Annotated in this window: 34 protein-coding genes (1 of these 34 running past the window's edge); 16 read left to right on the top strand and 18 right to left on the bottom strand. The window is 69.0% G+C overall.

Annotated features, from left to right (window positions below; all coding sequences use genetic code 11):
* Positions 1-1,379 precede the first annotated feature (1,379 nt).
* Positions 1,380-3,203: a serine/threonine-protein kinase gene (locus JZ792_RS07475; RefSeq protein WP_216908210.1), complete on the top strand. Its 1,824-nt coding sequence runs from the start codon at positions 1,380-1,382 to the stop codon at positions 3,201-3,203.
* A gap of 111 nt (positions 3,204-3,314) precedes the next feature.
* Here JZ792_RS07475 and JZ792_RS07470 read toward each other — a convergent pair whose 3' ends face one another.
* Positions 3,315-3,800: a glutathione peroxidase gene (locus JZ792_RS07470; protein ID WP_308165187.1), complete on the bottom strand. Its 486-nt coding sequence runs from the start codon at positions 3,798-3,800 to the stop codon at positions 3,315-3,317.
* A gap of 160 nt (positions 3,801-3,960) precedes the next feature.
* Between JZ792_RS07470 and JZ792_RS07465 the strand changes: the two genes are divergently transcribed.
* From JZ792_RS07465 to JZ792_RS07455, 3 genes are all read left to right on the top strand, one after another.
* Positions 3,961-4,737, top strand: a complete 777-nt coding sequence (locus JZ792_RS07465) for an ABC transporter ATP-binding protein (protein WP_216908162.1) — start codon at positions 3,961-3,963, stop codon at positions 4,735-4,737.
* On the top strand, positions 4,737-7,328 hold the full coding sequence (locus JZ792_RS07460; RefSeq protein WP_254189435.1) for an ABC transporter permease: 2,592 nt from the start codon (positions 4,737-4,739) through the stop codon (positions 7,326-7,328). The genes JZ792_RS07465 and JZ792_RS07460 overlap by 1 nt, the downstream gene beginning before the upstream one ends.
* 322 nt (positions 7,329-7,650) lie before the next feature.
* Positions 7,651-8,463, top strand: a complete 813-nt coding sequence (locus JZ792_RS07455) for a phosphatase PAP2 family protein (protein ID WP_254189434.1) — start codon at positions 7,651-7,653, stop codon at positions 8,461-8,463.
* Here JZ792_RS07455 and JZ792_RS42905 read toward each other — a convergent pair.
* The 5 genes from JZ792_RS42905 to JZ792_RS07430 all read right to left on the bottom strand — a co-directional run bounded on the left by JZ792_RS42905 (position 8,451) and on the right by JZ792_RS07430 (position 18,008).
* Positions 8,451-10,538, bottom strand: coding sequence for an ADP-ribosylglycohydrolase family protein (locus tag JZ792_RS42905; RefSeq protein ID WP_216908160.1), 2,088 nt, complete (start codon positions 10,536-10,538; stop codon positions 8,451-8,453). The two genes, JZ792_RS07455 and JZ792_RS42905, sit on opposite strands and share 13 nt — an antisense overlap.
* A 68-nt stretch (positions 10,539-10,606) precedes the next feature.
* Complete coding sequence (locus tag JZ792_RS07445; RefSeq protein ID WP_216908158.1) at positions 10,607-11,758, bottom strand: VWA domain-containing protein; 1,152 nt, start codon at positions 11,756-11,758, stop codon at positions 10,607-10,609.
* Positions 11,755-13,965: a DUF5682 family protein gene (locus JZ792_RS07440; RefSeq protein WP_216908156.1), complete on the bottom strand. Its 2,211-nt coding sequence runs from the start codon at positions 13,963-13,965 to the stop codon at positions 11,755-11,757. Before JZ792_RS07440 ends, JZ792_RS07445 begins: the two co-directional genes overlap by 4 nt.
* A 57-nt stretch (positions 13,966-14,022) precedes the next feature.
* Positions 14,023-15,123, bottom strand: a complete 1,101-nt coding sequence (locus JZ792_RS07435; RefSeq protein WP_216908154.1) for an ATP-binding protein — start codon at positions 15,121-15,123, stop codon at positions 14,023-14,025.
* On the bottom strand, positions 15,120-18,008 hold the full coding sequence (locus JZ792_RS07430; protein ID WP_216908152.1) for an SWIM zinc finger family protein: 2,889 nt from the start codon (positions 18,006-18,008) through the stop codon (positions 15,120-15,122). The genes JZ792_RS07435 and JZ792_RS07430 overlap by 4 nt, the downstream gene beginning before the upstream one ends.
* A 488-nt stretch (positions 18,009-18,496) precedes the next feature.
* Here JZ792_RS07430 and JZ792_RS07425 point away from each other — a divergent pair, with 488 nt between their 5' ends.
* The 4 genes from JZ792_RS07425 to JZ792_RS07410 all read left to right on the top strand — a co-directional run bounded on the left by JZ792_RS07425 (position 18,497) and on the right by JZ792_RS07410 (position 22,257).
* Positions 18,497-20,947: an AAA family ATPase gene (locus JZ792_RS07425; protein WP_216908151.1), complete on the top strand. Its 2,451-nt coding sequence runs from the start codon at positions 18,497-18,499 to the stop codon at positions 20,945-20,947.
* A gap of 58 nt (positions 20,948-21,005) precedes the next feature.
* Positions 21,006-21,440 (top strand): hypothetical protein, encoded by a 435-nt coding sequence (locus JZ792_RS07420; RefSeq protein WP_308165186.1) that lies wholly within the window; start codon positions 21,006-21,008, stop codon positions 21,438-21,440.
* A gap of 120 nt (positions 21,441-21,560) precedes the next feature.
* The gene (locus tag JZ792_RS07415) at positions 21,561-21,950 is read left to right on the top strand and encodes a YchJ family protein (RefSeq protein WP_216908149.1); all 390 of its coding nucleotides are present in this window, start codon (positions 21,561-21,563) and stop codon (positions 21,948-21,950) included.
* Positions 21,951-21,966: 16 nt separating this feature from the next.
* On the top strand, positions 21,967-22,257 hold the full coding sequence (locus JZ792_RS07410) for an Rdx family protein (protein WP_216908147.1): 291 nt from the start codon (positions 21,967-21,969) through the stop codon (positions 22,255-22,257).
* 148 nt (positions 22,258-22,405) lie between these two features.
* On the opposite strand, the gene JZ792_RS07405 is transcribed toward JZ792_RS07410, so the two are convergent.
* The gene (locus JZ792_RS07405) at positions 22,406-22,633 is read right to left on the bottom strand and encodes an FmdB family zinc ribbon protein (RefSeq protein ID WP_216908145.1); all 228 of its coding nucleotides are present in this window, start codon (positions 22,631-22,633) and stop codon (positions 22,406-22,408) included.
* Positions 22,634-22,783: 150 nt separating this feature from the next.
* On the opposite strand from JZ792_RS07405, the gene JZ792_RS07400 reads away from it, so the two are divergent.
* Positions 22,784-24,382: a carboxylesterase/lipase family protein gene (locus JZ792_RS07400; RefSeq protein WP_216908143.1), complete on the top strand. Its 1,599-nt coding sequence runs from the start codon at positions 22,784-22,786 to the stop codon at positions 24,380-24,382.
* On the opposite strand, the gene JZ792_RS07395 is transcribed toward JZ792_RS07400, so the two are convergent.
* The 3 genes from JZ792_RS07395 to JZ792_RS07385 all read right to left on the bottom strand — a co-directional run bounded on the left by JZ792_RS07395 (position 24,383) and on the right by JZ792_RS07385 (position 28,036).
* A complete protein-coding gene (locus tag JZ792_RS07395) occupies positions 24,383-25,690 on the bottom strand; it encodes a cytochrome P450 (RefSeq protein WP_216908141.1) in 1,308 nt (435 codons plus the stop codon).
* Positions 25,691-25,798: 108 nt separating this feature from the next.
* The gene (locus tag JZ792_RS07390; RefSeq protein ID WP_216908139.1) at positions 25,799-26,521 is read right to left on the bottom strand and encodes a TIGR03089 family protein; all 723 of its coding nucleotides are present in this window, start codon (positions 26,519-26,521) and stop codon (positions 25,799-25,801) included.
* Positions 26,522-26,554: 33 nt separating this feature from the next.
* The gene (locus JZ792_RS07385; RefSeq protein WP_216908136.1) at positions 26,555-28,036 is read right to left on the bottom strand and encodes an LCP family protein; all 1,482 of its coding nucleotides are present in this window, start codon (positions 28,034-28,036) and stop codon (positions 26,555-26,557) included.
* A 193-nt stretch (positions 28,037-28,229) separates the two neighbouring features.
* Here JZ792_RS07385 and rfbD point away from each other — a divergent pair, with 193 nt between their 5' ends.
* The 5 genes from rfbD (at position 28,230) to JZ792_RS07360 (ending at position 33,464) form a co-directional block, all read left to right on the top strand.
* Entirely contained in the window at positions 28,230-29,111 is an 882-nt protein-coding gene (gene rfbD, locus JZ792_RS07380) for a dTDP-4-dehydrorhamnose reductase (RefSeq protein WP_216908135.1), read from the top strand.
* A gap of 201 nt (positions 29,112-29,312) precedes the next feature.
* Entirely contained in the window at positions 29,313-30,185 is an 873-nt protein-coding gene (locus JZ792_RS07375) for a glycosyltransferase family 2 protein (protein ID WP_216908202.1), read from the top strand.
* A gap of 51 nt (positions 30,186-30,236) precedes the next feature.
* Entirely contained in the window at positions 30,237-31,316 is a 1,080-nt protein-coding gene (manB, locus tag JZ792_RS07370) for a mannose-1-phosphate guanylyltransferase (protein ID WP_109528412.1), read from the top strand.
* 76 nt (positions 31,317-31,392) lie between these two features.
* The gene (locus JZ792_RS07365) at positions 31,393-31,968 is read left to right on the top strand and encodes a TetR/AcrR family transcriptional regulator (protein ID WP_216908133.1); all 576 of its coding nucleotides are present in this window, start codon (positions 31,393-31,395) and stop codon (positions 31,966-31,968) included.
* 44 nt (positions 31,969-32,012) lie between these two features.
* Positions 32,013-33,464, top strand: a complete 1,452-nt coding sequence (locus JZ792_RS07360) for a phytoene desaturase family protein (RefSeq protein WP_216908131.1) — start codon at positions 32,013-32,015, stop codon at positions 33,462-33,464.
* A gap of 159 nt (positions 33,465-33,623) precedes the next feature.
* Here the strand turns inward: JZ792_RS07360 and JZ792_RS07355 are convergent, their stop codons facing one another.
* From JZ792_RS07355 to JZ792_RS07320, 8 genes are all read right to left on the bottom strand, one after another.
* On the bottom strand, positions 33,624-34,544 hold the full coding sequence (locus JZ792_RS07355; RefSeq protein WP_216908129.1) for a cation diffusion facilitator family transporter: 921 nt from the start codon (positions 34,542-34,544) through the stop codon (positions 33,624-33,626).
* A gap of 111 nt (positions 34,545-34,655) precedes the next feature.
* Entirely contained in the window at positions 34,656-35,576 is a 921-nt protein-coding gene (locus JZ792_RS07350) for a cation diffusion facilitator family transporter (RefSeq protein WP_216908127.1), read from the bottom strand.
* A 72-nt stretch (positions 35,577-35,648) separates the two neighbouring features.
* The gene (gene manA / locus JZ792_RS07345; protein ID WP_216908125.1) at positions 35,649-36,866 is read right to left on the bottom strand and encodes a mannose-6-phosphate isomerase, class I; all 1,218 of its coding nucleotides are present in this window, start codon (positions 36,864-36,866) and stop codon (positions 35,649-35,651) included.
* Positions 36,866-38,083 (bottom strand): tobH protein, encoded by a 1,218-nt coding sequence (locus JZ792_RS07340; protein ID WP_216908123.1) that lies wholly within the window; start codon positions 38,081-38,083, stop codon positions 36,866-36,868. Before JZ792_RS07340 ends, manA begins: the two co-directional genes overlap by 1 nt.
* 112 nt (positions 38,084-38,195) lie before the next feature.
* Complete coding sequence (locus JZ792_RS07335; protein WP_216908121.1) at positions 38,196-39,572, bottom strand: phosphomannomutase/phosphoglucomutase; 1,377 nt, start codon at positions 39,570-39,572, stop codon at positions 38,196-38,198.
* A gap of 67 nt (positions 39,573-39,639) precedes the next feature.
* Complete coding sequence (locus JZ792_RS07330) at positions 39,640-40,026, bottom strand: DUF3499 domain-containing protein (protein ID WP_109528404.1); 387 nt, start codon at positions 40,024-40,026, stop codon at positions 39,640-39,642.
* A gap of 101 nt (positions 40,027-40,127) precedes the next feature.
* Complete coding sequence (locus JZ792_RS07325) at positions 40,128-40,604, bottom strand: metallopeptidase family protein (RefSeq protein ID WP_198654510.1); 477 nt, start codon at positions 40,602-40,604, stop codon at positions 40,128-40,130.
* A 61-nt stretch (positions 40,605-40,665) separates the two neighbouring features.
* Entirely contained in the window at positions 40,666-40,899 is a 234-nt protein-coding gene (locus JZ792_RS07320; RefSeq protein WP_029901515.1) for a WhiB family transcriptional regulator, read from the bottom strand.
* A 347-nt stretch (positions 40,900-41,246) separates the two neighbouring features.
* Between JZ792_RS07320 and cofD the strand changes: the two genes are divergently transcribed.
* A complete protein-coding gene (cofD, locus tag JZ792_RS07315; protein WP_308165185.1) occupies positions 41,247-42,386 on the top strand; it encodes a 2-phospho-L-lactate transferase in 1,140 nt (379 codons plus the stop codon).
* 119 nt (positions 42,387-42,505) lie between these two features.
* On the top strand, positions 42,506-43,057 hold the 5' portion of the coding sequence (locus JZ792_RS07310) for a coenzyme F420-0:L-glutamate ligase (protein ID WP_308165184.1). 789 nt of this gene lie beyond the right edge of the window; 552 of the gene's 1,341 nt are visible here — the first part of the coding sequence; the start codon lies at positions 42,506-42,508; its stop codon lies beyond the right edge, outside the window.

Below are 43,057 nucleotides of genomic sequence, written 5' to 3'. Positions count from 1 at the left end.
CCTCCGGCGCGGCCGAACGGTCCGGGATATCGGTCGAGCGGAACGTCGCACAGCGTCGTCCCACCCCATCCGCGGCAACCCAGCGGAACCTCGCACAGCGTCGTTCCGCCCCGTCCAGGTGAGCCGATGCGCGGTTCGCCGCAGTCGAGCGGAACCTCGCACGGTGCCGCGCCGCCGCACGGAACACCGCAGTCGAGCGGGAATTCGCACGGTGCGGTTTCGCCGTATCCGGGCACCTCGGCACCTGCTCCGCCTCAGGCGAGCCCATTGCCGCACGGTTCGCCGCAGTCCAGTGGAACCTCGCACAGCGTCGTTCCGCCTTATGGTGGCGCGCCGCCGCACGGTTCGCCGCAGTCGAGTGGAACCTCGCATGGAGTCGTTCCGCCGCATGGTTCGCCGCAGGCGAGTGGGAGTTCGCACCGTGCGGTTCCGCCGTATCCGGGCACCTCGGGACCTGTTCCGCCTCACGCGAGCGTGCCGCCGCACGGTTCGCCGCAATCGAGCGGAACCTCGCACAGTCTCGTTCCGCCCTATTCGGGCACGTCGGCACCCCTTCCGCGTCGTCCCGGTGAGCCTGTGCACGGTTCGCCGCAGTCCAGTGGAACGTCCCACAGTGTCGTCCCGCCTCATGGGGGCACGTCGTCGCAGGGTTCGCCGCAGTCGAGCGGGAATTCGCACGGTGTGGTTCCGCCGTATTCGGGTCCATCGGGATCCGTTCCGCCTCGGCCGGGCCCGCTACCGCACGGAGGGCCGCAGTCCAGTGGAACGTCCCACAGTGTCGTTCCGCCGCGTCCGCAGGGGCATGGTTCGCCGCAGGCGAGTGGGGCGTCGCACGGTGTCGTTCCGGGTGCGCCCGTTGACGGTTCACCGCAGGCGGGTGCTGCGTCGCCTGGCGTCCAGGGAGCGCCGCGGGCGCGCCATTCCGGCGGTACCGCGCACGGCTCGCGGCGACCGGATGTTCCGCACGGCGGACCCGAATCCGCGTCGGGGCGGGTCGGCGGCGGGCAGGGTGCGGAGGCGGCCGAGGAGCGGTCGGGTTCGACTGCCGGGCAACCGGATTCCGGGGCGCGGGAGACGCCGAACCGGAAGCGTCCGGTTCGGCCCATCACGATCGCGCTGCCCGATGCCAGGGTCCGGCGCGTTCGTCCGCCGGGTGCGGCCCCGTCCGCCGGGGGGCCGTCGGAGCCGCGGCCTCCGCCGTAGTGGTCCGCTGTCCATGTCGCGCCGGACAATCCGGAAATCCTCGGGCAACCGATGAGCACGCGACTGCTGCTATGGTTTCGATGTTTTCCGTGGTCGGGCGTTGCTCGAGCGCGCGTTCTTATGCTGTACGCCTGTTCATCGGTGGGTCCCGATGACGGCGGGAAGTGGAGCAGACAATGCTGGCCAGCGGTGACGTTTTCGCCGGCTATGTCATCGACCGGCAATTGGGCCGCGGTGGCATGGGTTCGGTGTATCTGGCGAAGCATCCGCGCCTGCCGCGGATGACTGCGCTCAAGTTGTTGAACAGGGAGATGTTCTTCGACAAGGAGGTGCGGGCGCGGTTCGAACGGGAGGCGGATCTGGTAGCCCGGCTCGATCACCCGAATATCGTCACGGTCTACGACCGCGGCCTCGATGACGAGCAGTTGTGGATCTCGATGCAGTACGTCGACGGAATCGACGCCGCGTCGGTCGATCCCGCGACGCTGCCGCCCGAACGGGCCGTGCAGATCATCAAGGAGACCGCCGACGCGCTCGACTACGCGCACGGCATGGGTGTGCTGCACCGCGACGTGAAACCGGCCAATATCCTGCTCGCCCGCTCCGGCAGCGGCCGCGGCGAGCGCGTCTACCTGACCGATTTCGGTATCGCGCGCCTGCGTGACGACACCGGTCATCTGACGCAGACCGGGACGTTCACCGCCACCCTGGCCTACGCGTCCCCCGAACAGCTCACCGGCGCGTCGCTGGATCACCGTTCGGATCAGTATTCGCTGGCGTGCACGTTGTTCTGGCTGTTCACCGGCAGCGGCCCGTTCGCCGCGACCAATCCGGCCCAGGTGATCCAGGGCCACCTCCAGACACCGCCGCCGGCGCTGAGCAATACGCGCCCCGGCCTGCCCTACGCGCTCGATCTCGTGCTGGCGCGGGCGATGGCCAAACGGCCGGAGGAGCGCTTCGCCTCCTGTTCGGAATTCGCGGCGGCCGCGCTCGTCGCGCTGTCCAATCAGAGTGCGCCCGCCCTGCCGATCACGGGGATGCCGGTCACGGGTCCCCCGATTCCGTTGACCGGCCCGCGTCCCGGCACCGGCCCGCAGCATCCGCTGACGGGCTCGCCCTATCCGCTGACCAAGGGTCCGGCCCCGATCAACAGCGGCGCACAGCCGCTGACCGGTGCGACGATGGCGAATACGGCGCCGCCGTACACCTCGATGCCCAATGCGCAGATACCGCAGCCCGGTCCGACCGCGCAGCATCCGAATCCGACGGGCGCGTACAACAATCAGCAGACCTACGGCTATTCGCAGCAACCGCCGCGTCCGCCGATGGGCGGCGGCGGACAGTTCCCCGCTTCGCATCAGCCGCCGCGCAAATCCAATACCGGCCTGATCATCGGAATCGGTGTGGCGGCGGTGGTGCTGCTCGTCGTCGTCATCGGCATCGTCGGTGTGGTCGCGGGCGGTGGTTCCGATACGCCGACCACCACGACGGTGGCGCGCCCTTCGTCGTCATCGACGACCTCGCCGAGCAGCAGCGGCACCGTGACCGCCGATTCGGAGTCGATCAGCAAGGAATTCCCACGCATGGTGCCCGCGTCCAAATCGGGCGACACCGGCTACAACGGCGCGACCTGCGGTTCCTACAGCGCGAGCTCGCCGTCGACGCCGACCTCGGGCACCCCGGATTTCGGTGACTGGGTCTACCAGTGGGATTGCTTCGGCGGCGGTGACAACGACGATCCGTTCTTCACCTTCTACATCTACGATTCCGCCGCGGACGCCCAGGCGGCGGTGAACAACCTGCCGGGCGACAAGGTGAAATCCACCGATACCAACGGTGGGAAGACCTACACCAACTACAAATTCGAGAACAGCGGTCCGAAGATGGTCACCGTCTTCACCGGCGACAAGGACCGGAACCAGATCCTGATGTACACCGACGGAATCGTCGGCACCATCGACGAGGTGCTGCGCTGGTGGCGTTCGGCTCCGCTGAACTGATCCAGGGCGCAGTCCGCCCCCGAATACGCGGAGGCCGACCGGACGGGTCACGTCCGGTCGGCCTTTTCGCTGTCGACGCCGGTTACCGGTCCTGTCGGGGCGGCGAGGAGGTCAGAGCAGGTTTTCCAGGGCCGAACGCAGTTCCGGCGCCTCGGGGGTGGTGCGGGGGCGGAAACGGCCTGCCACCGCGCCCGAGCGGTCGATCAGGAACTTCTCGAAGTTCCACTGGATATCGCCGGTCTCGCCCTCGGTATCGGGGCTCTGCACCAGTTCCTGGTACAGCGGGTGGCGTTCGTCGCCGTTGACATCGGTCTTCTCCAGGAGCGGGAAGTCGACGCCGTAGGTGGTCGAACAGAATTCCTGGATCTCCTCGGCGCTGCCGGGTTCCTGGCCCATGAACTGGTTACACGGCACGCCGACCACACTGAAACCCTTGGGTCCGTAGGTCTGCTGCAACTCGACCAGCCCCGAATACTGGGGGGTCAGACCGCATTTCGAGGCCACATTGACCAGCAGCACCACCTTGTCGCCGACCAGCTCGGCCAGGGTGGCCTGCTCGCCGGACAGGGTGCGCAGCGGAATTGTTCGAATGCTCACTTGTCTCCACCTGCCAATTCCGGATCCTCGTGATCCGAGAATCAACGTACCGGACGCCGGTTTCGCGGGGCGCCGCCCAGCGAGCGCCGCGGGCCGATGGCCACGGGATTCCGGGCAAACCCTGATGGCGCGCGGACGGCTCGCCAGACAGACTGGTGGCATGACTTCGCACGTAGCGGGTACAGATATCGCTGATCCACCGACCGCGACAGATATCGCGGCCAGCGCCATTTCGGTTACCAAGATCTATGGAACAGGAGATACGCAGGTCACAGCCTTGGATCAGGTGTCTGCGGATTTCGCGCGTGGAGAGTTCACCGCGATCATGGGTCCGTCCGGCTCCGGTAAGTCCACGCTGATGCACTGCCTGGCGGGTCTGGACAGCGCGACCTCGGGCGCGGTGCGCATCGGCGACACCGAGTTGACGAACCTGTCCGACAAGCAGATGACGCGTCTGCGTCGTGACCGCATCGGATTCGTCTTCCAGGCCTTCAACCTCGTCCCGACTCTGACCGCGCTCGAGAACATCACTCTTCCGCTCGACATCGCGGGCCGCAAGGCCGATCAGGAGTGGCTCGACACGGTGCTGGGCAGGCTCGGGCTCACCGATCGGCTCGGCCACCGTCCCAGTGAGCTGTCCGGCGGTCAGCAGCAGCGGGTGGCGTGCGCGCGCGCTCTCGCGGGCAAACCCGAGATCATCTTCGGCGACGAGCCGACGGGCAATCTGGACTCCCGCGCCTCCGAAGAAGTGCTCTCCATCCTGCGGGCGGCGGTGAACGAATTCGGTCAGACGGTCGTGATCGTCACCCACGAACCGCACGCCGCATCCTTCGCCGACCGGGTGGTATTCCTGGCCGACGGCCGGATCGTGTCCGAATTGCGCGATCCCACCGCCGAGTCGGTGCTGGACCGGATGAAATCGCTGGAGCAGGCCTGATGGCGGCATCGCCCGGCGCGCCGAGCAAGGACGGTCGGCCGCGCGGCAACCCGATGCGCAAGGTGGCTCTCCGCAACCTCGCGGCGCACAAGGTCCGGTTGGCGCTGACCCTGCTGTCGGTGGTGCTCGGCACCGCGTTCATCGCGGGTTCGTTCGTCTTCACCGATACCCTGCAACGCACCTTCGACGGAATCTTCGAGGACGAGGCGAAGGGCGTCGATGTCCGGGTGAGTCCGGAGAACCAGCAGTCCTTCGGTGTGCCGATCGCCGTGGTCGATCAGATCAGCCGCACCGAGGGGGTGCGCGCGGTCGCGCCGAACGTCAACGGACCGCTGGTCCTGTTGAACCTGGAGAACAAGCCGGTGCAGACCGGCGGCGCTCCGAGCTGGGGCGAGTCCTACGTTCCGCCGGAGCGCGCGGTCGCCGAGCCGAAGAAATTCGTCGAAGGCGCTCCGCCCACGGCGACGGGGCAGGTCGCGATCAACAGCGGCGGCGCCGAACGCGCGGGCCTGAAGGTCGGCGATACGGCCAAGGTGCTGATTCCCTCGCGCAGCACCCAGCAGAGTCCGACCATCGATGTCACGATCTCCGGCATCTACACCGTCGCCTCCGATACCGGCGGGTTCATCGGTCTGCTTTTCGACGGCACCCAGGCCCGTCAGCTGTTCACCGACGGATATCACGTGGCCTACGTCGACATCGCGGCGTCGTCCGGTGTCGCCGGTGACGATCTGCGCGACCGGATCGCCGAGGAACTACCCGGTTTCAAGGTGCAGAACGGTGAACAGGTGCGGGCCGACCTGAAATCCCAGGTGTCGGAAGCGCTCAATTTCATCAATTACTTCCTGCTCGCCTTCGGCGCGATCGCGCTGATCGTCGGCACCTTCATCATCTACAACACCTTCTCGATGATCGTGGCCCAGCGCCTGCGCGAGCTCGCCCTGCTGCGCGCGGTCGGCGCGAGCAGACGCCAGGTCGGCAATACCGTGATCTCCGAGGCGCTGGTGATCGGATTCATCGGGAGCGCGATAGGTTTGGCGGCCGGTGTCGGTCTGGCCTTCGGACTCTCGGCCCTGTTGAACGCCTTCGATCTCGGGCTGCCGACGGGTTCCATGACGGTGCTGCCACGCACCATCGTCGTCGGCCTCGTCGTCGGCCTGCTGGTGACGGTGATCAGTGCCTACGCCCCCGCGCGTCGGGCCGCGAAGATCCCGCCGGTCGAGGCCATGCGCGAGGAATTCGCGTCGGCGGGCGATTCGCTGCGGGTGCGGACCGTGGTCGGGGCGGTGCTCGGCGTCATCGGCGTCGTGCTGGTGGCGCTCGGCGCGCAATCCACCGGCGGCAATGCCGCGGCGACCGTCGGGGTGGGCGCGCTCGCGCTGATATTCGCGGTGCTGCTGGCATCGCCCGCGCTGTCGCGGCCGGTGGTCGGCACGCTCGGGTTGCTGGTGCGTCCGTTCGGTCCGATCGGCCGGATGGCGCGCAACAACGCCGTGCGCAATCCCCGCCGCACCGCCGCCACGGCCTTCGCGCTGACCCTCGGGCTGATGCTGGTCTCGGCGATCGGCATCCTCGGCGCCTCGGCGAAATCCAGTGTCGGGGTGCTGGTCGACAAGGGCGTCGCCGCCGATTACGTGCTCGCGGGTCCGCAGCAATCCCAGCTGCTCGGTCTCCCGCTCGGGGTGCCGGACGCGGTGAAACAGGCGGTTCCCGAGGTCGCGCAGGCGGTCGGTCTCCGGGGCGCGGCCGTGCAGGTCGGTGACGACCAGTTGGCAGGCGTCTCGCCGGACGGACCGCTGGAGGGTGTGCTGAACTACGACATCCTGCGCGGCACCGGAACCCTCGGTGACAACGACATCCTCGTCGACGACACCGAGGCGGCCGACCGGAACTGGAAGGTCGGACAGACCGTCGAACTGACCACGCTGGACAAGAACCAGAAGGTCCCGGTGACGATCGCGGGCGTCTACAAGAAGACGCCGCTGCTCGGTGCGATGGTGTTGTCGCCCGGGGTGTTCCAGAAGGTGACACCGGTCGCCTTCCAGAACAATTTCTTCGTGCTGGTGAAGGCGAAGCCGGGAACCGACCTGACCGCCATGCGGACCGATCTGGCGAAGGCCACCGACCGGTTCGCCGTGGTCCAGGTGCAGGATCGCGAAGAGTTCAAGGGCGCGCAGGGCAGGCAGATCAACACGCTGCTCGCGATCCTCTACGGCCTGCTCGCGCTGGCCGTGGTGATCGCCATCCTCGGCATCATCAACACCCTCGCGCTGTCGGTGGTCGAGCGGCGCAGGGAGATCGGGATGCTGCGCGCGGTCGGCACCACACGAGCCCAGGTCAGACGCAGCATCTACCTGGAATCGATGCTGATCGCGGTCTTCGGCGCCATCGTCGGCGTGCTGCTCGGCATCGGCCTCGGCATCGGATTCCTGCGTACCCTGCGCGATTTCGGCATCGACCAGATCGCCATCCCGTGGAACCAGTTGGTCGCCGTCCTGATCGCGTCGGGGGTGGTGGGTGTGCTCGCCGCCGTCTGGCCCGGCATCCGCGCCGCGAGGACGCCTCCGCTGGCGGCCATCGCGGACCTGTAGGACCGCACGATCCGAGCCCGGTGGGGACGCACTCCGCGTCCCCACCGGGCTCTGTCATGTCCGGGACGGTGCCTACGCTCGGCCCACCGGCCTACGGTCTCGTTCGTTCTCGGAAAGATCGAGGGCTGTATTCCTCTGCGCCGCAGCCGATTCAGCGCATCCGAGGGCGCGTTTCATCGCCGCGGGAGCGCGGGGCTCTCTCGCTGTCTCCTCGGTCACAGTGTGCGGATCGTGTCCATCCGGTGTTGCTAGATTAAACGGAGGGTGTCACTCCGGTTAAGGGGGGTGCTCGTCCGGATGTGATGGGAAGGAGGCCGCGGCAATGGTGGCGGTGGGTCTCGGTGGACCGGGTGTCGGGCTGCGTATGGTGCCCGAAGTCGTCGTCGAACGGATGCGGACGGCGTTGCGTGGACGCGGCGGCGAGGCGATCGGGCAACTGGCGCTGATCACGGTGCTCTATCTCGCCTACAAGATGGGGCGGATGATCACCGCCGACGACAGCGCGCACGCGCTCGACAACGCCCACGAGATCCTCGGCGTCGAACATCGGCTCGGGCTGCCGGGGGAGACCGCGGTGCAGTCGCTGTTCGTCGGTCACGACTGGCTGGCCGTGCCCGCGAATTTCTACTACGCCACCGCGCATTTCACCGTCGCGGTCGGTGTGCTGCTGTGGCTGTGGGTCTTTCGCCCCGAGCACTATCGGTGGACGCGCAATCTCATGGTGGTGCTGACCGGCGCGGCGCTGGTCGTACACGTCCTGATGCCGCTCGCGCCGCCGCGCATGCTGCCGGAATACGGTTTCGTCGACCTGGCCGCCGTGCACGGACAATCGGTCTACGGGCCGGTGGGCGCGGGCGGAATGTCGAATCAGTTCGCCGCCATGCCGTCGCTGCACGTCGGCTGGGCACTGCTGCTCGCCTTCGCCGTGGTGGCCGCGACACGCGGCCGATGGCGGTGGCTGCTGTTGGCGCATCCGGTGCTCACCCTGCTGGTGGTGGTCGGCACCGGCAATCACTACTGGCTCGACGCCGTCGTCGCGATCACCCTGCTCGGCCTGGCCGCGCTGCTGCACCCGGTGGTCGTGCCCGCGTCCGCCACCGCCTGGGGACGGATGGGCGCGGTTCAGCCGAAGTAGCGGGTCCGCCATTCCGGCGCGGGTTCGCCCTTGTCGTCGCGCGGGGGATTCGGACCGAATTCGGCGCAGTAGTCACCGGCGAGCCGGTCGACGACGGCGGCCGCGTCCAGTGCCGATCGCCACCTCGCGGGCACCGCCGCGACGCCGTAGCGAGCGCCGAGGATATTTCCGCACACGGCCGCCGTCGAATCGCTGTCGCCGGAATGATTCACGGCGAGCAGGATTCCGGTGCGCACGATCCGCTCGGGCGAGCCGCCCGCCGCCGCGGCGGTCAGCGCCGTGTAGACGCCGATCGCCAGCGCCTCCGGGCCGATCCAGCCGCGTCCGAGCGATTCGACCTCGTCGGCGCCTGGCACCCGTCCGCCCGCTTCGCCCGCGAGCCGAACGGCGGTGGCGAGCGCCTTCTCGGTCTCCTCGTGCCCCGTGTGGCGGGTGAGTTCCGCGCGGGCCAGCCCGACGGCCTTGTCGAGTTCCGCGCCCCGGCACAGGGCGTACACGATGGCCGCGAGCACGCCGGCGGGTAACCAGCCACCGGGATTGCCGTGCGTGAGCGCCGCGGCGTCGCAACCCAATTCGAAGACGAACTCGAGTGAGGAGCCCGAGGTGTCGGCGGCGTACCCGAAGCCGCACGGCGCCGCGCGGACCAGCGCCGCGCACCCCTTGGAATCGTTGATCGGGCGCTCGCGGGTGCCGAGCGGCAGACCGGGTTGCCCGCGCTCGGCCGCCTTGCGCAACGCGGTGACGCTGGCATTGCTGGTGCCGCGATGGCTCATGAGCTCCGGATATCCGGTGAGCGAGCTGTACGGACGATCCGCGCGTGCGGTCGATTCGGTCGTGGAAAGGCCCTGTCCTCGAAGCCATTCCAGGAAACCAGCCTGCATGAATCCGAGCGTGGCCCCGCCCTTGCCGTGTGCCCTGGCCCGGATCGAGCCCTTGATCAGCGCCTCCACCGTGAACAGCGTGAGCTGGGTTTCCTCGGAGATCTCCAGGACGGCCGCATCCCCGGTCACGCCGCGTGGGCCGTAGCGCTGGCGGATGTGGTGCAGCAACATGTTCTCCACCGGTGCGCCGAGCGCGTCGCCCACCGCGCCGCCGAACAGGCAGCCGCGCACGATGTCCTCGCGGCTCGGCCGCACCGGCTCGGCACGCATCGTCGGATCGGGTACGGCACGGGGGCCACGACGTGGCGGCTCGGATCGGGCAGGTGCGAGAACCGTCGCCCGGGTGCGCAACGCGCGCGCCGCCGCCGCGGCGAATTCGGCACAGGACGGGAACCGATCCGCCGAATCCTTGGCCATCGCCCTGGCCACCACCTCGCCCAATTCGGCGGGCAGGTCGGGCCGTGCCGCGCACAGCGACGGCGGCGGGGACTGGACGTGGCCGAACACGACGGCGGCGATATTGGGGGCGTCGAACGGGCCCGCGCCGGTGAGCAGCCGGAACAGCGTGCAGGCCAGCGAATACTGATCCGACCGGTGGCCGAGGTCGCCCTGGGTCAGCTGTTCGGGCGAGGCGTAGGCCAGTGTCGCGGTGAGCGTTCCGGTGCGGGTGAGTCCGGCCGAACCGTCGAGCAGTTTGGCGATGCCGAAATCGGTGAGCAGCACCCGTTCCTCGAAGCCGGTCGACGCGCCCGCGGATTTCGACAGCAGGATATTCGCGGGTTTCACATCCCGGTGCAGCACTCCCGATTTGTGCGCGTAGTCGAGCGCGCCCGCGATCTGGACGGTGATCTGCACGGCGCGATTCGCGGACATGGCCGTCGCCGGAACCGACGCGCTGTCGACACCGTCCACGTACTGCATGGAGATCCACAGCTGGTCGTCCTCGATGCCGCGATCGAAGACGGTGACGATATTCGGGTGGTCCAGGCGTGCCACGGTCTCGGCCTCGCGGGCGAAGCGCACGCGGGTGTCCTCGTCCTCGAACATGCCCCGGTGCAGCAGTTTCAGCGCCGTCAGCTTCGGCAGGCGCGGATGTCGCGCCGCGTAGACCGCGCCCATGCCGCCGCGCCCGAGTTCGCGTTCGATCACATACCCGGCGAATACGTCACCACGGCGCAGCATGCGTGCCCCCATCCCAGCAAAGACCTTGGCAGCCTATCGAACCCGTCGGTCCGGCACGGGCACGGTACTCCGACCCGGCGCTACCGGGTATTGCGTTCGGCCCAGGAACGGATGTCACCGCGGTCGAGCGCGGTGGCGAGCAGATCGGGGAATCGGTCGGGGGTGCACGCGAACGCGGGGATGTCCAGGCCCGCCAGCGCCGCGGCGTTCTCGTGATCGTAGGCGGGAGCGCCGTCGTCGGACAGCGCGAGCAGCACCACCACCGTGACTCCCGCCTCCTTCATCGCGTGGACGCGGCGGATCATCTCGTGGCGGATTCCGCCTTCGTAGAGATCGGAGACGAGCACGAAAAGGGTGTCGGCGGGCCGGGTGATCAGCGATTGGCTGTAGGCGATGGCGCGATTGATATCGGTGCCGCCGCCCAGTTGGGTGCCGAACAGCACGTCGACCGGATCGGCCAGCGATTCGGTCAGATCGACGACCTCGGTGTCGAAGACCACCAGCGAGGTCTTCAGCGCTCGCATCGAGGCCAGGACCGCGCCGAAGACCGAGGCGTAGACGACACTGGCCGCCATCGAACCGGATTGGTCGATCGCCAGCACCACATCCCGGCGCACGGCCTGGGCCTTGCGCCCGTAGCCGATCAGCCGTTCCGGGACCACGGTGCGATATTCGGGTAGATAGTGCGCGAGATTCTTGCGAATGGTGCGGTCCCAGTCGATATCGCGCGGGCGCGGTCTGGCGACGCGGGCGGCGCGATCGATCGCGCCCGACACCGCGGCCCTGGTATGCGCGGCGATGCGCAGCTCGATCTCGCGCACCACCCGTTCGACGACGACCCGGGCGGTCGCCTTGGTGGTCTCCGGCATCACCTTGTTGAGGCTGAGCAGGGTGCCGACCAGGTGGATATCGGGTTCCACCGCTTCCAGCAACTCCGGTTCCAGCAGCAATTGCGTCAGATTCAGCCGCTCGACGGCGTCGCGTTGCATCACCTCGACCACCGTGGACGGGAAGTAGGTGCGGATATCGCCCAGCCAGCGCGCGACCTTCGGCGCCGAGCCGCCGAGCCCCGCCGAGCGCTTACCCGTCGCGGCGTCCTCACCCGAGTCGTAGAGCCCGCCCATGGCGCGATCCATGGCGGCGTCGGCGCCCGAACCGAGTCCGCCGAGTTCCGGTTCGGCCGCGCCGCCGAGGACCAATCGCCAACGCCTGTTCTGTGTTTCGTCGGTCATGAGTTCACTCCGAGTATCTCCGCGACGGTGCGCATGGCGAGCAGCCCGCGCGCCGAGTCGATGTCGGCGACGGCGGTACCGGGGCCGGGTCCGGCGTCACGCACGGCCCGGCCGATGGCGCGGCGCTCCCCGGATTCGAAGGCGCCGAAGGTGCGGCGCAACAGCGGAAGCGTTTCGACGAACTGGTCTTCGGCCAGACTCTCCAGCCACCCGTCGACGAGACGCAACAACTCCCTGTCGTGGACGAGCAGCAGTCCGCGTCCACCGAGGAAGCCGTCGATCCAGGCCGCCTTGGCCGCGGGGGTGTTGCCGATCGACAGCGCCGCCGACAGCCGCCGAGCCGCCTGCGCCTCGTCGATGACACCGGCATCGCTCAGCAATCGCACGGCACGCCCGACGAGCGCGCCGTGCACATCGGCGCGTTCGGCGAGTTTCTCCAGCGCGGTCAGCCACTGCGCCGTCGACCACGGGTCGTCGCGAGTGTGGACCGCGGTGTGCGCCGCGTCGATCAGCGCGCGCACCTGCTCGGCCGCGTCGGTGTCGAGTCCGGTGACCGCGCCGGGCAATCCGGCGCAGATCCGTACCAGCAGGCCGTCGGCGACATGGCCGAGCGCCTTGGTGTCGGTGCCGCGCACATCGCCGTAGCGCAGGGTCTTGGTCAGGCCGGGCAGCGCCGCGAGCAGATGCGTGACGTCGTGATCGAGTGCCGCGACCGATTCCAGGCGGGTGATGAGCCCTTCGGTGGCATCGCCGAGATCGGCGAGCAGGGCCAGGTCGAGCGCGTCGGTGAGATCGGCCAACGTGACCTGCGTGCTCTGCGCGGTGTCGAGGATCTTCGCCTGCGCGGCGATGCGCAGCGTCGGACCCCAGCGCGAGGCCTCGATGACCGCGACGGCGAATTCGGGTCGCCACTTCAGTCGCCAGCTCTCCCGGAAGGTGCCGGTATTGCGCACTTCTCCGGTGATAGGTGTGCCCCAGTCGATGCCGAGCAGACGCAGCCGATGCAGCAGCCGGGAACGTTCGAGTTCCCTGTCCTTGCGTAGATCGAGGTCGAGCGTCTTGGGCGTCGGCTCCTGTTTCAGGCGCAGTGTCCGCATCGCGGCGCGCAGATCGGCGTCGAGTGGCACCGTCGGCACACCCTCCGGCACCGCGCCGAGCGCCTCGCCGACCACGAGTTCGGCGACCACGACCCGCACCATGGTCTCGTCACCCCCGCACAGCACCGAACGAACCGCCTCGGTCACCTCCGACAGACCGGCCAGCTGCCGGGTCCGCAGGGTGGCGAGGGTGTCGGCGAGCCGCACCGCCTCGATGACGTGCGCGCTGGAGACCGGCAGATCGTGGGCCCGCAGCACCCCGGCGACCTTGGTCAGCCAGCGCGCGATCGGCTGTTCGGTTTCGGTGAACAGGTGGTGATACCAGCCGGGTGAGGTGATGCCCGCGCCGTAGCCCGACGCCGTCGACAGTCGCGAATGCGTCCACGGCACCCACGTCACGGTGGCTTTCACCTTGGGCATCCCTTTGAGCAGCCGCATATCGGGGGCGGCGGGGCCGAGCTGACCGGTCAGCGCGGGCGCGTGCCAGGCTCCGCAGACCACGGCCAGACGGCGAGCGCCGGCCTTGAGCGCCTTGCGCATGGTCTGGCGCATGAACGCCTCGCGGCGCAGGGTGTGCGCGTCGACCACCGCCGAAACCGGCGAATCGCGCAGCGCGGCCATGGCTTCGGTGATGGCGTCGAAAGCGGTGGCGTCGGCGCTGGATTCGACGACCGCGTCCCACCAGCGTTCGGCGTCGTCGTAACCCGCCGCGGCCGCCAATTCGGCCAGCGGGTCACCACTTTCGCCGCCCTCGTCGGACGCGGCGAGCGCGTTCGCGGCGGGCAGATCGCAGAAGCGAACGGGCACGGCGAATTCGGCGGCGTAGCGCAGTGCCTGCCATTCGGGGGAGAACGAGGCATAGGGCCAGAAGGCCGCACGCGCCGGAGTCGCGGGCACGTAGGCGAGCAGGGCGACCGGCGGTCGCATCCCGTCCGCCGCGACGAAACCGACCAGCGGATCCGCGTCGGCCGGGCCCTCGATCAGAATCGTGTCGGGGGCGAACTCCTCCAGAGCCAGACGTAACGAGCGCGCCGAACCGGGTCCGTGATGCCGGATGCCGAAAACCCTGGTGACGGCATCATCCCGTGCCGCGTCGGCCGGGGTGGTCACGAGATCACCGGGGGCCGGTGCGCGAACGCGTCGGCTGTTCGTGCGTGCGAGACCCGTTCACCCGGTGATCTCCCGGCAGGCCCGGTAGAAATCGGACCACTCGGGCCGTTCGCGGACCACGGCCTCGAGATATTCGGTCCACACGACCCGGTCGGCGACCGGATCCTTGATGACGGAACCGAGTACGGCACCGGCGATATCGTCGGCCCGCAGGGTGCCGTCGCCGAAATGCGCGGACAGCGCGATGCCGTTGGTGATCACCGAGATGGCCTCGGCCGTCGACAGCGTCCCCGAGGGCGATTTGAGTTTGGTGCGGCCGTCGGCGGTGATGCCGGAGCGCAGTTCCCGGAAGACCCGAACCACCCGTCGCACTTCCTCGGCCGCGGCGGGAATCCGCGGCAATTCCAGTGCCACACCCAGCTGTTCGACCCGGCGCACCACGATGGCGACCTCGTCGTCCTCGTCATCCGGCAGCGGCAATACCACCGTGTTGAACCGGCGGCGCAGCGCCGAGGACAGTTCGTTGACGCCACGATCGCGGTCGTTGGCCGTGGCGATGACGTTGAAACCCTTCGCGGCCTGCACCTGCGAGCCGAGTTCCGGCACCGGCAGCGTCTTCTCGGACAGGATCGTGATCAACGCGTCCTGCACATCGGAGGGAATCCGGGTGAGTTCCTCGATGCGGGCGATCGCGCCGGTGCGCATGGCGGTCATCACCGGTGACGGGACCAGCGCCGCGTCGCTCGGCCCCTCCGCCAGCAGTCTGGCGTAGTTCCAGCCGTAGCGGATCGCCTCCTCGGCGGTCCCCGAAGTGCCCTGCACGAGCAGCGTCGACGACCCGCTGATCGCGGCCGAGAGATGTTCGGAAACCCAGGTTTTGGCGGTGCCCGGCACGCCGAGCAGCAGCAGCGCGCGGTCGGTCGCCAGAGTCGCGACGGCCACTTCGACCAATCGGCGCGGCCCGACGTATTTGGGCGTGATCACCGTGCCGTCGGCGGAGGTGCCGCCGAGCAGGTAGGTGACGACCGCCCACGGCGAGAGCCGCCACGAGGGTGGGCGCGGCCGGTCGTCGCCGACGGCGAGGGCGCGTAGTTCCTCGGCGTAGGCCTGTTCGGCGTGCGGGCGCAGCAGGCCGGGGGCAGGGTCGATGGTCGTCACTGCAACTCCTCGAGCATCTTCGAGCGGTGGGTGAGATCGTCGGCGAGCAGATCGAAGGCCCGCACCCAGGTGGGATCGTCGCAGCGCCGCGCGAGGGCGCCGACCGCGGGCGCGGCCGTGACCGGGAAATGGACCGAGGCCGTGGTGAGCAGCGAGCGATGCGCGGCCGGGCTCGCGCCGTGCGTGCCCGCGTGCTGCGCCGCGATCCTGGCGCGATCGGCGAGCAACAGCATCAGGTGGTTGGCGACGGCATCGGGCCACGGGTGTCCCATGGCGGGCAGCAGCGCCTCGATCTCGGACAACCACGAACCGTCGAGCCGCAGCAGATGACGTGTCCTGTCCTCGACCGGCAGCAGAGCGAACAACTCGCGCCGCCGCAGCAGTGCGGCGTCCGACGGCACTCCCGCCTCGAACAGTGCCTTGGCCCAGCGTGAGTCACCCTGGGCCAGGGCCGCGTCCACCCAGCCGTCGAACAGCGGTTGTCGGAACCGGTCGTCCACGCCGATCCCGGCCCATCGCTCGGGGCCGAGTTCGGCGGTGTCGGGCCGGCCGTCGGCGTTTCCGCTCTGCCAGAATCGCAGCGGTGTGGCTGCGACCAGCTGGCGCAACCGTCCCGCCACCACATCGGGCCCGCCGTTCCAGCGGTAGGTGAATTCGACGCCACGGTCGACGATGCCGTCGCGCTGGGCGGCCGTGTCGATGGCCTCGGGCAGGTCGACGACGAGGTGGGGTGTACCGGATGTGGTCGGGCGCAACCACGCGGCCGCGCGCGCGCTCATCCGCCGCGCGAACGCGGAATCCGGAAGCCGGGTCAGCAGGCCCGCGGCCGTGCGGCGCACATCGGCGCGGCGGTCGTCCAACGCCGATTCCAACAGGTCCTCGTCGGCCGGGGAGATCGCCGGTTCCAACGTGGCCAGGAGTTCGGCGCGCAGCGGCCCCGATTCCTTCGGCCACACCTCGATCAGCGCGCCGCGCGCCGCCGCCGGATCCTCGACCCGCAACCGCGCCAGCCAATTCCTGCGGGCCTGCGGACCGCCGAAACGCCAGGTGTCCTCATCGAGTTCGGTATCGATATCGGGCCACGACAAAGTGCGCCACTGCGGATGCCGTGCCGCGAGCCACTGTCCGCGACGGCCGGCCAACCGCAGCAGCGCGGTCCGCCACGGCGAACTACCCGAAGCGTGTTCGAGCAGCAGCGCGCACAGTGCGTCCGGCGCGCGGTAGTCGTACGGTTCGGCGGCGTCGAACCACTCGGGCAGGAAATTCGATGTGCCGCGCAGCATCTCCGCCAAGCGCACTGCCGCCGCCTGCGGCAGTCGCGGCCTCGGATCGTCGAGCGCGGGTGCCGGGATGTCGCCGGATTCGGCAGGCACCCCGCCCCGCTCGTAGGCATCGCGCAACGCCGCCGATTCCAGCAGTAGCAGCGCAGGATCCGTCCGAAGCCGCACGGCCGCAGCGGCGACCGGCGGTGCGAGCCGGGCCGGATCCGGGCTGCGTCGGGCGGTGCCGAGCAGTGCGACGGAAGTCGGATCGGCCCCGCTCCCGGCCGCCGCCGCGCCGGAATTCGTTCCGCGAGGCGCCGCGCGTTCCCCCGCGACGTCGAGTACCTCACCCGCGACCAGCGCCGAGACCGGAACGAGCCCTTCCTGCGTCCACTCGGCGGCGAGCGTCACGGGATGACCTCCCGATATCCCGAGCAACCGCCACGGCTGTTCCGAGGGGGCCAACGGGAGTGCCGCGCCCTCGGAATCGACCACCCGCCAACCGCTGTCGTCCACCACCGGCGTCACCTCGGGCAGCAGGACCGGCCACGACCGCAACCAGGGGTCGGCGCCCAGTGCCCGCGCGTGCGCTTCCAGCGCGGCGGCGATCGTGCCGCTCGTCCCGGGCAGGGTGGTGAAAGGTTCGTCGGTGCCGTGACGTTCGCCCCAGAGCGCGCGTAACGGTGCGGCGGCGGGGTAGTAGTGCAGGTGCGCGTCGGCCATGGCGCCGAGCGCGGGGACGTCGTTCGGGAAACCGGGCGATCCGAAGCAGTGATCGACCAGTAGCGCCCAGCGGTGGGTGTTCCTGCCGTAGAGCCAGGTCCTGCGGGTGTAGAGCCGCTCCTCCTCGGTGGTCCGACTGCCGAGCACCATCCACCGGTCACGCAGCGGCGCTTCGGCGCGCACGGATTCGGCGGACGTCGGATAGCCGATGTGGGTGCGGATACTCGCGCCCAGTGCGTCGGGCAGTTCGTCGAGACGGCGGTGCGCGGCGATCAGCAGGTGCAGGCGCGCGTATTCGCGCAGCACGATCCGCGGCCAGTCCGCGCGGGTGGCGACGGTGGTCGGGAGTTGACGCAGCACGGCCGCCACCGCGGGCGCCTGGGCGTCGACCATGCGGGCCGCGACGGCCTCGAACGCGCGGTAGGAGCGATCGGTCTGGGCCAGGCCGGTGCGGACCTGATCGCCGAGCCAGATGTCGAGGTCGTCCAGCCCGGCCGTGACCCGCGCGCGCCGCTGCCTCGCGGTGGCGGGATTCGGCACTCGGATCGCGGTGTCGCGGTCGGGTTCTCGCGCTCGTTTCGCTCTCGACGCGATCCATTCGGCCGCGAAATCGGCGACCGTGTCCGTGTCGGGCACCGCACCGGCGGACCAGCGCAACATCAGCGACAGCGCGTGTTTGCACGGAAATTTCCGGCTCGGGCAGGAACACCGATACGCGGGTCCGCTCAGATCGACGACGGTCAGGTACGGCGGCGCCCCGCCGCCGTGCCACATCCCCCACAGTGCCGTATCGCGGTGCCCCGCCTCGTGCCAGCGCGCCCCGAGCGCACGCGCGGCCGACAGCGCGTTCGCATCCGGCGCGAGTGCGCCGACCTGCGCTTCGGTCCACGGTGCTGTCATCGGGCGGCTCTCGATCGGCGGCGGTTCACGGTGTTCCCCCCAAGGTTGCGTCGACCGGATTTGTACCGCAGGCCACCGACAGACCGGCCGTCGCCCCCGCCGGTCCGCGCGGAACCCACTGTGTCGGCATCGGATTCGCTCACCTTCTCGAATCGTTCCTGCGGTTGCGCTACCGTCTCGATACTGTCATTCTGTTCTGTTCGGCTCCGTCCGAGCCACCCGATCGGGTGACACACATCGAGCTGCCCGTCGGGGTTGGCGAGGGGTGGACATCGAGGGCGGCCGTGCGCCTTCGATGGCCATATCCATCCCCGCGGGCAGATTCGGACCATCCTTCGGACCGCCCATTCCGGGACAGGACTGTATTCGGCACCGCCCGGTGGGCGAATCCTGGCGCATCGGGTAGCGTTTCGCTGAGCTTTCGACAGAGGACACCGGGTGCGAGGCGGGTGGGCAGGCCGCGGTTCGGTGGTGAAGGGGTTTGACGTATGCGCGTGAATCCCGCGGCCGATCCGGCCACGGAGGTATCGCCGCGCCTGCCCGAAGTGGTGGCCCGGCGCTTGTCCGAAGATCCCACCGTCACCTCGGACGTCGCGGAGACGGTGCTGTGGTCGCTCGGTTCCCTCGGCCATCGTGAGGCGCACGGGCAGGCCGGAGAATTCGACGCCGCGGGAGTCTTCCTGCGCGCCATCCGGGTCCGCGGATTCCGCGGGATCGGCCCCGAGACCACCTTGCACGTGCCGCCCGGTCCCGGACTCACCCTGGTCGTCGGCCGCAACGGCAGCGGCAAATCGAGTTTCGCCGAAGCCGCCGAACTGGCGCTGACCGGCGGTAATCGCCGCTGGGACGGCCGCTCGGCGGCGTGGCGCGAGGGATGGCGCAACCTGCACGAAGGCGAGTCGGCCCGTATCGAACTCGACCTGCTCACCGAGGGCGACGACCCCGAACTCACCGTCGTCAAGGAGTGGGCTCCGGACGCGGACCTGACCCAGGCGGTGTGGACCGAGCGCGGCACCGGCGTCACCGAGAACGATTCGGCCCCCTTCGATGTCACCCGCTGGTCGAGTGTGCTCGACCTGTACCGCCCGTTCCTGTCCTACAGCGAACTCGGCGCGCTGGTCGACGGCAAACCCAGCGACCTGTTCGACGCGCTGCACCAACTGCTCGGCCTCGACGAATTGACCAGGGCCCAGGAGCGGATTCGCGCCCGCCGCCTGGAACTGGAACGCGCCGCCCGTGATTCACGCCAGGAACGGCTGGATCTGCTCGGTGCGTTGGAGCAGGTCGCCGACGACCGCGCGGTGCGGATGGCGCGACTGCTGCGTCCGCTGCAACCCGATCTGAACGCGGTGAGCCGCCATATCTTCGGCACGGTCGACGACACCATCGGCCCGGACGGATTGCGCGCCATCGTCCGGCTCACCCTGCCGACCAGCGCCCAGGTCGACGCGGTGGCCGCCCGCATCGAGGAATGCGGCGCCGAGGTCGCGCTCGGGTCGACCACCGACGCCGAGGCCGATCTGCGAGTGCTCGACCTGCTGCGCCGGGCTCGCGAACACGCGGGTGTGGTCGGCGATTGCGCCTGCCCGGTCTGCGGTCGCGGCACTCTCGACAGCGAATGGGCCGAGGCGGCCGATGCCTCGATCGCCCAGCTCACCGCCCGCGTGGACGCGCTGACCACGGCGCGCGACCAGTTGAACCGCGCCGTGCGCACCGCCCGTGGGCTCCCCGATCACGTCCCGCAGGAACTGGATTTCGACCCGAGCAATCCGCCGACCGTCGACACCGGCGCGGTGCGACGGGCTTGGGCGGACTGGGCGGCGCTGACCGGCGCGGAATACACCCCCGATCTGGCGGATCGGTTGCGCGGCGCGCACACCCGCCTGGTCGACGAACTGGAATTGCTCCAGCAGGGCACCCGCAAGGAACTCGATCGTCTCGACGAGGTCTGGGCGCCGCTGGTGCCGCGCCTGGCGACCTGGCTCGACAACGCCCGCGAGGTCGCGTTGCGCGCGAACGAACTGCGCACCGTCAAACGCGCCGAGGACTGGCTCAAATCCGCGACCGCGGGTCTGCGCGGTGAGCGGATGGCGCCGCTGGAGACCACCGCGCGCTGGATCTGGCGGACCCTGCGTCAGCAGAGCAATGTCGAACTCGGCGCGATCCGCCTACAGGGCAATGCCGGAACCGCGCGCCGGGTACTGCTCGACGTCACCGTGGACGAGGTGGACGGTGCCGCCCTCGGCGTGATGAGCCAGGGCGAGTTGCACGCGCTGGGCCTTTCGCTGTTCCTGCCGCGCGCGACGGTCGAGGACAGCCCGTTCCGCTTCGTGATGATCGACGACCCGGTGCAGGCCATGGACCCCGCCAAGGTCGACGGCCTGGCCATGGTGCTCGCGACGGTCGCCAGGCACCGCCAGGTCATCGTGTTCACCCACGACGAGCGGTTGGCCGAGGCGGTGCGGCGCATGCAACTCGACGCCTGCGTTCTCGAAGTGCAGCGCCGAGAACGGTCGGTCGTGGAGGTGCGGACCTCGAGCGACCCGGTCCGCCGCTACCTCGCCGATGCCCGTTCACTCGTGCGCACCCCGCAATTGCCGCGCGCCATCGCCGACGAACTGGTCGCCACCTGCTGCCGGTCCGCCGTGGAGGCGGCCAGTCAGTCCCGCGCGCGCCGCGACCTGCTCGCCACCGGAATGCACCACCGCGAGGTGGAACGCCATGTCGAGGAGGCGTTCACCACCCGCGCGATGGTGGCGCTGGCCGTCATGGGTGTCGGCTACAACGTGGACAACCTCAACAAATTCCTGGCCCGCGACGAAAAATGGCTGGTGAGCGTCCTGCGTGATGTGACGGCGGGCGCGCACGTCCCGATCGGGCGCAGCATGCGCGAATTGATCAGCGACACCGAACGTTTCCTCGCCTGGCTGGTGCGGTGAGCGTGACGCGCCCGCCGGACCGCCGTGCCCCGGATGTCCTGCCCGGCCGGACGATCCGGTGACCGCCCCGCGCCGGTCCCGGGGGCGTCGACCACCGCACCGCGCCGAGCGACCACGCGCGCCCCGGCCGACGGTGGTCGAGCGTTTCGAGGTCGTCGACCGACTGCTCGACGGCGAGGTCACCGACGCGGGCGGCGTCTGGTCGCGCGCCACCGCCTGGATCCTGCGCCTGGCCCTGGAGCAGTCGGTGGACGAACTGTGGGCGCGACTCGCCCCCGACCTGCTGCGCTGCCCCATGCGCGCCCAGTTGCTCGCCCTGCGCAGCTACGCGGGCCCCGACACCGCCGCCCAGGTCGCGACGGTCTGGGCCGCGCTCTCCCGCGCCGCCCACCACCACGACTACGAACTCGCGCCCGGCGTCACGGAGTTACGCCGCTGGCGCGACCAGACCGCGGCGATAGCGGTCGTCCTGTCGAAGGTCGAAAGCCGCTGACCCTCGCACGGTCGACTGCCGTAGTGGCTGCCCACTTGGACGCTTCGGCCGATCCATGCCTATCGGCTCATATCCGCGACCGGATTCGGTGAGGGATCGGGGCGGGACGAGAATCGATGGATGACGCAGTCGCAGCAGTGTCCGTGCCGCCGGGGTGAGCCGTTCGAGCAATGCTGTGGGCCGGTGCTCGCGGGAGTGCGGGGTGCGCCGACGGCGGAGGCGCTGATGCGGTCGCGGTATACCGCGTTCGCGGTCGGGGACGGGGAGTATCTGCGTCGGTCGTGGCATTCCTCGCGGCGTCCCCCGGTGGTGGAGATCGATGACGATCAGCGGTGGATGTTCCTGGAGATCGTGCGGGTCGAGCGCGGTGGGCCCTTCGACGACAGCGGGGTGGTGGAATTCGTGGCGCACTACCGCGCGGACGGGGTGCGCGGGTCGTTGCACGAGGTCAGCAGGTTCGCCCGGGAGGACGGGGCGTGGGTGTACGTCGACGGCGTGATCGAGCCGTGAACGGTACCGTCGTCGCATGGCGCGTATCGCGATCGAGTACTGCACCCAGTGTCGCTGGTTGTTGCGGGCGAGTTGGATGGCTCAGGAGTTGCTGAGCACCTTCGGCACCGATCTGGGCGAGGTCGCGCTGATACCCGGCACCGGCGGTGTCTTCCGGATCACGGTCGACGGCGATCAGGTGTGGGAGCGCAAAGCCGACGGCGGATTCCCGGATATCTCGGTGCTCAAGCAGCGCGTGCGCGACCGTGTCGCGCCCGAGCGCGATCTGGGGCACGTCGATCGACGCGACAGCGAGCACACCGGCTGAGACCGGCTCCGACGCGTACGGGACCCGCCGTACCGTCGTCGCAGACCGATCCGCACGCGGGTATGGGTCGCCGATGTGGCGAAATCACCGTGAATCATCGATGGTGATCCGAGTCACAGAAATGAACGCGCTCGATCTCGCGCGTGATTCAGGCGCAGCAACCGCCGCCGCAGCACCCGCCACCCGACGGACCGGGCGCGGGAGCGGCCGCGGGCATACCGCCGCCACCCCGGCTGACCGTGGCGAATGTGGTCAGCAGTTTCACGGTGTCGTCGTGTCCGTTCGGGCAGACGGCGGGATCGGACGATTGCGCCATGGGGCGGTTCACCTCGAAGGTGTCACCGCAACCACGGCACCGAAAGGCATAGCTCGGCATCCGGCCAGCGTATCGCGTCGGAGTCGAAAACCGCGTCCTCCTGCCGATCCACGAACAGAGACGTACTCTCGATTGAAAGATCAGGTAGTACCGACCCGCTGGTAGCAATCGTCCAGCGCACCGGCGGGCCGGGGCAGGAGGTGCGGGAAGATGAGCGAGCACAGTGAGCGGAGCCCGGGCCGAGCCGCAACGCCGACGGTGACGCACGACGACTACGCGCCGGTCGCGCGCACCGAGTACGGCCCCGTTCGGGGGTTTCTCGACGGACCGGTCGCCGTCTGGCGCAGCATCCCCTACGGCGCGCCCGTCACCGGAACCGGGCGGTTCCGTCCGCCCTCGCCGCCACAGAGCTGGGACGGCGTCCGTGACTGTTCGACGTTCGGCAATATCGCCCCGCAAACGATGGGCACCATGGTGCCGGTCGACTCGGATCTGCGGATGGGCGAGGACTGCCTGTGGCTGAACGTGTGGGCCCCGCGCGGCCTGCTGACCGAGGACGGTGAACCGCGACCGGTCATGGTCTGGCTGCACGGCGGCGCCTACTGCCTCGGTACCGCCGCGCAGGCGGTCTACGACGGGCGCAAACTCGCCGAGATCGGTGACGTCGTGGTGGTAGGGGTCAACTATCGGATCGGCGCGCTCGGATTCCTCGATCTGTCCTCGCTGTTCCACGGTTTCGTGCCCAACCTCGGGCTGCACGATCAGATCGCGGCGCTGGAATGGGTGCGCGACAATATCGCCGCCTTCGGCGGTGATCCCGGCAATGTGACGCTGTTCGGCGAATCCTCCGGCGGCGGCTGCGTGACCGCGCTGTTGACCTCCCCGCGCGCGGCCGGGCTCTTCCATCGGGCGATCGCCCAGAGTCCGCCCGCCACCACGGTTTTCGGTCAGGAGCGGGCCGCGGGCGTGGCACGGCGGTTCATGGAGATACTCGAACTGCCCTCCTCGCGCGCGCTCGAACTGAGCGATATGCCGATCGATCGAATCGTGCAGGCGGCGGGTGTGCTGCTCGACGAGGTGCCGCTGCGGGAGCCGGGCAGACTGGCGGCGGCGCCCGTCGTCGACGGTGACCTGCTGCCGACCTATCCGGTCGACCGGTTCCAGGCGGGCCGCTCCCACCGGGTGCCGCTCATCATCGGCACGAACAAGGACGAGTCGTCGCTGTTCCGGGTGTTCCGTTCGCCGATCATGCCGGTGACGCCCGAAGCGGTGAACCTGATGCTGGAGGACGTGGCCGCGGGCCATCCGGAGTGGTCGGCCGAGCGGATCGCCGAGATCACCTCCGCCTACCCGGATCTGGCGAAGACCAGGGGCGCGCTGGCCATGTCGACCGACGCGGCTTTCCGCATGCCGGCGCACTGGGTGGCCGACGGCCACGCCGCGCATTCGCCGACCTGGGCCTATCGCTTCGACCACGCGACGCCGATGCTGCGCGCGGCCCGCGTCGGCGCGGGCCACGCGACCGAATTGCCCTATGTGTTCGGCAATTTCGGCACACTCAACCACGATCCGACATTCTGGCTCGGCGGACGCAAGGCGGCCACCGAGGTCTCCGGCCGGATGATGCGCCGCTGGCTGGCCTTCGCGACCCACGGTGTGCCCGCCGCGCTCGACGGTTCCAAGCACTGGCCGCCGTATCGCCGGGCCGACCGGGCCACCCTGTTGATCGACGCGGTGGACCGCGTCGTCGGCAATCCGGACGCCGACCTGCACACCGCCTGGGGTGAGCAGGCCGTCGGTTTCAGCTGATCAGACCGAGGACGGCTGTTTCGCGTGCGCCGCGCGACCCAGCCGGACCGGCATGTGTTCGTAGCCGTGCAGGGTGAACAGCCGACGGCGTCGCGGTGTGCCGTCCAGCGCCAGATCGGGGAACCGCTCGAACAGCGCGCGCAGCGCGTACACCCCCTCCATCCTGGCGAGGCTGGCGCCGAGGCAGACGTGGATGCCGTTGCTGAAGGACAGGTGCTCCTTGGCGTTCGCGCGCGTGACGTCGAAACGGTCCGGATCGGCGAACACCTTCGGGTCGCGATTGGCCCCGGCGAGTGAGAGCACGACGGTGTGACCCCGCCGGAGTTGTACGCCGTCGAGTTCGAGGTCTTCGAGCGCGGTCCGCGCCGTGGTCTGGACCGGTGAATCGATGCGGAGTACCTCTTCCACGGCATTGGGCCACAGGTCGGGTTCGTCGCGCAATCGGGCGAGCTGGTCGGGGTTGGCGAGCAATTGGACGACGCCGTTGCCGATGAGATTGACGGTGGTCTCGAATCCAGCGCCCATCAGCAGACTCGCGGTGGCCTTGAGCGCGTAGTCGTCGAGTTCGCCCGCGCTGACCAGCGTGCTCATGATGTCGTCGCCGGGGGTGCGGCGCAGCCGTGCGATATGCGCGTCGAGGTATTCGTTCATCACCTCCATGGATTCCAGGGCGCGGCGGTGCGTGCGCCAGGAGATGCCCACATCGAGCAGCGGTGTCATCCGATCGCCCCAGCCGAGGAACAGATCGCGATCCTCATCGGGGAAGCCGAGCATTTCGGAGATGATCGCGATCGGCACCTGGGCGGCGAACGCGGCGACGAGATCGGCCGAACCGTCCGACGGCAGCGCGTCGAGCAATTCCTCGGTCACCGTCTCGACCCGTTCGCGGAGTTTGGCGATGGCCCTCGGCGTGAACGCGGACGCGACCGGTTTGCGCATGGCCGTGTGCTGGGGCGGATCGATGACGAGCATCGACGGCGGTTCCACCGGATTGGGCGGCAGCGGTGACCGTTGCGCGAGCATCCGCAACGGTTTCGGGACGTCGAAACTCTCCGGTGTGCGCACCCCGAACCGGCTGTCGCGCAGGATCGCTCGGCTCAGTTCGTGGTCGAAGACCGCCCAGGACAGGCTGGTGCGAAGCAGTCGGTCCCGCCCGCGGAGTTCTTCGATGAGCGGGTACGGATCGTCGATGCCGCCGGGCCCGCCCATGAGGACGGCGAACGGGTCGCCGCGACGCGCTTGCGTGCGCAGTACGAAGCGCGGCGCGCCCTGTTGAGACAGCCAACGGAACCAATATTGCGGCTTCATGTACCACCGACCTCGTCGTTGTGTGATGTCTCCCACGTTACGGGGTCGGCCACGGCGGTGAAACGGCCTCCGGTCGGACGCCGGACCTATACCTGGGTAGGACTCCCGCTACCCGCGCTGCGCGGTGACCCGTTCCGAGGCGATCCTGCGTTCCTTGGCGGCCGGGTCCGGATTGACGACCTGTACCAGCGACGCGCCGACCGCGAGCACCGAGATCAATCCGTCGATCAGTTCGGCGGGGGTCTCCCAGGGCGTGCTCGACAGCACCCGGTCACCCTCGGCGAAACCCTGTCGCAGGGCCGACTTCCTGGCTTCGGCGAGAACTTCCGACACGGGCATGCCGTCGAGCGCGACACCGGCGCCGCGCGGATGGAACTGGTCGCCGTGCACCCGGACGGCGGTGGCGAAGTCGGTGATCCCGATGGGCAGATCGCGCACCGGCATACCCATGGGATCGAGCGAGAGCGCGGCCACTTCGGCGACACCGTCAACGTCATCGATGCGATCGGGTGTGACCAGAGCCAGGTCGGCGTCGGGATCGGGGCGCAGCACGACCTCGGTCCCGGCCCACCAGCAGCCGAGTAGCACCGCGGCGGTCTGCCAGTGCGCGGGTAGCAGGACCGCGACCCGTGCGCCGGGGCTCAGCCCGAATTCGTCGCGGATCAGGTTGCCGGTCTTGGCGGCCCAGTTCGCCAGCGTCAGCCCGGACAGTTCGATCCGCGCGCCGTTCGCGTCGTTGTACCAGGTGACGCGCGGACCTGCCGGTTCGCGGGCCAGGATCGGGTCGAGGACGGCCTCGGTGAGGGTGAGCGCCTGGTCGAGGTCACGCATGCTCGACGTCACGATCGTCGGCGGGGAGGGGGGTCAGTTCACGCATTTCGGTCCGTTCTGGCCTGCGTCGATCGGTGGGGCGGGGGGAACCGGCGTCGCGGAGGTCGAGGGTCCGGAGAGATCGAACATGGAGCTCGCCGCCGAGCCCGGACCAGAATAGTCGCTCGCGAGCACGACCCCGACCGAACCCGGCGACATCGACTCGTCGGCGATCACGGCCAGCCCGCCGAGCGCCTGCGCGACGGCCTTGGCGCGCGAATCAGAGGTGTCGGCGGTGAGCACCCGGCTGCTGCTCGCGCTGCGTCCGGAATAGTTCGTGACGGTGCCCTCGCGGAAACCCTTGGCGCTCAACGCCTGCGAGACCTTGCCCGCCAGCCCCGCGACCCCGCCCGCGTTGTAGACGTCGACCGTCACGCTGTCCGGATTCACCAGTGGCTGTGGGGTTTCGCCGCTCGGCCCGCCGACGAGCGATGCCACATAGGACTTCACGGCTTTCGGGTCGACCCGCACCACGGATTCGCCGTCGCCGGTCATGCCGTTGAGATCGGTCACCGGAATGGTCTCGAATTTCACCTGCCCACCGGACAGATCCTTGAGCTGCTGGAGGAAGGTCAGCACGTCCCAGTCCTCGTCCAGTACGACGGTGCGCCCGACCGCCTCGCTGAGCTGGCCGAGCCGCGAGGGATTCGCGAGGGTCTTCGCACTGAGCACCTGTCCGACGAGCTGGGCCATGAACACCTGCTGGCGCACGATCCGGTCGAGATCGCCGCGCTCGAGGTCGTGGCGCTGGCGCACGAAACTCAATGCCTGCGGACCGTCGAGTTTCTGCCGTCCGGCGGGGAAGTCCGCACCCGACATCCATTCGTCCACCGAATGGTTCAGGCAGACGTCGACACCGCCCACGGCCTCGGTGAGCAGGACGAATCCGAGCAGGCTCACCTCGGCGTAGTGATCGACGCCGATACCGGTCAGATTGGCGACGGTGGTGATCAGCGCCTTGCGACCGGCCTGGGTGGCCCGCTTGTCGACTTCGGAGTCGGACAGACCGGTGCCGATGAGTTTCGCGCGCTCGGCCTCCTTGGTCGCGCCGTAGGCCGAGTTGATCTTGCCCTTGCCGAATCCCGGTATGTCGACGTAGGAGTCGCGGGGTAGCGAGATGGCGGTCGCGGAACGCCCGTCGTTGGGGACGCGCACCAGAACGATGGTGTCGGTATTGGTGCCGACCTCGTCACCCGCGTGCAGCATGGCCCGTTCCGCCTGCGTCAGCGGGTTGCCGTGCGCGTCGGTGCGACTGTCCACCCCGACCAGCAGGATGTCGATCGCGCCGTCGCGACTTCCGCCCAGTCCCAGGTCGCCGATGCGTTCGATATTGGAGATCAGCGCGTCGACGCTGTGCCAGGCGAAACCGGTGACCACCACGACGAGCGCGGCGAGCAACGCGACGATGACCTGTACGGGCCCGACGGTTCCCGGGCCGCCGGCTCCGGACGATCGTGACGGAACCGACCCGCTCATCGACTCAACTCCCGCATCCTCTCGACGAACTCGATGGAATCCGGGCGCGGCACGTACCGTCGGAACGCCGACGGCGTCATCCACCCGACCGGCCCCGCCTCCGGCTGCCCCCTGCCCGCTCCGGTGGCAACTGTCCACCGGAACATACGCCCCCAGGCTAACCAACGGCTACCTCGGTACGGGTCAACCGGCGATGTCACGGCGTGCCAGACTTGCGCCCGTGACTGTGTCGAACCCACCGTTGACCGCCCGTCTCGTCGTGACCGGAGCCGGTGGACAGGTGGGCCGGGAGCTCCTGCGGCTGGCGCCCGACGCCCGCGGATACGGCCGAACCGACCTGGACATCACCGATCCCACCGCGGTCCGCGCGGTCGTCGGGCCCGATGACGTCGTGCTCAACTGCGCCGCCTTCACCGCGGTCGACCGCGCCGAATCCGAGCAGGCCGCCGCCTTCGCCGCCAACGAGACCGGCCCCGCCGTGCTCGCGGCCGAATGCGCGCGGGCCGGAGCCCGATTGATCCACCTGTCCACCGATTACGTGTTCCCGGGTACCCACGATCGGCCCTACGACACCGCCGACCCGACCGGACCGACGACGGTGTACGGGCGCTCGAAACTGGCGGGGGAGCGCGCTGTCCTCGATATCGCCCCCGACGCGGTGGTGGTGCGCACGGCCTGGGTGTACCGGGGACGTGACGGCGATTTCGTCGCTACCATGCTCCGCCTGGAAGGTGAGCGCGGCACCGTCGACGTGGTCGACGACCAGCTCGGCTCACCCACCTACGCCGTCGACCTCGCCGCGGCCCTGCTCGACCTCGCCTCCGCGCAGGCCCCGCCCCGCGTGTTGCACGCCACCAACACGGGCCGCGCCACCTGGTTCGAGCTGGCCCGCGCCGTCTTCGAGGAGATCGGCGCCGATCCGGAGCGGGTACGTCCGTGCGATTCCACCGCGTTCCCGAGACCCGCGCGCCGCCCGGCCTATTCGGTGCTGTCGGACCGGTCGTGGGTGGCCGCCGGACTGACACCGCTGCGTCCGTGGCGGGACGCGCTGCGCGCCGCGCTGGCCGATCGCTGAGCCCGGGACAGATCGTCGGCGAGACCCGCTCCGCCCGTATCGATTTCGATCATCGCCGCGCTCCGCTGTTCGACCGCGGTCGGCGTCACGGGCGATGCCGCCAGTATTCGCACCGCGGGCCGCGCGCCGGAACGGTTCCGACTAGGCTCGGCGGTCGTGAGTGAGCGCAGCGAGCGAACCGACAACCCGTCCTCGGAATCCGTGTCCCCCGGCCGCATCGCGGTCGTGACGGTGACCTATTCACCGGGCGAGCACCTGGACCATTTCATCACCACGCTAGCGCACGCCACCGGTGAGAAACCGCAGGTGATCCTGGCCGACAACGGCTCGGTCGACGGTGTCCCGGAACTGGCGGCCGAGGCGAATTCACACGTGCGACTGCTACGGACCGGCGGAAATCTCGGCTACGGCGGCGCGATCAATCGGGCCGTCGCCGAGATCGACCCCGATATCGAATTCATCGTCATCTCCAACCCCGACATCCGCTGGGGCACCGATTCCATCGACGAACTGCTGGCCGCGGCCGAGCGCTGGCCGCGCGCGGGCGCGCTCGGACCGATGGTGCTCGATCCGGACGGCACCGTCTACCCGTCCGCGCGTTCGGTGCCCGGTCTGCTCGACGGCGCAGGTCACGCGATCCTGGGCACCGTCTGGCCAGCGAACCCGTGGACCCGGCGCTATCGCCAGGACAACGAGCAGATCTCGGAACGCACCGTCGGGTGGCTTTCGGGCTCCTGCCTGCTGGTCCGGCGCAGCGCCTTCGATTCGATCGACGGCTTCGACTCGCGCTACTTCATGTACATGGAGGACGTCGACTTCGGCGACCGCCTCGGCAAGGCGGGCTGGCACAATGTCTTCGTCCCGACCGCCGAGGTCACCCACGCCCAGGGACACGCGGCGAGCCGCCACCCGGAACTGATGCTGCCCGCCCACCACGCGAGCGCCTACCGGTTCCAGGCCGACCGGCATCCGCACTGGTGGCAGGCGCCGCTGCGGCTGGCGTTGCGGGCCGGACTTGCCATTCGCTCCCGGATTGCGGTTCGATCTGCGCTGCGACAGCAGGCACGAGGCTGACCCGAGTCGGGGCCGCCGCGCGGAACAATCCACTGTGAACAGGGGAAGTTGATGTCAGGACATGCAGGCACCGAAGCCGTGATTCTGGTCGGCGGCCAGGGAACGCGGCTGCGTCCGCTGACCCTGTCGGCACCCAAGCCGATGCTGCCGACCGCGGGACTGCCGTTCCTGACCCACCTGCTCGCGCGGATCGCCGAAGCCGGGATCACCCACGTCGTACTCGGCACCTCGTTCAAGGCGGAGGTCTTCGAGGAGCATTTCGGTGACGGCGCCGACCTGGGACTCGACCTGGAGTACGTCACCGAGAGCGAGCCGCTCGGCACCGGGGGCGGCATCCGCAACGTGCTGCCCAAGCTGCGCGGTGACACCGTGATGGTCTTCAACGGCGATGTGCTCGGCGGCACCGAACTCGGCGCGATTCTCGACACCCACGAGTCGACCAACGCCGATGTCACCCTGCATCTGGTCCGGGTCAGCGATCCGAGGGCCTTCGGCTGCGTGCCGACCGACGCCGACGGCCGGGTCACCGCGTTCCTGGAGAAGACCCAGGATCCGCCGACCGACCAGATCAACGCGGGCTGCTACGTGTTCCGCCGCGAGTACATCGAGAAGATCCCGGCCGGTCGCCCGGTCTCGGTGGAACGCGAGGTGTTCCCGGCGCTGCTCGCCGAGGGCGCCCGCGTGCAGGGCCACGTGGACACCTCGTACTGGCGCGATATGGGCACACCGGAGGATTTCGTCCGGGGTTCGGCCGACCTCGTCCGCGGTATCGCGCCCTCGCCCGCCCTGCCGGGGCAGCGCGGGGAATCCCTGGTCCATCCCGGTGCCGGTGTCGCTCCCGGCGCCCTGCTCATCGGCGGCACCGTCGTCGGGCGCGGCGCGGAGATCGGCGCGGGTGCGCGGTTGGACGGCGCGGTCATCTTCGACGGCGCGATCATCGAGGCGGGTGCCACGGTGGAACGCTCCATCATCGGTTTCGGCGCCCGCATCGGCCCCCGGGCGCTGGTGCGCGACGGTGTCATCGGTGACGGCGCGCAGGTCGGCGCCCGCTGTGAACTGCTGCGCGGCGCTCGCGTCTGGCCCGGCGTGGAAATCCCGGACGGCGGCATCCGCTTCTCCACCGACGTCTGATCGCGGCGGACGGGGGCTCGCTCCCCTCGCCCCGGCAGAGCCTCGTTAGAATGTCTAGCGATGCTAGAATCTCGGTATGACCACCCGAAAAGAACGCGAACGGGCCGATCGGCATCAGCGGATCATCGATGCCGCTCGCGAACTCGCGGAAAGTCAGGGCTGGGAGGCGGTGACGGTGCGCAAGCTGGCCGAGCGCATCGAATACAGCCAACCCGTGTTGTACAGCCATTTCACGGGTAAGGCAGCGATCGTCGCGGCCGTGGCCGTCGAGGGCATCATCGATCTCACCACCGCGTTGCGCGCCGCCGAGGAAACCGCGGCGACCCCCGCCGAGGCGCTGGAAAGCGTGACCCGCGCCTACCTGGATTTCGCCGCCGCGAATCCGGCCCGCTACGACGCGATGTTCCTGCTGTCGACCGATCTCGTCTTCGGACTGGACGCGCCGCAGCCGTTGCGCGACGCCTTCGCCGTTTTCGAGGGTCTGTTCCGGCCGTTCGTCGACGACGCCGACCTCGGCGCGCGCGCGGAAGTCGCGTGGAGTTCCATCCACGGCCTGGCCACCCTCGAACGCGCGGGCAGGCTGCGACCGGAGTTGCGTGAGCAACGCCTGGCCCTACTCGTCGCCGAATGGCTTGCCGCCGTTCGCGTCTGATCCAGGGCCGGTGACGCGGTCGGATCCGGCGGTAGCGTGTGGTCATGGCGGATGCGGTGGTGGTCGGATCGGGACCGAACGGTCTCGCGGCCGCGGTGATCCTGGCGCGGGCCGGTCTCGCGGTGGAGGTCTACGAGGCCGAGCCGAGCGCGGGCGGCGGATCGCGCACGGTCGAGCTGACCCTGCCCGGATTCCGTCACGATCTGTGCGCGGGCGCGCATCCCATGGCCTCGGCCTCGCCGTTCTTCCGCGCGTTCGATCTCCCCGCGCACGGCGTGGAACTGCTGACGCCGGAGGTCTCCTACGCCCATCCGCTCGACGGTGGCCGGGCGGGGGTGGCCTGGCGCGATCTCGACCGCACGGTCGACGGTCTCGGACGCGACGGCGCGGCATGGCGCAGACTCTTCGCCCCGATGGTCCGGCACTGGGAGGCCGTCGTCGAGGTCGCGATGTCGGATCTGCGCAGGTTGCCGCGTGATCTGCTGACGGCCGCGCGCTTCGGACTCCGCGTCGTCGAACAGGGCACGCCGTTGTGGAATCTGCGGTTCGACGACGAACCCGCGGCGTCGATGCTGACCGGCGTCGCGACGCACGCGATCACCCCGCCGCGCGCCATTCCCGCGGCGGGGGCGGGCATGCTGCTCGGCACCCTGGCCCACGCGGGCGGCTGGGGGCTGCCGCGCGGTGGCAGCCAGGCGATTCCGGACGCGCTGATCGCCGAACTCGAACGTCTCGGTGGCCGCGTGCACACCGACCATCGGATCGACTCGCTCGACGAATTCCCGGACGAACCGGTGCTGCTCGATCTGAGTCCCGCCGAACTGCTCCGCATCGGCGGTCACCGGCTTCCCGACCGCTACGCCGACCGGCTGCGGGATTTCCGCTACGGCGGCGCGGCCTGCAAGGTCGATTTCGCGCTCTCCGGACCGGTGCCGTGGACGGCCGAGGACTGCGCTCGCGCGGGCACGCTGCACCTGGTCGGCACCAGGAGCGAGGCCGTGGCCGCCGAACGCGCCGTCGCCGCGGGCCGCCACGCCGACCGGCCCTACGTGCTCGCCATCCAACCGGGCGTCGTCGATTCGACCCGCGCCCCGGCGGGCAACCACACCTTCTACACCTACGCCCACGTCCCCAACGGATCACCGCGCGATGTGAGCGCCGCCGTCGTGGCCCAGGTCGAACGTTTCGCCCCCGGCTTCACCGATCTGATACTGGCGAAACACGTCATCACCGCGGCCGAAATGCCCGAGCACAACGCAAATTACATCGGCGGCGACATCTCGGCGGGCGCGATGTCGTTGCGCCAGTTCCTCTTCCGCCCCGCCCCGCGCTGGAATCCGTACGCGACTCCCGTTCCCGGCGTCTACCTGTGCTCGTCGGCGACCCCGCCCGGACCCGGCGTCCACGGTATGAACGGCCTGCACGCGGCCCGCCACGTCCTGCGTTCCCGTTTCGGCATCCACACCGATCCGCTCGGCCTGCTTCGCCGAGGGTGAGACCGGGCGGCCGTAGCAGACTGTCGGTCCAGCCTCGGAGTCGTGGAATGGCATCCGGCGGCGAACCGCCGCGTGTGATGGCGGACGAAGGTCTGTCCGTATCGGGGTCGAGACCACCGCGGAGGCGATCGGCACGCAATCGCGACGCCCGCTCGACGGTCAGCCGAGGCGTTCGCGATACAGGTCCGGCTCCAGATAGATCCGCTCCGCGATCGGCACCGCCGCGCGGACCCTTGCCTCGGCGTCGTCGATCGCCGTGGCGATGTCGGCGATAGCCAGTCCGGGGGCGACGGCGATCTTCGCGGCCACCAGCAGTTCCTCCGGACCGAGGTATTGGGTCTCCAGGTGGATGACGCGTTCGATCCGCGTGCCGTCCACCAGATTCGCGCGGATGGCCGCGTCCTGGCTCGGCGTCGCGCCCTCACCGATGAGCAGACTTTTCATCTCCACGATCAGGACGGTCGCGATGACGCCGAGCAGGATGCCGATGCCGAGCGTGCCGATCCCGTCCCAGATCGGGTTGCCGGTGACCATCGTCAGCCCGACGCCCGCGAAGGCGAGCAGCAGACCGATCAGCGCACCGCTGTCCTCGAGCAGCACCACCGGCAGTTCGGGGTTGCGGGAATTGCGGATGAAGGCCCACCAGCTCGACTGCTGTTTGAACGGGCGGGATTCGCGGGTGGCCGTGGCCAGGCTGAACCCTTCCAGGACCATCGCGACCAGCAGGATCACGATGGCGACGAACGGGTCGCTGAGATGCTCGGGTTCGCGGATCTTGTGGATCCCCTCGTCGATCGCGGCGAGCGAGCCGAGCGAGAACAGCACGAGCGCGACGACGAACGCGTAGAAGTAGCGGTTGCGGCCGTAGCCGAAGGGGTGCAACCGATCCGGACGCTGCTCGGCGCGTTTCTGCCCGATCAGCAGCAGTCCCTGATTGGCGGTATCGGCGACCGAGTGGATGGCCTCGGCCAGCATCGACGACGATCCGGTGATCGCGGCGCCCGCGAATTTCGCGACGGCGATCCCCGCGTCGGCCGCCAACGCCGCGTACACGGCCGTCTTGCTACCACCGCTCGACATACCGGCCGACGCTACTCGCGGACCCGGTCGTCGCGGGGCAGGCACACCAGCCGCCCGGCCGACGCCGAGTCCGGGGCCGGCTGTCGATCGACCGGACCCCGGGAAATCGGGCTAGTTCGCCGGTTCCCGATACAGATCCGGTTCGAGGTAGATCACCCGCGCGGCGGGCACGGCGGCGCGCACCCGCGATTCGGCCTCGTCGATCGCGTTGGCGATCTGGCCGATATCGAGTCCGGGCGTGAACGCCAGTTTGGCGGCGACCAGGATCTCCTCGGGACCGAGGTACTGCGTCTTGAGGTGGATGACCCGCTCGATGCGGTGACCGTCCACCAGATTCGACCGGATCTCGACGTCCTCCTCGGGCGTCGCGCCCTCACCGATCAGCAGACTCTGCATCTCGATGATGAGGATGACCGCGATGACACCGAGCAGCGCGCCGATCGCCAGGGTGCCGATGGCGTCCCACACCGGATCGCCGGTCAGCATGGTCAGTCCGACACCGAACAGGGCGAAGACCAGACCGATCAGCGCGCCGGTGTCCTCGAGCAGCACCACCGGCAGTTCGGGGCTGCGCGAGGTCTTGATGAACCGCCACCAGCTGCTCGTGCCCTTCAGCGGCCGCGATTCCTTGACCGCGGTCATGAAACTGTAGGTCTCGAGTCCGATGGCGATCACCAGGATCACGATCGCGACGATCGGCGACTTGAGTTCCTCGTGGTGTTGAACCTTGTGGATACCTTCGTAGAGCGCGTAGATCGAGCCGAGTGTGAACAGCACCAGGGCGACGATGAACGAGTAGAAGTAGCGATTGCGGCCGTATCCGAACGGATGCAGCTGGTCGGCTTCCTTTTCGGCGCGCTTCTGCCCGAACAGCAGCAGGCCCTGATTGGAGGTGTCGGCCACCGAGTGCACGGCCTCTGCCAGCATCGACGCCGAACCGGTGATCGCCGCACCGACGAACTTCGCGACCGCGATTCCGGCATTCGCCGTCAACGCGGCGATAATCGCCTTCTTGCCACCACCAGCAGACATATGTCGGGTGTCCTCTCTCGTTTGCCGATCTCGGCTAACTTAGCGTGCCCCGCCGCCGGTCACCGAATGAGATCAGTTCGCGCTGCCGACGCACGCGCAGAAGAACTGGGCCGCGCCGTCCACCGCCTGTGCCCGAATATCGCTGTCGGCGGCCGAGATCCAGGCGGCCGCGCCGCGTTCGAGCAGCAGGGTCTGTCCGCCGCGCAGCAGCCGCACGGTACCCGCCGTGCACAGCACGATGCCGGGGCCGTCGTGCAGCGGCACCTGCCCGGTGCCCGCGGTCAGGTCGAAGCGGTGCAGCGCGAATTCCGGTGCGGGCGTGCGATATCGGACCGACCCGTCGCCCGCGGGTTCGGGCAGCACGGCGGGCAGGTCGATCGGTTCGAAATCCAGGACCCGCAGCAGTTCGGGCACGTCGACGTGTTTCGGGGTGAGACCGCCACGCAGCACGTTGTCGGAGTTGGCCATGATCTCGACGCCGAGTCCGCTCAGGTAGGCGTGCAGGTTACCCGCGTCGAGGAACAAACCCTGTCCCGGTTCCAGGGTCACCCGATTGAGCAGCATCGCCGCGAGCACCCCGGCGTCACCGGGATAGGCCTCGGCGAGTTCGAGCGTGGTGCGGGCCTCGGCGACGAAGACCCGGTCGTCCCTGGCCGACAGGTAGCGCACGCAGCCGTCGAGCACCGCGGGCAGCAGCGCGGCGAGCACATTGTGCGGCAGGGTGATCCAGGTCGTGAACAGCGTGCGCAATCCGGCCGAATCCGGCTGCGCCGCAAGGAGTTCGGCATAGGATTCGAGCTGTGGCACGCCGAGCGCGCGCAACAGCGCCACCGTGCGCTCCGGCGCGCGGAATCCCGCGAGCGCCTCGAACCGCTCCAGTGCGACGACCAGTTCCGGCTTGTGGTTCTCGTCGCGATAGTTGCGCATCGGGGAATCCAGCGGCACCCGCGCGCGATTCTCCCGTTCGAATCCCGTCTGGGCCTGGACCTCGCTCGGATGCGCCTGTAGCGACAGCGGTTCCTCGGCGGCCAGGATCTTCAGCAGGAACGGCAGTTTGCCGCCGAACTCCGATGCGGCCGCGCCGAGTTCACGCTCGGGATCGGCCGCGACCAGCTTCAGCAGTGAGACGGTGCCCTCCGGCGTGCGCACATGGGCGGGATCGGCGGGATGGGCGCCGAACCACAATTCGGCCTCGGGATGGGCGGAGGGAACGGGTCTGCCGCACAGTTCGGCGAGCGCGGTGCGCGAACCCCAGGCGTAGGAGCGCAGCGCACCAACGAGTTCGTGCACTAGTAGCGTCCCCCGTCGTACTGATCACCCGGTGCCGCGGCGCCGCCGCGCGCACCGATCAAACGCAGGTAGGCCGCGGCCATTTCGATACGGACGGCGAGCACGGCGAGTTGCTCCAGTTCGGTGCTGTGGGTGGCCGATCCCGGCAGCGGAACCCCGGCCTCGTCGACCCGGGCCCGCGTCGGACCCGCCGGATCGTCGAGCGTGTTCTGCAACAGATCGACGTCGGCGTTGAGCAGATCGGCGTCGACCACGCCGGAACCGCCGAATACCGCGAGCCTGCGGCGGGCGGAGGACTGGTCGGGGTCGGTGCTGAGGACGAAGATCCTGGTGCGTTCCACCGGAGCCGGACCGTCGAGTTCCTCGTCGTGGAACAGCGGGTCGAAATCGGGTGCGACCCCGCCCGCGGCGTCGGCGAGGCGCGCGTTGGCCGTGACGGCCTCGTGCAGGTCGGCGGAGGCCGCCACCCGGCCCGCCGACTGCAACAGCACCTCGGCGCTGTGCTCGGCCAGTGCCACGGCGGCGGGGGAGTCGCCCGCGAACACGATCCCGTGCTGCTGCATGCGCGTCGCCAGCGTCTTGGCCGGATTGTGGAAGACCTCGTTCTGCGGCGCGTCGCGCATGGCCTCGGCGTCGAGTACATCGGCGAGCGCGGCGAGATCGGGGACGACGGCCCCCGAACGCGACGGGTCGACGGTGCGCAGCACCGCGATCCCGACCGCCAGATAGCGCAGCAGCCGATTGTGGTCGAGGACGGTGACGCGCGGTTCGAGCAGCGCGCTGCGGCGGGCCGCGGCGGTGCGCAACGGGCCCTCCATCGGCGCCGCGATCACCACCTCGGCGCCGCGCCGCTGCGCGCGGTCGACGGCATCGATCAGACGTGGATCGCCCGCGTCGTCGCCCGCGATCAGGACCACGTCGAGTGGTCCGACCCAGGCCGGAAGCGCGGGAGCGGGCACGATGGGCAACCCGGCGCGGTCGCCGAGCGCCGCGACGAGCAGTGCGCCCGCCCGTGCGGCCCGGCCACCGCCGGTCACCAGGACGACGCTGCGAGGTCGGATGTCGGTGAGTGACGCGAGCGCGTTCTCGTCGACGGCTGCCGCGGTCGCGCGTACCTGGGCGCCTCCCGAAGCGGCCGAACGCAGGGCGCCGCTGCTGTCGGCTGCCTCGAGCGATGCGGCGTCATCGAGGTCGAGTACCGGAGTTCCAGCGATCATCGGGCGTCCCACCTCCCCTCATCCGCTGTATTCGATTCGTCCGAACGCACCCGGGTCGTACACACCGAGCCCAGGTCGGACGAATCCACTGTCTGTGATTCCACTATTCCAGTCAGGAGCGGACGATGCTCAGGATCTCGGTCACGAGTGCGTCTACTTCCGCCGACGTCCTGGCTTCGACGTTCAACCTGAGCAACGGTTCGGTATTGGACGCGCGCAGATTGAACCACGCGTCGTCGGCGAGTTGCACGGTCACACCGTCCAGTCGGTCGATGGCGACCGCGCGGTTCCCGAATGCCTCCAGCACCGCGAGCGTGCGCTCGGCCGCGTCCGCGACGGTGGAATTGATCTCGCCGGAGGCGGCGTACTTCTCGTAGGCCGCCATCAGCTCGGAGACCGGCCGGTCCTTCTCGCCGAGCGCGGCGAGCACGTGCAGGGCGGCGAGCATGCCGGAATCGGCGCCCCAGAAATCGCGGAAGTAGTAGTGCGCGGAATGCTCACCGCCGAAAACCGCGCCGGTGGTTGCCATCTCCTGCTTGATGAACGAGTGGCCGACCCGGGTGCGCACCGGCGTGCCGCCGAGTTCGTGCACCAGTTCGGGCACCGCGTGCGAGGTGATCAGGTTGTGGATGACGACCGCGCCCGGCTCCTTGGCCAGCTCGCGCTCGGCCACCAGGGCGGTGATGGCCGACGGCGACACCGGATCGCCCTTCTCGTCCACCACGAAACACCGGTCGGCGTCACCGTCGAAGGCCAGCCCGATATCGGCGCCGGTGCTGCGGACCAGCTTCTGTAGATCCACCAGATTCGCCGGATCGAGGGGATTGGCCTCGTGGTTGGGGAAGGAGCCGTCCAGTTCGAAATACAGCGGCTCGATCTTCACCTGGCCCAGCGTGCCGAGCACCGCGGGCACCGTGTGCCCGCCCATGCCGTTGCCCGCGTCCACCGCGATGGTGAGGGGGCGGATGTCGTCGAGTTCGACCAGCCCGCGCAGGAAACTCGCATAGTCGGCGAGTACGTCGACCTCGGTCTCGGCGCCGCGCGGTCCGTCGAAAGCGGGCACGCCGGAGACGACTTCGTCCTTGATGATGCCGAGGCCGGTGTCCTGGCCGACGGGCAGCGCCTTGGCCCGGCACAGCTTGATGCCGTTGTAGCGCGCCGGATTGTGGCTCGCGGTGAACATCGCGCCGGGGCATTCGAGGCTGCCGGAGGCGAAGTAGAGCTGGTCGGTGGAGGCGAGGCCGATATGCACCACGTTCAGGCCCTGTCCGGTCACGCCCTCGGCGAAGGCCGCGGCCAGTTCCGGTGAGGAGTCGCGCATGTCGTGTCCGATGACAACGCGAGAGGCGCCCTCGGAGCGCATCAACCGCGCGAACGAGGCCCCGACGTCGCTGACGAATTGCGCGTCGAGCTGTTCACCGACCACTCCGCGAACGTCATAGGCTTTGATCACCGCGTTCACGAATTCGGCAGAGCGCGTGGCTGTCATAGCCACTACCCTAGTGGCTCGGCCGGACGGGATCGACGGGGTCCCGTTCTCGTGCCGCGGGGGTGGGTCAGCTCGGCGGGTCGGGCAGTACGCGCAGATGTCCGCGTCGCCCGGTCCTGGTGGTGCGCTGCTGGGGCGGCGGCGGTGCGTAATCGCGGTAGCCGCGCTGGTCGGGTTCCGGCGGACGGCGCCGCAACCCGGCCTCGCGCACGGCTTCGGCCAACGCGGTGAGATCGTCGTCGTCCGGTGTGCTGGAGGAGAATCCGCCTTCGTGCCTGACCATGTCCCAGCCCTTGGGGGCGGTGATGCGGGAGGCGTGGGTTTCGCACAGATCCCATGAGTGCGGTTCGGCGACGGTGGCCAGTGGTCCGACGACGGCGGTCGAGTCCGAGTACACATACGTGAGCGTCGCGACGGCCGGATTCTTGCAGCCGGGTCGGCAACAACGACGCATGGGGATCACGCGGATGAGAGTAACCCCACTCGGCCCTCCGAGGTGGCCGGACACGCGGTAAAAGGGGTGAGGCTCACAGCGGGATCGCCACGGTCGCCGGGCTAGTCCTCGGGGTCGATGAGGTCGGGATCGACCCCGAGATAGGTGGCGATCTGTTGCACGAGAACCTCGCGCAACAGATCGATGAGGTCGTCGGGATCGCCCGCCCGCAGTTCCAGTGGTTTGCGGAACAGCACGACCCGCGCACGGGTCGCCGCCCCGTGCCGGTCGACGCCCGCGGGCACCAGTCGGGACAGGGGTACGGGGCCGTCAGCCACCACCTCGTCTGGCCAGGTGACCGAATCGGGGTGCAGCGGACGGATTTTGGGGACATCGTCGACGGCGATATCGAGTTTGGTGAGTCGATCGTGCCAGCGGCTGTCCAGCGGCGCGAACGCCTCCAGCACCAGCCGGTCGAATTGCTGGCCGCGCGTACGCCACGCCGGAACGGTCGGAGGCAGCATGGGTCCGCGCACGCCGCGACCACGCCGGATCACCGACCGGGCGGTCGGTGGTCGTCGATTGCGAGAGCGAGACATAAGAGAAATCTAGGTGAACACGCACCGACCTCGTGCATCGAGGTCGGTGCGGCATCAGGTTCTAGCCGATTCCGCGCTTGAGGCGGCGGCGCTCCCGTTCGGAGAGGCCGCCCCAGATCCCGAAGCGCTCATCGTGTGCGAGTGCGTATTCCAGGCACTCGTCGCGTACTTCACAGCCCATGCAGATCCGTTTGGCCTCGCGGGTCGAGCCGCCCTTCTCGGGGAAGAACGCCTCCGGATCGGTCTGCGCGCATAAGGCGCGTTCCTGCCACTGCTCTTCGATGGATTCGAACATCTCGTCGAAGCCCGTCACGACCAGGCTGAGCCGGGGTGTCGATATGTCGTCACCCGCCTCCTGTTCGATCCGGCCGATGTCTGTGCAGACGCCACGTGCTGCGCCTGCTGTGGAATCGGTTGGCGAGACCATGTCTTCGGCCATCGCTCCGCCTCCTCACTGTGTGTTAGCGCAGAATGATTCTTTCCGTCGGACCAACGCGCACACCGACGGCCGTACCCCGCGACGTTGTCCCGCGGACATCCCCGTGCTCGTCATTCCAGTGCGAACATCTGTTCGAAAAACTGCTCGCGCCAGCACTCTCGCGCGAGCCCGGAATGACATGTCTGTGATTAGACACGCCGGATGTGTTGATGGTCAAGCGGCCGACGCTATTCCGTTACTATCCGTCGCCGATTTCTGTGTTGATCTTGTGGTACCCACTAGCAAATGACCAGCAAATATGCGGCGAACACCGCCGGTTCCGGTACCGCATAGGCTGTGTCGATGTGACTGCACAACAAGCGGACATCGCGCCCGCGAACGGGCCCAAGATCGCCGTACTCGTCGGTGGAGTCGGTGGCGCGCGGTTCCTGCAGGGTGTTCGGGAACTGCTGCCGGAAGCCGACGTTTCCGCGATCGTCAATGTAGGTGACGACGTCTGGATGCACGGCCTCCGCATTTGCCCCGACCTCGATACCTGCATGTACACGCTGGGTAACGGAATCGATACCGAACGTGGATGGGGGCGGGTCGGAGAAACTTGGCACGCCAAGGAGGAACTCGCCGAATACCATGCCGAGCCGGACTGGTTCGGGTTGGGCGATCGGGATATCGCGACGCACTTGATTCGAACCGAAATGTTGCGTGCCGGGTACCCGCTTTCCGCGGTCACCGAAGCGCTGTGCAAGAGGTGGCAACCCGGCGTGAAACTGATCCCGGCAACCGACGATCGCTGTGAAACGCATGTCGTTGTGAGTGATCCTGGCAACCCTGGCGAACGTCGCGCGATCCATTTCCAGGAGTGGTGGGTTCGTTACCGAGCGAACATCGAGACCCATGGATTCGCGACAATCGGGGCGGATGACGCCACTCCCGCCCCAAATGTGATCGATATCATAGATCAGGCCGATATTGTTATGATGGCCCCCTCCAATCCCGTCGTCAGCATCGGCGCGATCCTCGCGGTGCCGGGAATCCGCGGCGCGCTGCGCACCACGTCGGCCAAAGTGATCGGGGTATCGGGGGTCATCGACGGCAAACCGCTGCGCGGGATGGCCGACGAATGCCTGTCCGTGATCGGGGTCGAGACCACCGCGGAGGCGATCGGCAGGCATTACGGCGCCCGCTCGGCGACCGGCATCCTGGACGGTTGGCTGATCCACAGCACCGACTCGGCGCGGGTGCCGGGAGTCGAGGTGCGTAGTGTGCCCTTGCTGATGACCGATCCGCCCACCACCGCGGAAATGGTGCGTGAGGCCCTCGACCTTGCCGGAGTGAAATGGTGACAGTGAATCCTGGCCGGAAAGAGTTGGTGACAGTGAATCCTGACCGGAAAGAGCTGCCGACGGTGAATCCTGGCCGGAAAGAGCTGCCGACGGTGAATCCCGGCCGGAGTGAGACGGACGTGAATTCCGATCACGCCGCGAACGAACTGCGCATCCTGCCGATCACCGGCCTGCCGGAGTTCCGGCCGGGCGACGACCTGGCCGAGCACATCGCGGCGGCGGCGCCGTGGCTGGCCGACGGCGACATCCTCGTGGTCACCAGCAAGATCGTGGCCAAGGTCGAAGGCCGGATCGTCGCCGCGCCGCTGGATCCGGAGGAACGCGACAGCGCGCGCCGCGCACTCGTCGATCAGGAAGCGGTGCGGGTGCTGGCGCGCAAGGGCCGCACCCTGATCACCGAGAACAAACTCGGCATCGTCCAGGCGGCGTCGGGGGTCGACGGTTCCAATGTCGAACAGGGCGAACTGGTGTTGTTGCCGAACGACCCCGACGGCAGCGCGAAGGCGTTGCGCGCCGCGCTCGGTGAACGTCTCGGCGTCACCGTCGCGGTGGTCGTCACCGACACCATGGGGCGGGCCTGGCGCAACGGGCAGACCGACGCCGCGATCGGCTCGTCCGGTCTGCGGGTCCTGCACGACTACGCGGGCGCCGTGGACGGGCAGGGCAACGAA

This window comes from Nocardia noduli (assembly GCF_019038455.1).
Classification (GTDB): Bacteria; Actinomycetota; Actinomycetes; order Mycobacteriales; family Mycobacteriaceae; genus Nocardia; species Nocardia noduli.
This window is presented reverse-complemented; position numbering and strand designations above follow the sequence as displayed.

What these genes read in the sequence shown, in the direction of transcription:
- JZ792_RS07475 (WP_216908210.1), top strand. Translation starts at nt 1,380, where the DNA reads ATGCTGGCCAGCGGTGACGTTTTCGCCGGCTATGTCATCGACCGGCAA.
- JZ792_RS07465 (WP_216908162.1), top strand. Translation starts at nt 3,961, where the DNA reads ATGACTTCGCACGTAGCGGGTACAGATATCGCTGATCCACCGACCGCG.
- JZ792_RS07460 (WP_254189435.1), top strand. Translation starts at nt 4,737, where the DNA reads ATGGCGGCATCGCCCGGCGCGCCGAGCAAGGACGGTCGGCCGCGCGGC.
- JZ792_RS07455 (WP_254189434.1), top strand. Translation starts at nt 7,651, where the DNA reads ATGGTGGCGGTGGGTCTCGGTGGACCGGGTGTCGGGCTGCGTATGGTG.
- JZ792_RS42905 (WP_216908160.1), bottom strand. Translation starts at nt 10,538, where the DNA reads ATGGGGGCACGCATGCTGCGCCGTGGTGACGTATTCGCCGGGTATGTG.
- JZ792_RS07445 (WP_216908158.1), bottom strand. Translation starts at nt 11,758, where the DNA reads ATGACCGACGAAACACAGAACAGGCGTTGGCGATTGGTCCTCGGCGGC.
- JZ792_RS07430 (WP_216908152.1), bottom strand. Translation starts at nt 18,008, where the DNA reads ATGACAGCACCGTGGACCGAAGCGCAGGTCGGCGCACTCGCGCCGGAT.
- JZ792_RS07425 (WP_216908151.1), top strand. Translation starts at nt 18,497, where the DNA reads ATGCGCGTGAATCCCGCGGCCGATCCGGCCACGGAGGTATCGCCGCGC.
- JZ792_RS07415 (WP_216908149.1), top strand. Translation starts at nt 21,561, where the DNA reads ATGACGCAGTCGCAGCAGTGTCCGTGCCGCCGGGGTGAGCCGTTCGAG.
- JZ792_RS07410 (WP_216908147.1), top strand. Translation starts at nt 21,967, where the DNA reads ATGGCGCGTATCGCGATCGAGTACTGCACCCAGTGTCGCTGGTTGTTG.
- JZ792_RS07405 (WP_216908145.1), bottom strand. Translation starts at nt 22,633, where the DNA reads ATGCCGAGCTATGCCTTTCGGTGCCGTGGTTGCGGTGACACCTTCGAG.
- JZ792_RS07400 (WP_216908143.1), top strand. Translation starts at nt 22,784, where the DNA reads ATGAGCGAGCACAGTGAGCGGAGCCCGGGCCGAGCCGCAACGCCGACG.
- JZ792_RS07395 (WP_216908141.1), bottom strand. Translation starts at nt 25,690, where the DNA reads ATGAAGCCGCAATATTGGTTCCGTTGGCTGTCTCAACAGGGCGCGCCG.
- JZ792_RS07390 (WP_216908139.1), bottom strand. Translation starts at nt 26,521, where the DNA reads ATGCGTGACCTCGACCAGGCGCTCACCCTCACCGAGGCCGTCCTCGAC.
- JZ792_RS07385 (WP_216908136.1), bottom strand. Translation starts at nt 28,036, where the DNA reads ATGAGCGGGTCGGTTCCGTCACGATCGTCCGGAGCCGGCGGCCCGGGA.
- rfbD (WP_216908135.1), top strand. Translation starts at nt 28,230, where the DNA reads ATGTCACGGCGTGCCAGACTTGCGCCCGTGACTGTGTCGAACCCACCG.
- manB (WP_109528412.1), top strand. Translation starts at nt 30,237, where the DNA reads ATGTCAGGACATGCAGGCACCGAAGCCGTGATTCTGGTCGGCGGCCAG.
- JZ792_RS07365 (WP_216908133.1), top strand. Translation starts at nt 31,393, where the DNA reads ATGACCACCCGAAAAGAACGCGAACGGGCCGATCGGCATCAGCGGATC.
- JZ792_RS07360 (WP_216908131.1), top strand. Translation starts at nt 32,013, where the DNA reads ATGGCGGATGCGGTGGTGGTCGGATCGGGACCGAACGGTCTCGCGGCC.
- JZ792_RS07355 (WP_216908129.1), bottom strand. Translation starts at nt 34,544, where the DNA reads ATGTCGAGCGGTGGTAGCAAGACGGCCGTGTACGCGGCGTTGGCGGCC.
- JZ792_RS07350 (WP_216908127.1), bottom strand. Translation starts at nt 35,576, where the DNA reads ATGTCTGCTGGTGGTGGCAAGAAGGCGATTATCGCCGCGTTGACGGCG.
- JZ792_RS07340 (WP_216908123.1), bottom strand. Translation starts at nt 38,083, where the DNA reads ATGATCGCTGGAACTCCGGTACTCGACCTCGATGACGCCGCATCGCTC.
- JZ792_RS07335 (WP_216908121.1), bottom strand. Translation starts at nt 39,572, where the DNA reads ATGACAGCCACGCGCTCTGCCGAATTCGTGAACGCGGTGATCAAAGCC.
- JZ792_RS07330 (WP_109528404.1), bottom strand. Translation starts at nt 40,026, where the DNA reads ATGCGTCGTTGTTGCCGACCCGGCTGCAAGAATCCGGCCGTCGCGACG.
- JZ792_RS07325 (WP_198654510.1), bottom strand. Translation starts at nt 40,604, where the DNA reads ATGTCTCGCTCTCGCAATCGACGACCACCGACCGCCCGGTCGGTGATC.
- JZ792_RS07320 (WP_029901515.1), bottom strand. Translation starts at nt 40,899, where the DNA reads ATGTTCGAATCCATCGAAGAGCAGTGGCAGGAACGCGCCTTATGCGCG.